This window comes from Vibrio penaeicida (assembly GCF_030689305.1).
GTDB lineage: Bacteria > Pseudomonadota > Gammaproteobacteria > Enterobacterales > Vibrionaceae > Vibrio > Vibrio penaeicida_B.
The window spans coordinates 1-56,037 of sequence record NZ_JAUYVM010000009.1; the positions used below are offsets into that span (position 1 = coordinate 1).

Below are 56,037 nucleotides of genomic sequence, written 5' to 3' on the forward strand. Positions count from 1 at the left end.
GCCGTATGCAGTGAAAGTTGCACGTACGGTTCTTAGAGGGGCGGCACTTGGTAACAAGTGTCGTCTACTCGACAAAACCAATTTAGCTTCCTGTATTCCACGAAACCAAAAAAATCGCCATCAACAACGTTGAGGGCGATTTCAATTTATCTCATTTAACTAACCGAATTTAACCGTTTAGATTTCCAACATCACTTCGCGTGAAAAATCTGCTCGGTTTCCAAATCGGTCATTGCACGGATTTGGCGCCATACATAGTAGAAAATACCAAACATCATCAGCATGCTTGGCACTGCAATGGCAGGGTAGCTGTATAGAGTGAGCTTACCCAACTCTTCATTAAATTCCGCGGTGCCAGCTGGGCTTGTCACAATCCAAGTCGCTAGGAAATAGTTCATGGCGGAAGAAAAGGCAAAGGTGCTGGCGAACAGGTAATTCGACGATACCAAGCAGCGCTCGAATGCTTCTGACTTGCCTTTCTCTTTTAAACGCTCATGAATCAAAGAAAGGTTAAACAAGCTGTCGTTTAGAATCATCTTCTGCATGAATGGGTAACGCGTAAAGGTGGAGCCCAAAACGCCTAAGCCAATCAAGCCCGGAATCAAGGCTTCTTTAAACGCTAACCAGCGCGTATCGAGCTCTAATAAGCCAATACCGCCCGTCAACAAAATACTGACAAAGCCAAGTGCCGATATGAAGTTGAACTTCTTGTTGCGGATAAGATCCATACCACCGTAAACGATGGGGAACATTAACGCGACGACAAGCGCCATGGCTGTTCCTAGGTGCTCATCGCCACTAAACTTCATCAAAATGAAGGAAGGAATGATAACGTTAAAGAGGATCTCGAATAGGGGGTTCGACTTTTTCGGTGCCGTGTTACTCATAATCTCTTACTGACTCTACTGTATCGGGTACTATTAACTTCGAAGGGCAGTGTTCTACGCTTGGCATCAGATGTAAAGGGTTAAATCACGAGTTCTGTAACGACTTATGAAGTTTGTTGGCAAATTAATGCTATAACAGGATGTTTTTCGCACAATTATGTAATGGCTCATATATTGATTAAGGTACTGGTATGTACTTGAATGTTTCGAGTCCCAGACGAAGAGCATTTTTCTTTGCCGCATCTTTATTTTTAAATGGAAATACATCTGAGTTTTTCAGAACTTGAAGTGATTCTTCAATTGATTCAACCATCCATTCTTTATCTACGCATGGAGGAGAGCCTCCAATTGTTCTGTAAGTAAGTTGACCAAACTCGTCAATTTCATGGAATGTTTTGTAGTCTACATATTTGAGTTCGATTTCGACTACAGTGCCATCAGCTCTGTAAAATCGTGGGAATTTGTGCGTTGTTGCTAATAGATACCTCATGATGCTCCTCTTAGATAAACTTTGTTTCCGATGTTAACCACATTGCTGAAGCGGTTACCATGGTCATAATGGGTAAAATGATGCTTATGATGACAAAATAGATGTTGTAGTCACCTAGGTGCTTTTCCAGTGGAGTTGGTAAGAAGATGGATAAAACGTAGGCTATCAGGCAACCAACTAGTGTGGTTGATGAAATGAGACCAAGTTGTTCGAAGCCAACCATTAAGTTCACACTTGAAATTATGGCTATGAACAATCCAACAATGAGCCATGCTGCGAGCGCTGCAGTAATCGATATCCAATGTCTAGCAAATAGTTGACGCTTCAAAATACACGTGTAGAAGAGGTAGAGCTGGCTTATTAGTAATAAGGGTATGGCTAATGCCGAAAATTCCCATCCAAATCCACCAAGGAAACCTTGAGCAATGTAAAGAAATGGCGACAACCAAACCCCTGTAATTAAACTAGCTAACCATTTAGAAGGTGATGCCATTACAAAGCCTCAAGTAGGAAAGAATGTGAATTGTATGCTCTGCCAAGGATTTGATCTAAGGTAAGCGGCGGTTGGCTATGATTTATACGATGCACCTCTTACATCAACAGACCCCAAATCACACTTAGTAACATCAAACCCAACATATCTTAACTTCAATAGTCTGCCCTTGAATCCTATTCTGTTATCATCGGCTCGGTCTTAATTCAGTTAGAAGTATCAAAAGGAACAACAGAATGGATCTGAAAGGTCTTGAAAAATATCTGGCGCTAAACCATATCGACTTTAAACCTCTAGACAAAGAGAGTGTGCTGATCAATCTGGGCTTCTTAGTTGGAAGAGTGCAAGTGAAGTACGTACCCGAGACCCAGCAGTTTGATTTTAATGATAAGCCTCGTTGGGTTATTCAGGTTCTGTTGATGGCGATGATGTTGTATTTTTTGGCGACAAACTTTCATGTGTATTCGCCACTTCAACTGAACATGTGTGTGGGTGTCACCGTCGTGATGTTAGGCATTTTTGGCTACAAAGAAACACGTATTAAACGGTTGAAGCAGGAAATACAAAAAGAAACGCAAGCCACCCAGTAAGGATTGGGTTATTTCTTCTTAATCACGTCTGAAAAAACCACATGCAAATCGTTCGATTTTACTTGCCCGTCTAAGTTCAGCTTCGAGCGAATGTGGTGAAGGTGTTCTTTCATTAACTTCAGTGCTTGTTTTTGGTTTTGGCTTTCTATGGCATCCAACAGGCACATGTGTTCGTCTTGAGAGCAATTAGAATGGTTATTGCTCTCGAATTGAGCAATCAGCAGTGACGACTGCGAAACCAAGCTTCGTTGAAACGCCAGCATGGGGGAGTTGTCTGCCATTTCCGCCAGCTTGATGTGAAACTCGCCAGAAAGGCGTAAACCTCGACCGTAATCCCCATTTTTAAACGCTTCGTTTTCTTGCTCAACCAGCGCTCGGCATTCTTCAATTTGCGCTTTGGTTGCATTGTCTACCGCTAATTCAGTAATGGCGATTTCCAATACTTCTCGCGCTTTTATGATTTGCTTGGCTTCTTCTTTACTTGGCGCGGCTACCATAGCACCACGGTTAGGGCGAATGTCCACGACTTGTTCTATCGATAATCGATGAAGTGCTCGGCGTATGATGGTGCGGCTGACGCCAAAAATGTCGGCTAGCGCTTCTTCGCTTAATTTGGTGGAAGGGGGCAATCGTTGCTCTAGGATGGCATCAAAAATATGACCGTATACCACGTCGTCCTGAGTCAGGCCGGGTACTTTGGTTTTAATTGGATCGGAATTGCTGTTTTTCAAACTCGCCATGATGTCCTATCGGAGTGTAACAACTCTTTGTATTTTTTATTGTATACCCAAATTGGCTTAGGGTGTTATACCCAAGTCATCCCAGAACCCTGTATCTGGAGGTCACTTGGGTATAGGTGAACAGTGTATTCGGATAGGGCAACGAGCAAGACGGTGCTGTGAGTGTCACAGCACTGTTGCATGGCATAGGTTACAGCAAATGGTAGCTCGGTAAGGTTAAGAATGTAGCAAACTGCTTGTCAGTCGAGAGCCCATAAAAGAGCTCTGCGGTTTCTGGAAAGCGGCGTTGCTGGTATGTGTCGCTGCCAATTTCACTTTCGATAGTCGCAAGTTCTTGCCGTAGCCAATATTTGAAAATGGCGGCGGTAAATGCACTGCCATCATCAAGCGTAATACCATGATGAATCCACTGCCAAATACTGGCACGGGAGATTTCTGCTGTCGCGGCATCTTCCATTAAACCGTAAATGGGTACGCAGCCTTCACCACGGATCCACGCTTCCATGTAGTACAGCGCAATGCGAATGTTTTTACGCACCCCTTCTTCGTTTCTAGGACCTTCACAAGGTTCAAGTAGTGTCGCTTCGCTAATATGGCTAACGTCAGGCATAAAATCGAGCTGGTTCGTCGCCCCTTTTAAATGTTCGTTAAACACATTGAGGGCGATGTCCACTAAAGCGGGGTGGGCGACCCAAGTACCATCGTGCCCGTTTTGGGCTTCACGGGATTTATCTGCGATAACTTTGCTCGCTACTTGCTCCATTTCAGCTGGGTCTTTACTTGGGATAAATGCCGACATTCCTCCCATGGCTAGTGCACCGCGTTGGTGGCAAGTGTGTATAAGCTGCTTGCTGTAAGCTTCAAGAAACGGTTTATCCATGCCCACGCTGTGCCTGTCGGGTAAAATACGGTCTTGGTGATTTTTTAAGGTTTTAATGTAGCTGAAGATGTAATCCCATCTTCCGCAGTTCATTGCCACAATATGGTCACGCATGGCGTAGAGGATTTCATCCATTTGGAAAACCGCAGGCAATGTCTCCACAAGAATCGTTGCTTTAATGGTGCCCGTTGGCACCCCTAAATACTGTTCGGTTTCGCTGAATACATCATCCCACCACTGCGCTTCTTCCATGCTTTCAAGTTTAGGAATGTAATAGTAAACGCCTTCACCATTTGCGCGTCGCGATTCAAGGTTATGGAAACAGTACAAGGCAAAGTCCATTAAGCACCCACCAATGGGTTCACCATTGAGCTGAATGTTTCCCTCTGGTAAATGAATGCCTCGTGGTCTGGCGATAAGCAACGCGGGATCGCTATTTAATGTGTAATGTTTATTTTTACGAAGATCTTCAAACGCAATACTGCCATTGTTGGCGTCTCTCAAATTGATTTGCCCCTGAACCATGTTGTCCCAAGTGGGGGACGAAGCATCTTCAAAGCAGCACATGAATACCTTTGCCCCAGAATTCAGCGCGTTGATCACCATTTTTCGGTCAATAGGCCCCGTAATTTCAACACGTCTGTCTTGAAGGGAAGGGGGAATGGGTGCTACTCGCCAGCTTTTATCTTCCCTGATTTGGCGAGTATCGTCGCGATACCCTGGGAGTTGGCCTTCATCAAATAGGGTTTGTTTTTGAGCTCGCTCATCCAGCAGTTGCTTGCGTCGGGTTTCAAACTGAGTGGCAAGGTTTTCTAACAAGTCCAAAGCCTCTTTAGAAAATATCTCCTGATACCCTGATTTTGTTAAATCACCCGTGACGGTGAGCTTCGGTTGCGAATTCCTTTCCATGACAAACTCCCTAATGTTTTATTGATTGTATACAATAATGTATTTTTTATATGGCATTTTTAATTAGGAAGCAAAGCGTTTTTGCACAAAATTACCGCAACTTTGCGGTTACGCGACCGTGAATTGGGCAGTGATTCGCTTATTTGTGGCCAAATTGCTGTGGTACAATCAAGCACTTACTTTTTTTTTGCTTAGCTTTTTCATGTCTAGAATTCGTAAAAAAAATCACGATCTTATTATCTCGGTAGCGGGAGCTTGTTTTGCTCAAAAAGGGTATGAAGCCACTAAAATTATCGATATTGCGAAAGCGGCAGAGGTGCCAAAAGCGAACGTGTTTTACTATTTTAGTAATAAAGAAAAGCTGTACGACGCCGTACTGAATACCATCACCAAGCCTTTGTTGGAAGCGTCTAAGCCGTTAGAAGAGCTGGATGATCCAGTTGAAGCGCTCACGCAATACATTTATACCAAGCTCAGTATTTCACGGAATCACCCGAACGCTTCTAAAGTGTTTGCAAATGAAGTGATGAGTGGTGGAAGAATGTTGCCAAAAGAAGTCTCTGAGAAGTTATTGCAACAATCGCGAGATATAGTTGATAAGTTTTCTTCTTGGAGCGAAAACGGGCTAATGGATGACGTATCGCCTCAACACTTGATGTTCATGTTGTGGGCGTCCACCCAAACTTATGCCGATTTCAGTTGGCAGATCTGTACTGTGATGGACAAGCCTGAATTAGAGGAACAAGACTTCGAGCAGGCGGCTGCGTTTATCGCCCAAATGGTGATCAAAGGGTGTGGAATACGTTCATCGTAATCCTAAAAAACATTACCGAGAACATTTAACTACCGCGATACGTAGAGTAGCCAAAAGGCGACACCAATAGCGGTACGTGGTAGTGGCTGTCTTCGTCGTTTAACCCAAACCGAATGACCACATCATCTAAAAAAGGGGTATCACCAAGATCGATACCTTGATCTTGATAATACTGAGCGACTTGAAACACCAATTCGTATTTTCCGCTTTGAAAGGCTTCTCCATCTAACATGGGTAAGTCGGTTCTTCCATCACCATTGGTTTGGACAGATTTGATTAACTCAGACCCATTTCCAATTCTGCGGTATAGATCTATCTGAACATGTTTTGCTGGCGTCCCGTGTGTGGTGTCCAGAATATGCGTTGTTAATTTACCCATCTCCAATTTCCTTTTTGTACACAATGTAGCGCCTATTAAAGGCGAATTGGTGCCAATCTTCAGCGAAGATTTTGTCATTTCGTGAACTCACGCAGATTGAGAAAGCTCAAAATTGCAGATAAATCCATCTAACCTCTTCAAATATAGCTGCTATTCTCAAAATAAGTGTTGAAGAAATGTACTCTTTACTTTTTTATCAGTGAATTGTATACAATTATATAGCGATGATATAGAAATCGAGAAAAGTGGTAGGAGGCGAATCGCCAGTGAATGATGATACTTACCCAAGGGATTTGATTGGCTATGGTGCGTGCCCTCCCGATCCGAAATGGCCCAACGGGGCGAAACTGGCTTTGTCCTTTGTCCTCAATTATGAAGAAGGGGGCGAACGTTGTGTGCTGCATGGGGATGGTGAATCGGAAGCGTTTCTTTCAGAAATCCCTGCTGCGCAACCCATCGAAGGGCAACGCCACATCAGTATGGAATCCATTTACGAATACGGAAGTCGTGCTGGGGTTTGGCGTGTATTAAGGTTGTTTGAGCAGCACCAGATCCCACTCACGGTATTTGCGGTTGCGATGGCGCTGGAGCGGCACCCCGATATTGCAAGAGCGTTTGTAGATGCAGGGCATGAAGTGTGCAGCCATGGCTATCGTTGGATCGATTATCAAAATATGGCACCTGAGTTAGAACAAGCAGATATGCTCAAAGCCATATCGATCATTAAAAACTTAACAGGCGAAAGACCACAGGGGTGGTATACGGGGCGAACAAGCCCAAATACGCGAAGGTTGGTGGCAGAAGAAGGTGGGTTCTTATACGACTCCGATGCCTACGACGACGATTTGCCTTACTGGCATACCGAAGGGGAAAAGCCACAATTGGTGATTCCGTACACGTTAGATGTCAACGACATGCGGTTTGCTACCCCACAAGGATTCAATAGCGGTGAGCAGTTCTTCCAATATTTGAAGGACACGTTCGATACCTTGTATGAGGAAGGGGAAACCGCCCCCAAAATGATGTCGGTGGGGCTGCATTGCCGCCTTATTGGCAAACCCGGACGCATTGCTTCGCTGAAGCGTTTTCTTGAGTACGTTCAGCAACACTCGGATGTTTGGCTTTGCCGGCGAGTCGATATCGCCAAGCATTGGCATCAACAGCATCCTTTTGTGGAATCGCATAAATAACAGGACGTTCCATGGCGCTTTTTAAAACCTGTAAACCTTCTTTGCTTTCAAAAGACGGTTTTATACATGCTTTTGCCGATATTTATGAACATAGCCCTTGGGTGGCAGAGGAAACCTATATGCAGGGCATTACCTCTGCAGATGATCACGTAGAAAGCTTACATAAGAAAATGGCAGCGGTTCTATTAAGGGCTGATAAAGCCTTTCAGCTAACACTAATTTTGGCTCACCCAGATTTGGCAGGCAAAGCGGCAATCAATGGTGAACTGACGCAAGCCTCTACATCAGAACAAGCTGGGGCAGGTATCGACCAATGTACTGCCGAAGAATTTGAAATGTTTAACGACTTCAATCAACGATACAAAGAGAAATTTGAATTTCCTTTCATCATGGCGGTTAAAGGAGCAAACCGCTTTCAGATTTTAGATGCGTTTGAGCATCGACTAGACAACGCTGTGGAGACTGAGTTTTCAACAGCATTGAATGAAATCAACAAAATAGCGCTATTCAGATTATTAGAGATGTAACGCTCACTAAAGGAGGGATAGGGATATGCCCTTAAATACCAGTAATTTTGTCAACTTAGCGGATGAGAAGTTAGGGGCGAAAGCAATTTACGCCACCGATGATTTTTTCGCAGATAAGAGCCGGCTAATCCAGCGACAAGAGCCTGTTTGGAAAGAAGGGCTGTACGACGACAACGGAAAGTGGATGGATGGCTGGGAGAGCCGTCGAAAAAGAGAAGAAGGGCACGATTACTGCGTGATCCGGCTTGCAATGGCGGGCGAGATTTCAGCGGTAGACATTGATACGCGTTTCTTTACGGGAAATTATCCACCTTCTGCGTCCATTGAGGCATGCTATTGCCCGAGCGGCGATCCAGACGAGCACACCTATTGGGCTGAGATTCTGACTTCTGTTGGGCTACAAGGTGATCAGCAACATCTGTTTCCTATCGAAGCTGGCAGTAACTTTACCCACGTCCGTTTGAATATTTTCCCAGATGGTGGCATCGCACGTCTCAGAGTGTACGGTTTGCCTGCGGTGGACTGGAACCAGATAGACGTACTACAAAGCATTGATTTGGCTTCGGTTGCTTATGGAGCCAGAGCGCTATCTTGCAGCGATGAGCATTACGGTAATAAAAGCAATTTATTGGGTCCTGGTCGTGGCGAAAATATGGGAGACGGTTGGGAAACCGCCAGACGAAGAACGCCAGGCAATGATTGGGTGATTGTGGCGTTAGGTCATGCGGGAAATGTTGAAAAAATTGTCGTGGATACCGCGCACTTCAAAGGTAACTACCCCGATACGTGCTCTATTCAGGCGGCCTTTGTTAAAGGAGGAACTGACGAGCAAATCGAAACGCAAAGCCTTTTTTGGCGCGAGTTGTTACCTTCACAAAAACTCAGTGCAGATGCCATTCACGAGTTTGAGTCGCAGGTTAACCCAATTGGACCCGTCACGCATATTCGCCTCAATATTTTTCCGGATGGAGGGGTGAGCAGGTTGAGGGTGATTGGGACAAAAGTGGGAACATCATGCCAGCTTTCAACGGGGCAAAGCTCGGCTGGCTTGTCTCATGTAGTTGAAAGTGATTGATATGTTGAGCACAACAAAAGCAGCGAATGAACTCAAAATCGAGGTACTTTCAAAAGAAGCCTTTGCCCCTTTTGGTGATGTGATTGAAGCGGATAATCGAGATTTTTTCTTTATCAATAATGGCTCTACTAAGCGATTTCATCAGTTAGCAAAGGCAGACACAGAAACCTTGGGTGGAAATACCATTATCAGTATTTTTGAAGCCACCCCACTGGATTACCCTTTGCAGATCAGAATGCTAGAACGGCACCCTCTTGGATCGCAAGCGTTTATGCCTTTGCTTGGGCACCCGTTTTTAATCGTGGTCGCCCCTTTCGCTGAGAAACCCGATCCAACAGCCATCAGAGCTTTTATCAGTAATGGCAAACAAGGGGTGAACTATCATAAAGGTATATGGCATCACCCAGTCTTAGCACTGAATTCAGATGATCAATTTTTGGTGGTCGACCGAAGTGGGGAAGGGGATAACTGCGATGAGTACTTTTTCCCTGAATCCAACATTCGAACGTTATCGCTTTCTTCCGGAATATTACCGAAGTAACTCGCGACTAAATGACTACTGACCACAAAGGAGTGTGAGATGGACCCACATGTAACAGAGTGGCTGAACTTAGTGATTCGCTGGGTTCACATGATTGTAGGCATCGCATGGATTGGTGCTTCTTTCTATTTTGTTTGGCTTGAAAACAACCTCAACAGAATCAACCCCAAAACGGGGTTAGCTGGCGATTTATGGGCTATCCATGGCGGCGGGATTTATCATCTAGAAAAATACAAATTAGCGCCTCCGCAAATGCCGGAAAAGCTGCATTGGTTTAAATGGGAAGCGTATTTTACGTGGATAACGGGCGTACTTCTCCTCGCGATTGTGTACTACCTAAACGCCGAAATTTATTTGACAGCCCCCGGCTCTGGGCTCAGTTCCATGCAAGCCATTGGCATCGGTGTGGGCGCACTTGTGGCTGGTTGGTTTGTTTACGACGTTTTGTGTGATTCACCCTTGGGGCAAAAACCGTTGTTGCTCGGTATCATCATCTTCGTTTTGCTGGTGGCATCAGCTTACGGATTAACGCAGGTGTTCAGCGGACGCGGTGCCTACATTCATGTTGGGGCGATTATAGGCACCATCATGGTGGGCAACGTATTTCGAATCATCATGCCAGCGCAACGTAACTTAGTAAGCGCTATAGAGAAAGGTGAAACTCCCGATCCCAGCTTACCTGCAAAAGGGCTGCTTCGATCTCGTCACAATAACTACCTCACGCTGCCAGTGCTGTTCATCATGATCAGCAATCATTTTCCTAGTACGTATGGTTCTAGCTGGAATTGGCTGATTTTAGCAGGACTTGCGGCATTCAGTATTTTGGTTCGTCACTACTTCAACACTCGCCATGGAAGCCAAAAGTTTGCGTGGACTCTGCCTGCTGCGGCAGTTGGGATGATCACGTTAGCGTTTGTAACATCGCCAGTAAGCAAGCCAGTTTCTACGCAATCTGTTTCGATAGAGCAGCCCGCTACGGCAGAGCAATCGGCCGTTAATTCCGTGAAAGTAAAAGAGACAATGTTCACCAAGGTACATTCCGTGATTCGCGAGCGCTGTACGGTGTGTCACTCGGCTAACCCGACACACGTGGCGTTTCAAACGGCACCCGCAGGGGTGATATTGGATACGCCCACAGAGATCCAAAATAATGTTGACCGTATTGTGGCGCAAACTGTTACGACACAAGTGATGCCGATAGGCAACTTGACTCAAATGACGGATGAAGAACGTACCTTGATTGGCGATTGGGCTTCAAAGGGCGCTCAAATTCACTAGGGTTTACTGAGCTTTCGCGGTTAAATTTACCCCACATCAGCGATATAGCAAGGTTAGGCAGTAGCCAAGTGTTGGCAAGATGCTATATTACTTGAATATATTCATATTTATTGAAGTGAGGGAGTGGAATGATTTCTAAATGGGCGCAGCGTTTTTTCCAAATGGCGGAGCTGGTGGGGTCTTGGAGTAAAGATCCGTCAACGCAAGTCGGCGCTGTGATAACAAAGCATAACCGAATTGTTTCAGTTGGCTTTAATGGTTACCCACATGGTATTTCAGACAGTGCAGGAACAGATGAGCGCGACATGAAGTATTTGAAAACACTTCACGCCGAAGAAAACGCAATCCTATTTGCAAAACGAGATTTGGACAATTGTGAAATTTGGGTGACACATTTTCCTTGCCCTAACTGCGCCGCCAAGATCATTCAAACGGGCATTAAAGCCGTACATTGCCCGGAACAAACGGAAGATTTTCTTTCGCGTTGGGGCGACAAAATTCAAGTCAGCCAAGGTATGTTTGAAGAAGCCGGGGTCGAAGTGGATTGGTTACCGCTTAATGACCTGAATTTAAAAGACTAGGGTCTGTTGATCTTTCGAGATGATTTTTGCAGCAATTTGTGGGTTATTTATACAAGGCAGAGCTTATTCGGTGTAGTCGCTCTACATCAATAAGCGATAACGCAGTAGAAATAGGCCACAAATGCTGCCCGAAGGGTTCGCTTCTATGCACTTTACTCTTTGTTGCAAGGTATTTGCTTAGAATGACTAGGCTACACACCTTGCGCCGCGATTAAAATGCATAGAAGTCGAACAAAATTTAACCGCGAAAGTTCAACAGACCCTAAAAGATTCTTAACAGGCTAAAATATTCTCAACAGAAAAAAATGCGGCTCATGAAGCCGCATTTTTTGCATCGTGACTTTTACGATGACTCTTTCCGAACATAGTCAAACAGTTGGTCGGCTAAACGAGTCAAGGTACCTTTTGGTGGATTCGTGTGGGAAAAGGTACGAATGCCGTAAATGCCCATCACCAAAAACTCCGCTATTTCGTTGCAGTCTCTTTCATCAGCAATTTCACCCTGCTTTTGAGCCTGTTCGAGTTTCAACTTAATAGCGTATCGCCATTTGCCCATTAAACCTGAGATAACGTTTTCTACTTCTTCATCTTGCTGAGAAAGTTCGCTGAGCGATTTTTGTAGTAAGCAATCTTTGATTTCTTCGCGTTCACATTCATCAACGACCGAAGCCAAATATCCTTTCAACGCGTTTAGTGTCGAGCTTTGCCCTTCAAAGTGTGTTTCAAAAGATGTTTGGCTCTCTACACCGTATTGATCCAGTGCGGCCAGCAGCAATCCACGCTTGTTAGTAAATGCGCAATAAATAGACCCCGGATGCAGCCCCGTGGCACTTTTTAAGTCTTGCATACTGGTTTTGGCGTAGCCCTTAGAAATAAAGACTTCCATTGCCGATCGTAATACTTCCTCACGATCGAATTCTGCACTGCGCATCTTAGTTCTCATTAAAAACGTAATAGGCGCATTCTAATTGACTTTGAACAATCATTCAAAAAAATACTTGAACAATTGTTCAAGAAAGTACTTGAATGAATGTTCAAGAAAGGCTAACTTGAACGCGTATTCAAGAAAGGACAGAACAATGACCGAGAAATTATTCGAATCGTTTCAACTAAATAGCACGATTACCTTACAAAACCATATCTTGATGGCACCGCTAACTCGTTGTATGGCAGACGAAGAATTAGTTCCAACTGACGCCATGGTGGAATACTACGCAAGGCGTGCAAAGTCGGGTTTGATTATTTCAGAAGCAACGATTATTCGACCAGATGGTCAGGGCTACCCGAATACACCTGGAATTTACACGCCAGAGCAAATTCAGGGTTGGCGCAAAGTGACCGATGCGGTTCATGCTAAGGGTGGCAAAATTTTCGTTCAGCTTTGGCACACTGGCAGAGTCGCGCATCCGTATTTTTGGGGTGGTGAGCATGTTCTCGCCCCTTCAGCCAAAGCTGTAGAAGGCACAGTGCCTAGAATGCGCGAGCTTTCGTATGTTGTTCCTAAACCAGCCAGTAAAGATGAGATCAGCCAGCTTGTAGAGGATTTTGCTCAAGCCGCTTCCAATGCGATTGATGCTGGCTTTGATGGCGTGGAGATTCATGGCGCAAATGGCTATCTGATCGATCAATTCTTACACTATTCTAGCAACACGCGAGAAGATGAGTTTGGCGGTAACGCTGAAAACATGGCGCGTTTCCCACTGGCTGTGCTGGATGCAATTTCAGCCCGAATTGGTGAAGACAGAACGGCACTGCGCGTTTCTCCCGCGGCATATTTTAATATCGATAGTGATCCACGAGATCGCGCTGTGTTCGATTACTTCCTTGCAGAGCTAGACAAGCGTGATATTGCCTACCTGCATATTGGGATTTTTGACGACAGCACAGAGTTTGATTATTTGGACGGGACGCCAACGGCATATTTAAGAAAGCACTACGGCAAAACGTTGGTAGGAAATGGTAGCTACAGCGCGGAATCGGGCAGTGCTGCTATTAAAGCTGGGAAATTTGATCTAGTAGCGATTGGTCGCCCATTCATTGCTAACCCAGATTATGTGGAGCGTGTGGAAAGTGGGGAAACGTTGAAGGAGTATTCAGAAGAAATGCTGAGTACTCTTTATTAAACTTATCTATTAAAGTTATCTGTTAGAGCTGTCTAGTAGAGTCATTTTCTACTGATTCCAAGAGCCGTTTGCTTTGCCGCAAACGGTTCTTTTTTATCGCTCCTCTGAAGCATTATGAGAAAAAAAGCGATGAACATATTTTTGATGCTCTCAAGTCGTCCCATTTTTAGGATCTAGAATCCAAACCTCAGAATTTTCCGCAACTTGGGGATATATTGACTATCTTGAAAATGGTAGATAACCGTTAGTAAGTTAGGAAGTTAGTAAGGGCAACCAATGGAAGCATTAAAACTGTCGTGTCAATGTGGCAAAGTGACAGGGAAAATTAATCATATTACCCCAAAGCTAGGTAACCGCTTGATTTGCTATTGTGCGGATTGTCGGCAATTTGCGTTAGAGATGGATAGAGAAGAAGAATTGACCTCGACAGGCGGTGTCAATTTAATTCAAGTACCTTTAAACCATTTTGAATTGGAATCCGGTCAGGAACATGTCGCTTGCTTGCGTTTATCGCGCAAAGGCTTATATCGATGGTATACCACCTGCTGTAACACAATGATGGGTAATACACTCAAACCAGAAACCATTCCGTTTATCGGTATTCTTGAAACATTCGTAGACGACAACGAGAACATAAATCAAAAAGCCGGACCGATATTGGGCGGTGTAAATATTAAAAGTGCATTGGGCGATCCTTCATCTGAGCTTGTGGGAATGAAGGGAGAGAAGAGAATTTTGGTTCGCTGCATTACTAAAATGTTGGGATGGAAATTAGCCAAGAAAGGGCACCCCAACGTGCTTTTTGATGATGACTCGAAAGCCATAGTAAAGCCTACTATACCCAAGTAACCTCAAGATGCTTGTTCAGCGACTTCTCTACCAAATAATAGGTAACTGGCTTTCAGGCAAGGCACCGATATGAAGATCTAGTCGTTCTAAATCAAAAATCGGTAACGCAGTATGAAAGCCAATTAAACTCGCCCTTGGGAGCCCATATTCTGTCCCACTTCATCGTCAAAGAACTTGGAAAGGACTCGTCATTCCACTGCGTTCTTTTCCTTGAATTGAAACAGAATATGAGGCTCTGAATCCCGCATCTTGAGGTCACTTGGGTATAAAGTGTTGAGCTAGTTTAGCGGCTTGCACCATGTGACTTAGTTCCACGTGACTTAGCGCACTGGAACGCTTCTACCCACGGCAAATAAAAGGCTTGCCATTCATCTTCACAGCCAAATTGTTTTCTAAAATCGGCATAAGACCAAACCCATAGTTCGGTTGGCGTCATGGTTTCCATATTGAATGGTGACGGTTGATTACGCAGTGATTCGGTAACGGGCCATAAGAAGTCATCATCAGAAAAAAAAGCGATGTTATGTTCATTTTTGCTTTCATCGTGGTTGAATAAGCGCAATGTTCCATTTTTAACCCAAATTACAGATAACCAGCGCTCACCATAAGTTAGCAAACGCTCAGCGGTTGCGAGACGTCGGTGCTGGGCTAGGGCATAAATCTTAGATTGTGTTGGTTGAGGTAAGCCACAAAAGTGTGGGCAGTGCAGCAAGAATGTGTCACCCATAGTCGCTCCATGCTTGTGTAAGGGCTAACTTAAGTGTGACACATAAGGCTGAAATTTCCTGTGATATTGATGGCTTTGTTACTTTGGGTACCTTGTCTTATTTCTATATCTGATAGCGACAAACAAACATTTCAGCAGACTCTTCCGCAATGATTTGTATTTCTTCCTCAGACAGTTCGCTTTTCATGCCCATCAATTGAGGCCAAAACCCACTTCCTTTAATGAGGCTATGAAGCTGGCTATTAGCGAATTCGACATCCAGAGGCTTAAGACGCTCGTCTTCAACGGCGGATTTTATCCAGCGATGAATGGCTGTTTCCTGAGCTGAAATCTTTTCGATTTCTTTTTGTAGTTCTTCAGAGTTGTAGAATAGATGCCCAAAGGCAACACGAGCCAAATCTAAATATTCTCGTGATCCGATGAATTCTAATTCCATATTGAGCAGCTCGACCAATTGCTCTTTCAAAGGCTTATCTGATTGGTATTGGACTTCGATGTCGACCATGGCTCTTTGCCAAAGATCCGACACCAAATGCATCACCAATGCTTCTTTAGATGCAAAGTGGTTATAGACAGTGCGTTTCGATACTCCAGCAATCTGGGCGAGTTTGTCCATACTGGTGGCTTGAACACCAAATTCTTTGAATGCGCTTGTGGCGGCTTCTAGTATCGCTGCCCGTTTTATCTCACTGCGAGTCTTCTTTTTTTCAGCCATGCCTTTTGTTCTCGATCATGCTTATGTCGTACGAAAGTGGGAATTGAAATTATTTTACACTGATCAGTTTACTTTTTAAATCCTCGTTAGTAAACTGCACCGTGTAGTTTACTTTTATTGTTTGTGTTTGGTAATCCAATATGAAACGTAGAATCTTATTAGTTATAGGGGTAATAGTTATGGCAACTGCTGGCATTACAATCATGTCGTCGAGTAATGAAGATGGAAAATTTGTAAATACGGATACTCGCTATGAAACAGATTCTTCGAACATTTGGCAAATCACCAAAGCGTACGTAAAAGCGAATCGAATTACGCCTATGCCAACTACAGCAATTCCTGTATTACCAGTCACACCAGAACAGCTCAGTGCATCGCATGATGCTATGTACAGGTTGGGTCACTCGACAATTTTGATGAGGTTAAATGGCAAGTTGATTTTAACCGACCCAGTGTTAAGCGAACGCGCATCACCAGTGCAATGGGCGGGTCCTAAGCGCTTCCACGAAAGCCCTATTAGTGGTGAAGACTTACCTGAAATTGAAGTGGTTGTGATAAGCCATGACCATTACGATCACTTAGACAAAGACGCGATCAAACTGTTAGACAGTAAGGTAAAGCGTTTTCTGGCTCCTCTAAAAGTGGGTCAGAGAATGATTGAATGGGGAGTTAACCCAGATAAAGTGATTGAAATGGACTGGTGGGATGAATACACCGTTGAAGGCATTAAATTTGTGGCAACGCCATCACAACACTTTTCAGGAAGAGGGTTGTTTGACCGCGATAAAACACTGTGGGCGAGTTGGGTGATTCAAAGTGAAACACGCAATCTATTCTTTAGTGGAGACAGTGGCTACTTCAACGGCTTTAAACAGATCGGTGAAAAGTACGGACCGTTTGATGTCACCATGGTTGAAACGGGTGCGTATAACGAACTTTGGAGCGATATCCATATGATGCCAGAAGGGAGCATGCAAGCTCACCTAGATTTGAAAGGTCACTATATGATGCCCATCCACAATGGCACCTTTGATCTGTCACTCCATGATTGGTACGAACCGTTTGAACGTGTATTAGACTTGGCAACGCAAAATGATGTGACGCTTCTAACACCAAAATTCGGACAAGAGATTGCGCTAGATAACGTACCGACCACGCCGCATTGGTGGCGAGAAGTAGAAGCAGAAAAACACTGGGATGAAGGTGAAGTGGCGAAAAACACATTAAGTTTCAATTAATTTTGGTCTATTGAGTCTTAATTAGGTTTTACCAAAATAGTATCCTTGTTGCGTATGTGTACCCAAGCGTCTTGAGGCGCTGGGTATAAGCATTGCTAACGCATCCATTGAAAAACAAGGAGGTTATTATGATGGACCAGATGGCGATTTCGAGTTACTTAGGGTGGTTTCTAGCGTTATTGTTCGGTTACCCATTTGTGCTCGTAGGTTTACAATTAGCCGTGTATGAAGAACAAACACGAAAGCGTGTAACATTCTGGTTTAACGTGGTATTTGCCGTCGTAATTTTGAGTGTCTTGGCATACCACATGCAAACTGAGATCGTCTATGGTGAGTCTTTGTTAGAAGCGTGGTACTCACTTAACCCAGAAGACCGGCCTAAATAGTATCAGCTATGAACTATAGAACATCTTTCTAGTCATAATTTTATCGCGAACTGAAGTCTATTCAATCGGTAATTCAGACAGGCACTTTCTACATAGGCAAGTGCCTGTTTTTGTTAACCCACTGGTGTCTCTTTTCTCTATATCGAAACACCAACAGTGTGAACCACCAGCACTGATTTCACAAAATGTAGAGCTGCCACACTGAGCACACTCGTGTGTGGTTTGTTGACCAGACAGCTTATCCGTCACATCCGATCGTTGTTGTTCCGATTTATCTTTCCAACCAATAATTTCATCGATTGTTCTTAAACAGCCGCTGCAAATTCCAGCGTTATTTTTGCAGGCTGCGACACAGGGTGACTTCATTTTGTATGCTCAGGACTTTATTTTGTACGCTCGAGGCTATCGGTTAAATGCTAAGAGCTATACCCAAGTAACCTCTAGATGCTTGGTTCAGCGAGAATTAACTGGCTTTCAGGCAAGGCACCGAGATGAAGATCTAGTCATTCTAAATCAAGAATCGGTAACGCAGTATGAAATCCAGTTAAACTCGCCCTTGGGAGCCCATATTCTGTCTCACTTCCTCGTTAAAGAACTTGGAAAGGACTTGTCATTCCACTGCGTTCTTTTCCTTGAATTGAAACAGAATATGAGGCTCTGAATCCAGTATCTTGAGGTCACTTGGGTATATTGATTATTTACTCACGCCGCGATTATATACCGAGCGTTGGTTTGGTGCGAGGTCGATTCGGTTGTTTAACCTGTGTAAGTAATGCAATGCTTGGTCAGGGGCAGGCTAAATAGAGAGGAAAGGGCTATTTATCGTCGTGTATTCTTTCCAGTGCTTCCACACGTCGAATTTCTGTTTCGGAGAACGTCTGGCTTCTAAGCGAGGCTATCGATTGTTGTTTTTCTGATTTGTTGCTGGGTTTGCTATTAATGGCGTCGCGCTTGGCAAGATAATCCTTCATTCTTTTGTCGAACTGAGCTCTTTGAGAGTCTAACTTTGCTAATCGGTCAGCGGCTTCTTCCCCAACCAATTCAACTCGCGCTAAGTGCTTTTTTTGGTCGGAATAGCCATCGAGTGTATTTAATCGTTGTACCAAGGCAGCATTCTTTTCGCTTCGTTGGATATAATCGGGTTGGCTGGCAAGGTATTGCTCCCATAGACGTTGGAAATCGGCTTCACTTGAAGCTTGTTTTCGCAGTTTCAATTTCTCTAGTGCTATTTCGCGAATGAGGTTTTCGTCGGCAAAGTAATCTTGTTGTTCCTCTTCACTAAACAAGCTGTTTTGAACTTCTAAAACCTGCTGGTGAATCGCAAGTAATGCATCGTAATTCAGTTGCTCAAATTCCAAAGGCTCCAACTGGCTGAGGGCTTCTTTGTAAGCAATAAATTGATCAAATGAATCGCTGTTCACTTGGGTACTTGGGTCTAACGTTGAAAATTCAGTACTGCTTTGTTTTATCTCTTCTAATGGCTGTTCTCCCATTGTCGCCAAGAAGTAATCTATTACTTTACGGGATGATTCTTGATCAACTTCAGTACCTTGAAGTGAGCCAAATTTCTTGTTTACTGCATCGTTACCCTCTCCTATATCTTGAGAAAGAAAAAAGACCGCCGCCAGACTCCCCGAGGCGATTATTATTGCGATGAATAAGGCGATCTTTTTCATAATTAAGTACCTTTTTGCATTAGCGTTTACTTTCTTCTTATCAAGAGTACGAGTTACAGCCCTTGATTTTTCAATCTGTTCGCTTGTTGCCTATATACAGTAACAGGATCGGTTTCAAAGAGGTGATGAATACCCAGCAAACCGTTAACTTCATCTAGGTGGTTCATTCTGTAGTTGTCTCTGATAACGTAGCCCAAGCGGCTGCTGCAACGTCCGACTAGCCCATCGTTAGGTTCACTAAACGCTAACCCCAATACACCTAAAACCGCATCAGACGGATCCAAAACATTGGTTACCGTGGAAGTACCACTCCATGAATAGTAATAAACACCATTGCGTGCGCGTTTTTTACCTTGGCCACAGCGCGAAGTGGGTACGCCTTCAGGGTAATGCCTGTTAAATTTTAAAGAGCCTTTTGTGGTAAGCGATGCCAACGAACCCAATGGATCTTGTGGGAGCGATGTTCCGCCAGACAATGCACTAATTAGACCAGAAAGCCCTCTAGTAATTTTCACTGCCAGCGCTTCCGAAATAGAGCCTGGTGGCACTGTTCCTCTGACAATATCAGCTATAGTCGAGCCCTTATTGACGCCACCGACGCTGGTGACGGAAGCCACCATATCGGGGCGAACAGAGGCTACATAACGTGAGGTAGGGCTGCCGTGGCTATGCCCGATCAAGTTCACTTTTTGTGCGCCAGTTACGGCCAGAATAGCTTCTACCTGCGACAAGAGTTGTTCGCCTCGTGCTTCTGAACTGTTGGTTGCAGAAACCTGTGCGACATAAACCTTTGCGCCACTTTTGGTCAACGCTTGAGGGACGCCGAAGAAGTAATCGACCCCCGCTAGTCTGTCGAATCCAAACAAGCCATGTACAAGGACGATAGGGTAGTGAGTTTGTGTATAACCGGATTGGGTTGCCCCTCCGGCGCTAGCACCAGCCCAACTGAATGCGCTAGCGGAGAGCAATAGAGCGATTGTGAGTATCCTTTTCACTTCGTTTTCCTCTACAAGTTAGACCTCGGATGAGTTAATAAAATGTATACAAATTGTTAATGAAAGTTTGTTTTAAAAATGAGAACTGTGAACGAGACTAAATTTTTGGGGAGTAGAAGTCGGAATATTTCAATGAGAGTGACAATACAAAAATAAATTTATAACAGTGAGTTATCTACTTACTTAAACATAATTGGGTAGATGTTCGCCAATAATTCGTGTTCGAAGATAGGAAAAATTGAGCTAAAAAATAAAAACCTACTGACAAGGTTGTGTTTGAAACATCACCAGTAGGTTGAGAATGTGAACTCAGATTAGCGTTTATAGGTGGCTAGCAGCGTGACGCTCCTAGCAGCAGTTTGATGTTGAAGACGTGCATTCTGCTTTCTTAATACTGAAAGCGGGTTGGGCTAGGCAGCAATCGCTGTCTTGCGTGCAACATTCTGCTCCTTTGTCTTCGCAACAGTCTTCATTTGGGTTACAGCATACTTTTTTACCTAACTCTGTTTCATCAGAGAGATAAAACTGAGTGAACTTGTTCAGGAAGTCATCAGCGACAGACTTTTCTGCCAACCCCGTTTCCATAAGCGCTTTTTGCCACTTTTGTACTCGTGGCAGACCACTCAAAAAGTCAAAGCGCGTATGTTGTTTCACAATGTCGGCACGGTGCAACAGGGGCAACCATGCGATGTCTACGTTACTTAACTCTTTGCCATTGAAGAATGCACCATCAGATAATGCTTTCTCAGCAGATAGGAACTTCTCGGCTTTTTCAAACACCGAAATGAGTTTTGCACCACGTTCTTGCAGTGTTGATTCGTCTTTGCTTCTCATTGTGCCGCATTGAGTCAGGTAGTGTTTCGTTGCTTGGTAGCTCCATGCACGATTAATAGCTTTTTGTTCTGGTGTTAATCTTGGTTGAAGTGGTGCCGCGATATCGTCGATGTACTCCGCTATCGCATCAGACTCAAACAGCGCTTGACCTGAATCTGTAACCAGCAAAGGGACTTGCCCATTAGGAGATAACTCTAGGAACCAGTCAGGCTTGTCTTTTAAGCTGATGTATTCGATCTCATAAGGTAATTTTTTCGCTTCTAAAAGCGCGGTAACACGTTGAACAAACGGGCAAATAGTGAAGCTAATAATTTTCATATTGTTGACTCTTTTCTGATTGGTGGGTCGAGAGGCCCTAAACTTGTATATCTAAGACGAACAGGTTTCAGAAAAGACGAAAAAAAGACGATTTTTTTAGAAAATTAAATTAGCAACTCTTACAACCCTTTGATTTTGAATCACAATCGACTAGACCCCCTTGTTTGTTCAATGTGAGGTGACAGCAATCTTCAAATTGTTTCCTGAGTTCTTGGCGTGCTTTCGACACTCGTGACTTTAATGTGGAATAACTGAGGTTTTTCGAAAGAGCGACCGCTTTTTGAGATTCTTGCTCAATGTCTACCGCCCAAATTAATTGGGCACTTTGCTCGGGTAAATTTTGTATAAATGGTAACAAGCACTTGGAGAACTCTTTTTGCATTTGGTCTGTATATTGTTCATACCAAAGATCTTTTTCTTCTACTGCTGACTGGCGCTTTGAGCGGCGGTAGAAATCCATAATGGCATTATTGGCAATTTGAAATAGCCAAGACTTTAAGCTGTCCCAGTTTTGGACTTTATCCAAATTCTCATGCGTTTTAATCAGCACATCCTGCAAGATATCATCGACATCATCAGGGTTACGTACTCTGGAATGCAAAAAGGCTTTTAACCCTTGCTGATATTCGCTCCAAATCGTTTCTATATTCTTCATTTCAGTATTCGCATTTTGAATGCCTAAAGCTAACAGCCTTTAGTTTTCGTGCACGGGCTCAAAGTCATTTTTTGTTCTGTTCGCAAATGCAACCAAAGAGAGCATAACGGGCACTTCGACCAATACACCCACGATAGTGGCTAATGCTGCACCCGAATGAACGCCAAACAAACTGATGGCAACGGCAACGGCCAACTCAAAAAAGTTTGATGCTCCAATCATTGCACCTGGCGCTGCAACACAGTGTGGCTGACGCGTCTTCTTCATCCAGTAATACGCAAGAGCAAAGATAAGATACGTTTGAATGAGTAAAGGGACAGAGATGAATAGGATGTCTACTGGATTACTTAAAATGGTGTTCGCTTGGAAACCAAACAGCAAAATAACGGTGCCGACTAAACCTAAAATTGATAAAGGTTTAATGGCTTTGCCAAGCTTATCCACTTTGATTGGGTTTTTGAGCACTTTTCGGGTCACTACACCCGCGACCAATGGCACAACGACGAAGAGAGAAACAGAAAGCAGAAGCGTGTCCCAAGGCACCGTTATGTCTGTCATGCCTAGAAGAAGAGCAGTAATCGGTGCGAAAGCGACGACCATAATGATGTCGTTAATCGCGACTTGGACAATGGTGTAATTCGCATCCCCCTTGGTTAGTTGGCTCCAAACAAAAACCATGGCTGTGCAGGGGGCGACGCCAAGCAAGATCATACCTGCGATGTATTGTTCTGCTAAATCCGAAACAATCCAGTTCCCGAAGATATAGCGCATGAAAACAACGGCAAGTAACGCCATAGTAAAAGGTTTGATTAACCAGTTAATGACAATGGTGATCAACAACCCTTTTGGTCTTTTATGAACACTTTTGACTGAAGTGAAATCGATTTGCATCATCATTGGGTAGATCATTAGCCAAATGAGAACAGCAATAACCAAATTAATTTGTGCATACTGCATAGCGGCGAGATACGAGAAAAGCTCTGGGAATACGTACCCACTCACTATGCCCAGAATCATTCCTAGACCAACCCAAACACTTAAAAATCTCTCGAAAATTCCCATGGTGAATCACTCTTCTTTAGATAAAACAGACGCGTATTTGCGTTTTACTACGCAGGCTTAACGTTAGACGAACTAAATGACAATTTGATGGTGTCTGGGGACATCTCAACATGCATCAGTATGGCATCTACTCATTAGTTAAAATTGCATATATGTATATCCATATATTATGCTTATCATATTGCTTGTCAAACTTTAAATGATGACGTGATGATGTCGTATGCTACTTGACGATAAGTTTGTATTTTTCGGTATTTTGAAAGGAGATCTGCCTTGAAGGTGTATTTCTTCTTCCTTGTCATAAAAGATTAATAATTTTTAATAAGTTAGCGTGAGTCTATAAGCAATAAGGATTTTTTGGCAATAGAGGTCTGCTCATGCGGGTCTCATCGGTATGAGTACATTTGCAAAATAACGATATTGTAATTACATTGAAATCATCTTGTAATATTTAAATGGGTGGGAAAATGCAGCATCAAGAAATGATCCAACATTCACATTTTGGCGTGATCAGCCGAACCGTTCTGTTTTCACTCATATCTGTCATCGGTGTTTTGACGCTTATATGAGTTTAGAAGAAAATTGAAATGAGTTTAGAAGAGAAATAAACCCCAGACTTCGATATCGAGCTCTGGGTTTTTTTATTGCCTGCTACTTTGAATACCGCATACGCATTAAGCCCAGTAGTTATTTGCAGCGGCAACCGTTTGAAAGTTTATTGCAATAACTTGAGAGGCGGCGATTAAGTTCTCGGCGTTGTCAGCGTAGACAGGTCGGATCTTTTCTCTCACTTCTTCGGACGGTTGCGTGTACTTAACCCCCATCCTCGACATTTTTATTGCAAGTTGGTAGCCATCTTCAGGCGTACTCGTTTTTAATGTCGCTAACCATTTATCACTCATCACTTCTTCCTTTTTGTATTCATTTTGCTCGTTTACTATATTGTTAGTGCGCGAATAGTTTGTCAACTAATAATAAGTTTGCGAATATTTTGTCTATGATAGTGCGCATGCGTATAATGATGGCTACGAATGAATACTTGGAGAATCGGGTGGCAATAGCAGAATTAGATCGACAGCTATGTTTTGCTCTATATTCTACATCCAATAAGCTGACATCAACGTATAGGGAGTTACTTGAACCTCATGGTTTAACCTATACGCAATTTGTGGTGCTGATGGCATTGTGGAAAGAAGATGAGGTTTCAATTAGTCAGCTAGCGAAGACAACAGAACTCAGCAAGGCAACCATGACGCCGCTGTTGAAACGAATGGAAGAGAAAGACCTTATTCGTCGGGAGCAGCTTGCGAATAATGAACGTCAAAAATCCATTGTACTAACGGATTTAGGGAGGGAGCTTTCTCAAAATAGCTCCGACATTACAGATAAGGTTTTTTGCTCAACTGGTTTAACCCAAGAAGAGGCAAATTCCATGATTCAGCTGTGTAAGAAGGTCAGAATACAATCGAACGAATAGAGTTTGCTAATCGATACAGGCGCATTCAATTGCTGCCCGTGCTAAAAGCCGAGTGGAATCCAATGTTGGGAGCGTGGAGTTTTCGTCGCTCAGTACAATGGGAAGCTCGGTGCAACCCAAAACAACGGCTTCACAACCCTGAGATTTAAATTCTTCAATCACCTTAAGCAAATATTCGGTAACATGGCTTGGAGCGTTACCGAGCACCAGTTCATTCATGATTAAATTGCCAATCTCTTGTCGCTGCAATGCATTGGGCAATACCACGTCTATACCTACTTTTCGCATACTATTTGGGTAAACATCGCTTTCGGTTAGCCATTGCGTGCCTAGGATACCAACCTTACAGTAGCTTTGATGTTTGGCGTACTGAGACACCACATCCGCAATATGTAACCAAGGAAGCGATGAGGGCTGCTCCACCAAATCGAAAGCTTGGTGAATAGTATTGTCTGGGCAAATAACAAAATCAGCACCAGCGGCCTTGAGCTTTTCAACGGAAGTTAACATAAGGTCGGCAATGTGTTTCTTCGACCCTTGATTCAAAGCATCAACATATAAAGATAGAGAAGGGGTGTGCATCACGATATCTGGATGTTGATAGTGCCCCAATTTGGCAATGCTTTCGCTACAAATCGTTGTATAGCAGAGCGCTGCACCTTCCGCTGAGCAACCAACAATTCCAATGCTCTTCATATCCGATCTCCTTCATTGATGTGTCTCCTGCCTATAAACAGACATGGGGATGTGTCGTTTATTTTCAATACAAACGTGCTAACAAGGCATTAATCTAACGTTCTCAAACAAGCCTGAAGGAAAAGAAAATGAGATTAAAATATACGATTCTCTATGTAGAAAATGTGGCAAAAACACTGGCGTTTTATGAACGCGCCTTTGGGCTTTCACGTGCGATGCTCCATGAGGGGGGAGACTACGGCGAGTTGGATACGGGTGCTACGACCTTATCATTTTCGTCGCTTGACCTGATGAATAAGCTTGGAAAAGGGGCAATACTACCCAAGCGCGAACAACCCAGTTTCGAAATAGCATTTGAAACGGATAAAGTCGCGGAGTCGCTACAACAAGCCTTGGATGCGGGCGCAGAACTTGTTCAGCCTGTAGAGCACATGCCTTGGGGGCAAACTACATCTTATGTACATGACATAAATGGCTTTTTAATTGAAATATGCTCACCAGTGGCAGAGAGTTAATACCCATCATCAAAAATCTGAGCTTTGATGTCTTCTCGATTGAAAAGCTGAGTTGGCGTAACACCTAACCAGCTTTTAATCTCACGGCACATATGAGCTTGATCTGAATATTGAAAATCGTAGGCAATGTCGGATAAATTTCCGCTCAATATTATCGCTTTGGCACACTGGCGAACTCTGGCTAATCGAAACCAAAATAGCGGCGTTTGATCGGTGTGCTTTTTGATGGTTCTTTGTAGCGTTCTTACATTTACACCGAGCAATGATGCTATTTGCTCAATACTTCCCATTTCCTTACGAATGCATTCAAGTGCTTCAGCAACGTTTGAGTTAACTGTCGTTGCAGATTCAATTCTATCAATAAGTTGATCTTTTGAATCCCAGCATTGAAGCAGTTTATCCGTTGCAACGTTGGAAGCGCTGCAACCTGGTTGAAGTCGAAACCCTAACATTGCAGTTCCCGCGGTTATATCGATTGGTGCAGTATGCGTATAAAGAGGAGAGACATTGATTTGGGCTGGCGTATTATCCGCAAGTGTAACGATGACATCCTGACACCCATCCGGAATGATGAAAGCTCTTTTATTTTCAACGGCTTTTGATTGCCATGTGTCTATAATGTGAGAAGAATACATACAATTTTGGGGTGTCTACTGAACTATAGTAAGGTTAACACATCATTGAATCTAACAAAGAGATAACGTAAATGAGTGACGAAATTGCAGTGATCCACGACATTCAAGCCAAAGAATTTCGAATTGAAGTCGCACCAGAGCACTGGGCGAAAGTAACCTATCGCCAAGAAGGAGACGTGTTTTTTGTCGACCATTCCTCCGTGCCTGAAGCGTTGAGGGGGCAAGGGAAAGGCGTGGTGATGATGGAAGCGGTATTACCAGAAATGGAAAAGCTGAATGTGAAAATTGTGCCGGAATGCAGTTACGTTAAGCACTATGTCAACAAGCATGAAAACTGGCATCATTTACTGGCTGAGTAAACTCATCTGCTTTGCTTAAAATATACGAGTAATAAAAAAGGATGGGATCCCATCCTTTTTTGTTTTCGATAGCTCTATAAATTGAGTAAGTAGTCCAATCCACCTTTAATTGAAGCGACTTGCGCATCGTTACATTCTTCGTCTGTCACTTTCGGGCTGTCGGGGTACACTTCCGTTGTGGTGCCGTACTCACATCCAGTAAAGCCGCTGCACAGCCCAAGTTTACTGGTTGGGTAATTGATTACACCATGCTGCACTACGGGTGAACCGATAATGTTTCCATTACCGTCTGGTGGAGCAATATGAGTGACTTTTTCGACCGCTTGAATGATGGCTGTTTGGAAACCTTCGTTTGGATTTTCTGTATCTCCAACCAAGTAAAAGCCATCTGGGACAAGATCTTCGATGTAATCTAAACCATCGCGTGCGGCAAGGGCGGGGCGAAACTCGGACTCGTCAGTGTCTGTGGTTTCATGCAAATCAATATGGGCGTAGATGTCGACACCAAGTGATTCCACCATCGACATTAGGTTTGCCGATTCCTCTGCAGGAGAATCTTTGTAAAAGGAACGATTAGGATCCACTGCGTTTGGATTCCAACGGTTTATGGTTTCGTAACCCCATGGGCTGACACAAGGAGCAACAACAATATTAAAGTGTTTTTCATATTCATTGCCGAGTAGCGAGAGGAACTTAAGTGCGCCATGAACACCGCTTGTTTCATAGCCGTGCACACCGCCAGTGACCAAAATGGTCTTGCGGTTGGTATCCCAAGTTTTACTTTTTACCGCGTATAGTGGGAATTGTTCTGGGTTATAGCTTAGTGCACCATATTGGAATACGTCGTATTGGTTGCGTAGCGCATCAATTTTAGTGACGACGTCACTTTTATAGCTGCGCTTGATTGAAACTGAATCTAGCCATGCTTTTTTTTCTTCTACTCCCCAAGCTGTTCCTTGAGTGCCAATAGGGTATTGGTAGCCACTTTTCATTGTTCACCTACACGTTGATTGCGATCCATTTGTAAGGCAACAAGTATACTGAAGCCAACTCAAGATACTAGGTTCTGTAAATTCAGAATCCTATATATTGAGATAGGTGGGTATATACATCAGTTCCACGTGACAAAGACGCCCAACGATATTGGTGCAATACCATTCGGTGTCTTTGTTAATGAACGGCTTGAAAGCATCACTTCTTAGAAAGCTAGAAAGCTAGAAAGCTAGAAAGCTAGAAAGCCTATTGAGTGACTATTTGAAAGGTATTCAGCTCTTTACGACTCATATAATGCATATTATCTGCATCAGCCGATTCTAGTGTGAAAAAATAAAATGCTTCTGGCTTAGGAAGCTCAATGAGCTTGTAAAATTGAATGTAGGGTTGATGGTCACGGTGAGTTTTAGGTAGCTCATTTCCCTGATAGTCACCAGAAGCCCAGCTATGAACACCAATATAAGCGTTTTTGTCTGCGGTTCGAGTTTTACCCGCTAAAAACAGATCCGTTCCGCCAGAGGCGACACCACCTCGAATAACGTTTCCTTCATCGTCTTTTTGATTTAACGCCCCAGAAACGTGCGTATGTAACTTTAACGAGTGAATCAGTGTTGCGAGCTTCAAGTTGGTTACATCGTCTACCGAACCACCGACGTCTAAAAAGATCAGTTTATTGAGGTTTGGGTGGTCATCCAACATTTCTTGTGCGGCTTGCAATGTGCCATCACATATTACCCCCGTTACTTCGGCTGTTGAGCCAGATTCCAAAACACGAAATATCGCGGCATCCAAATTACTCATACCAACCTCTTCTAATAACTCTTGCGAACACGTAGACGCATATTCTATAGGAGTGGATTCAGCCGATACAAAACTCGACAACCCCAGAAAAGAAGCGAGGATAAAAGGGCGTAAGCGCAGTGGTTCTAGGGCGCGCAGAGAGTTCAAAATGCGTAAAGGTATCAAATGGCATAGCGGTTTCATGATGATTATCTTCGTCTGATAAAAGGACAATGGTTTTTAACAGATCACAAGGTGAGAAACTATCAGAGCGGTGTAAGCCTTTGTCAGGATTAAAAATAAATTGGTTTGCATCCAAATTATTCAAGTTGAATTACTTATCTTTAGCTCGCTTGAATATTGATTAAGCAGGCAGCAATGTTACTGCCTGTTATGAGGAGATACGATCTAAACATCGTAAAATGGTGCAGGGTCGACTTCTATGTCTCTGGGGGAGATAGCACTTTCGATTTTGATATTGCCGCTCTTAAGATCCACAAATGCAACATCGGTAAAGCGCTTAAACTTGCGAGAATAGAAGCATTTCACCACCGGTTTAAGAGGCTGTTGGCTATTCGAAGTCCAAGTTATGCCTACTCGACCATCGCTTAATTCTACTAACGACCCAACTGGGTAGACACCAATACAGTTGATGAATTTGTACACCAACTCCTGATCAAGGTGGAAGGGGGTGAGGCTCAGCAGTATTTTAAACGCTTCGGCTGAACTCATGCCAGCCTTATAACAGCGATGTGCAGTAAGGGCATCATAGATGTCAACAATACAACTCATTCTACCGTGAATAGGAATCTCGTCGCCTTTCAAACCATTTGGGTAACCATTGCCATCAAGCTTTTCATGGTGCATTAAGCAAACGTCTCTGCTGACTTGGTTTAATCCCTCGACATTATCGATGATCTCACCTGCATAGACTTGATGAAGCTTCATATGCTCAAATTCTTCAGGCGTTAATCTGGCTGGCTTGTGGAGAACTTTATCATCCACTTTGATTTTACCCACATCGTGAATGATTCCGCCAATCGCCATATCACGAAGCATCGTTTTATCCATGCCCAAGGATTTGCCAAACGTTACCAGTAAACATGCAACATTAACCGAATGTTCGAGTAAGTAAGAGTCTTTGTTTCGAAGGGCTGAAACACATTTAATAGCATCGGAATCAATTAGCACGGTTTCAATGACATCATCCGCCCACTCTTCAAGTGCATCAACCTCGAAACTGTTTCCTTCAAATGTCTCCGTCAACAATTTTTGCGCTAAACCTTTGGCTTCGGCAATCAGCTTTTTTGCTTTGTTTTGTCTGATCTCGCGGCTGGGCATTTTTTTTGAGCGTGCAGGTGCGACCTCGCTTGAGGCTTTCTTATCGTCTGAACTGCTTGCATTGGCAACAGGTTTGAAAACGCAATTGCTGGCGGACAATTTTTCATCCACCCATGCGAAACGAACACCACTGTCCACCAATTGAGCTATGGCTTTTTGAGTTGAAACGCGACCAGCATTGGAGAGGTTTACCCGTTCACTTTGCTCAATTCCCGTTACAAACATTCCTATATTTAAGTGTTCAATTGCGATCTTTATAGAGTTTTCAGGTTTGTATTGCATCAATTGATAACCAATAAGCGCCGTTAAAATTAGGAAAATACATGCTATGTGAACAGTATTTTTGTGGTCCTACTACGGCTTAGTTGAAATTGTTCTGAATCCCGAGATTCCATGCTCGGTACATACTCAAGTTTAGGTGATCTCTCACAATTTTGGAGAGAGCCATTACAAAAAAACAAATCTTTATTGAGATCTATATCTTGTTTCTCATATATGTGATGAGCCGATTAATAAAAACGAAATAATGTAACGGAAACTAACTGTTGTTATAAGCATTAATATAAGCAATAGAAAAGTCACATATTTTACACGGTTTTATATAACTATGCTGTTTAAATAATGTTTATCTAATGTATTTTGAGTGCATATTTATGTACCAGTGATGAACTTTTCCATCACTTTTTTGAACCCAAAGATCGTTGTTATAAAGCACTATTTTGCCAGTCACTGAAATGTGTATGGTGCTTTCATCAAATGTATTCAATTTAACGAAAGGATCGGCAGTGATTAAGAAGGGGGGTGTGTCATTGAGTTTTTCATCTTCAACAACGAACTCACCACCAACAATATAGTAGTGGTAAATAGGATCGATAGAAGGGTCACTTGATATAACTTTATACCCAACAAAAGAAAAAGGTTGTTGAAGCGGTTGATTCACAACTTGTTTGTCTAACCGGTTTGTCGGTGGAAGAAAAATCCACGTAGAGATTAGAACAATGACTAAGGCCACCAAAGAAAGCCCAATTTTTAGTGAACGCATTGTTTACTTACTCAATGCTTTGAGATGTATTAAAACATCGTTCAATGAAGGCATGACGTGATGTCCCATGGCTTTTATTTCTGAACACGGCTGCACTAAGTCAGGAATTTGGAAGGTACTCATGTTTGCTCCAACAGCAGAACGCACACCGTTATTGGAATCTTCAAATGCGAGGCAGTGCTTAGGATCAACAGCAATCCGATTTGCTGCTAATAAGTAAATCTCTGGATCGGGCTTACCATTTTTTACTTCACAGCCTGTTGTGACGTTTTCAAAATATGTATCTAGACCAGCCAAACGCAGTTTGACTCTTGCGACTTCTTTACCTGTCGATGTTGCAACGGCCAACTTAATATCTTTGCTTTGAAACCATTCCAAAAGGTCGATCACCCCTTCTTTTACTGGAATAGCTTGATGCAGGACAACATCGTCGTAGCGCTTTTTCCATTCACCATGCAACTTGGAGTATTCGATATATTGGTCATAAGCAGCACGTAAAGTTTGTTCAATACCCGCTGAATTTCGCCCGATGATCGAAGGATAAACATCGTCCAGAAACGGAATATCCAATGTATCGCATGCCTGTTTAAAAATGGACATACACACACGCTCCGTATCGAGAAGGAGCCCGTCCATATCGAAGATTGCTGCTTGATAATTCATATATGATTGAGTTAGTTGGGATTGAAATCACATTGTGACACAGATCATTACAAAACCGCAGAAAAAAGTGACCTATCACTATATACCCAAGTGACCTCAAGATGCAGGATTCAGAGCCTCATATGCTGTTCCAGTTCAAGGAAGAGAACGCAGCGGAATGGCAGGTCCTTTTCAAGTTCTTTGACGATGAAATGGGATTGCATATGGGCTCCCAAGGGCGAGTTTAACTGGCTTTCATACTGCGTTGCCGATTCTTGATTTAGAACCACTAAATCTTCAAATCGGTGTCTTGTCTGAAAGCCAGTTAATTCTCGCTGAACCTAGCATCTTGAAGTTACTTGGGTATAGAGAGCTGTTGACCCTCTCTACACCTTTAAAACTTGGTATAGAGCAATAAATATCAGCGTTAACATACCCCCGAATTCAGATGTTATGTGCAGGTCTCCTAATTTGTACCTCAAACTTGTATTTGTCGGCGCGGTAGAGCGTTTTGCAAAATTCAATGGGGGTATTGTTAGCAGCCATCATTCTGCGCTCTATGAGTAAACCAGCACTATAAGGAGCAACATTGAGTAAAGCGGCTTCTTTAGGCTCGACAACCGTTGCTTCAATAAACTGATCGGCTTGATTTAAGGACAACTGGTAGTCACGCTCCAAAATGGTATAGAGAGATTCAGACGTAAGGCGTTCTGGGTCGAATTTAGGTAGAAGTTGGCACGGAAGGTAGACGGTCTCCATCGCCATTGGTAGCTCATTTGCGTAACGAATTCGTACCACTTTATAGACCAGCTCAGAAGGGGAAACATTAAGCATTTGGCTTATTTTTGCACCAGCAGAAATCGTTTCGGTAGAAATGATTCGGCTTGATGGTTTTAGACCTTTTGCCAACATCTCTTCAGAGAACGAACGCAGTGATAGCTGTTTTGTTTCAGGTCGGTCTGCTACGAAATTTCCAGCTCCAAGCTTTCTTACGATCCGCCCCTCTGCTTCCAATTCGAGTAAGCAGCGCCTTAACGTCTCCCTTGCCACATCGAATCGCTTGCTGAGTTCACGCTCGGAAGGCAGCCGCATACCCGGCGAACTATCCGCAATAAACTTCATGAGCTCGTTTTTAATATTCGCTCTCTTTGTCATCAATTTCTCCTTAAATCGGTATAGACCAATAGCATCATCCTAATGAACGTTAGCGCATGACTCAACCTGAAAACAGCCATATTTTATAGAAAACATCAATTAAAATGATTTTTGTATCAATAATGAAACACCGAAGAGATGTAAAGGGATTGTAAAAATAGACCATATGATCTAATTCTATAGGTGAAGTATTGAGCAATGTGTTTTAAGTGAAGCTCAATATGCAACCTACAATTAGGGTTATGGACGAAACGGAGAATGGACATGATTCGTAAATCAGTAATGAAAATCGCCACACTTTCTCTGGCTGTTATGTGTGCCAGTCAGGCTTCAGCGACAGTCACGGTGCTTGGATGGCCAGGTGGCCCAGAGGAAACGGCGTTAAGAAAAGCCATTGAAATGTATAACGCGCAAAGCAGCGTGAGTGAAAATGACAAAGTTGAAGCGTTATTCTTCAACCGCGAAGGGTTCTGGGATAAGTTGCAATCCGATCTTGCTGCCGGAACTACAGAGTTTGATATCAATCTTACTGCGACCTATTCACTCGGGCGCTACTCGCCTTATATGGAACCGATTACGCTAACCACAAACGAAGCGTATGACGATAAAGTGCTTACCACCATGCAATACGAAGGCAAGCAATATGGTGTTCCTACCGACTTGTCGCTTCATTTCATGTACTACCGCTCCGACTTAATTGACACATTGCTTTCGAATGAAAGTTGGAAGAAAAAATACCGTGCGCTTGCTAAAGAAGAGTTTGGTAAAGAAATGGACCCAGTTGCGCCGCAAGATTGGACTTGGGACGACTATAAAGTGACAGCTCAGTTTTTTGCCAAAAGACAGAATTCAAAGAGCCCTGTTCGCTACGGTACGGTTTTACAAATGAAAAACCTATTGTTCAACATGATGGTTTGGCATTCGGCGGCCAAAGCGTATGGCGGCAATTGGTTAGATGCAGACGGAAAAGTAGTGGTGAATTCTGCGGGTTACCGCAGTGCGCTCAAGCGATACCGAGATCTTTACGATGCAGGTACGTCTCCAAAAGATTCACTTTCTTACGAATATGCAGAAGCCAACGCTGCGTTTGGTGCAGGCCAAGCGGCGACAATGCTTCAGTGGAATGCAGCGGCAGGTGACCTAACTGACGCCAGTAAAAATCCAGCCATTGCTGGCAAAGTAGGCATAGCGCCACCACCGAAAGGTCCAAATGGGCGATTCACTCATGTTCATGGTCTCGGTTTTGGTTTGAACAAAGCATCCACTAACAAACCTGGTGCACTTAAGTTCTTGAATTGGCTTGCCACGGCAGAAGCAGCCAAAGCCTATGCATTGGCAGGCGGTAACCCTGCGCTGAAAGAAAACGTTGTTGACGACATCGTTGCGCAAAGACCGGATCTGAAAACATTGGGTGAATACGCGGGCAGTTACGGCTTCGTAATGAATGGCGGCACATCTGGTAATGCGCTGACGGTCTATGAAGTGCAAGCAAGGGAGTTTACTGGGTATTGGGCTGATCAACAGAGCTTGGACCAAGCCTTAGAGAATACCGAAAAAGCCATGAAAGAGTTGCTTAAGTAGCGTACGCAAGTAGCGAATAATCGGAGGCAGGTCATGTTGTACTGCCTCCCAGAATAAGAGTGGATAGTATGCTTCAAGCCCCTAATCACGATAAACAAAGCCGACTGTTTACGTTGCCTTTGGTGTTGTTCCTGATTTTATTTCTGGGATTTCCTTTGGTTGCCGACCTCGTATACAGCGTGTCGAGAGTCACATTTGAAAACCTTCGTTCCCCCGAATTACAAGGTTTTAAGAATTTTGTTGATGTTGTTAACGACCCGCTGTTTTGGAAGGCAACCCATTTTTCATTCAAATTTGGTTTTGTCACTGCACTCATTGAATGCAGTTTGGGATTGTTCCTTGCGGTGTATTTAGCGCCATTGCTGAAAAAGCACCCTTGGTTGATGGCAATACTCATGATGCCAATGATGGCAGCGCCCGCGTTGGTCGGATTGATGTATCGCCTAGTGTTGCATGAGTTTGTTGGTCCTGTTCCGTTTTACTTGTGGGAATGGTTTGGTGATAGCCCTGCATTCTTAGATGCAAACAATGCCATTTACACATTAATGACCATCGAGATCCTGCAATGGACGCCTTTTGCCGTTCTTCTGTTTCATGTGGCCTATCAAGCCATACCTGAAGACGTTCGCAAGGCAGCCACATTGGATGGTGCCCATGGTCTGAAGTTGTTTTGGAACATCGAACTGCCCTTTATGAAGCTCGCGCTATTTACCGCGTTGTTTGTTCGGTTTATTGATGGATTTCGAGTGTTCGACAACGTTTATGTGTTAACGGGAAGTGGCGCAGGGGGCTCGACCACTAGCCTTTCTATATACGTTTATCTCGCGTTCTTTAAGCAGGGCAATATTGGTAAAGCGGTGGCGGCTTCCATGCTACTACTGTTTGTGACTTTTGCAGTGCTCTTTGCACTGAATTACTTCTCTTCGAAGAAAAAAGGAGCGCAGTAATGATAGGTCGTTGGATTATATTTATTGTCGCAGCGCTGTTGATGAATTTCCCCGTGCTTGTCACTTTGCTGACGTCGTTTAAATCAAACGCGGAAATCGCAAGCAATGCCAGCTTGTGGGTGGAAAGCTGGACAATGGAAAACTACGTTCAAGTCTTTGCCATCTCCGATCGTTTCGATGTTATCGCTTACTTAATGAATAGCGTTGTGGTTGCAACAATAGGGGCGGTATTGCCGTTGCTGTTTTGTTTTCCAGCCGCTTACGTCATGGTGCGAAAGGGTTACGGCACACGCATTCTTATGCCGGCTGTCATTAACCTGAGAGCGGTCCCCCTTATTATTTTCGCGATTCCTCTTTATATGATGTATCAACCTTTGCACTTACTCGATAGCAAATTGGGATTGGGTTTGATACTGGCGATTGTGAACTTGCCTTTGGCGCTCATGATGTCGATAAATGCCATTCACGACATTCCAGCCGAACTCGATAAAGCCTCTTTAGTCGATGGCGCAAGCCCATTTACCTTCCTAAAGAGTGTCGCTATTCCTATGTCAAAGCCAGTGTTGGCGACTACGCTGATCTTCGGCTTCATTACAGCTTGGAATGAGTTTTTGTTTGGATTAATGCTGACAACCAAGGATGCCGTGCCGTTAACGGTGGGAGCCTCGTTCTTCTTTGCTGCTGGAGGTGGTGGCGTTCAATGGGGAGTCGCCGCAGCCGTAATGGTGATTGGAACGTTACCTCCGACTTTATTGGGGCTTTTGATTTATAGGCAAATTGGTCAGTCCGTTATGGGCGGTGCAGTGAAAGGATAACAGTATGAAAAAGGATCATAGTGAAGCAGTACCTGTAATTAATGCGCTGCGCGGTGGGTTGGTCGTCTCTTGTCAGCCAGTTGAAGATAGCCCTATGGACCGCGATGACATTGTACTTGCTTACGCAAAAACGGCGATCTTAAGTGGTGCGAATGGGTTACGGATTGAAGGGGTGAATCGTCTTACATTCGTACGCCCTCATGTTGAGGTGCCAATCATCGGGATCGTTAAGCGCGATTTTGAACAGTATCCAGTACGAATTACAGCCATTGAGGACGATGTGCTCGGCTTAATTAACGCAGGTGCAGACATTATTGCGATAGATGCGACGATGCGGAAGCGACCGGTCCCGTTTACCGAACTTGTCACGCTTGTTCAATCGCAAGGGAAGTGCGTAATGGCGGATTGTTCAACGTTTGAAGAAGGCGTAATAGCCTCGGAATTAGGATGCGACTTAATCGGTTCCACGTTGTCTGGATACACCACAGATAGTGTTCCAAATGACCCCGACATTTCCCTTGTGGAGCGGTGGGTTGAGCAAGGATTCAGAGTGATGGCTGAAGGGCGTTATAACTCTCCTGATGTTGTCGAAAATGCTTTAAAAGCAGGCGCGTGGAGTTGCACTGTTGGCACAGCGATTACCCGACCAGAGTTAGTGACGGAATGGTTTGTTGCGCATGCTCGATCAGGGTATGAACAAAGGCAAAACAACCAGCAAGCCAACTCGCTTAAGGGTTAAGCAGCGAAATTCTTTAAGCAACCAAAAATTTAACCAGCCCAATAATTTGGTAGCCAATAGAACGAGCAGCCAATAAAAAGTAGTAAAAGGAAAACACGATGTCATCACTTCGATTGCAGCAAATAAGAAAAACGTACCCCAATGCGGAGCAAGAAACGCTTAAAGGGATCAATATCGCCATAGAATCGGGAGAGTTTCTTATTCTGGTTGGCCCTTCTGGCTGTGGAAAGTCTACCCTGATGAATACGATTGCAGGGCTAGAATCCATTAGCTCAGGCGAAATTTTTATTGATGAACAGGAAGTGAGCGCCGTGGAGCCAAAAGATCGAGACATTGCCATGGTCTTCCAGTCGTACGCGCTTTACCCCAATATGACGGTGTTCGATAACATTGCTTTCGGGCTCAAAATTCGGAAATGGGAAAAAAGTCGAATAGAAACTGAAGTTCGACGTGTTGCCGATATGCTGCAAATCGACCATTTATTGGATCGCAAACCTGCGCATTTATCCGGTGGCCAGCGTCAGCGGGTGGCGATGGGGCGAGCACTTGCACGTAAACCCAAGCTCTACCTGTTCGACGAACCCTTATCAAATCTAGACGCCAAACTTCGTGTGGATATGCGTACGCAAATTAAGCGCTTACACCAGCAGCTGCAAACCACCATTGTGTATGTGACACATGACCAAATTGAAGCGATGACGCTGGCTGATCGCATTGCGGTGATGAAAGATGGCGAAGTGCAGCAGCTTGGCACACCTAAGGAAATCTATAAGCAGCCTAACAATCTGTTTGTAGCCGGATTTATGGGATCGCCTTCGATGAACTTTATTGAGGTGACAGTAGAACTTGATTCGTCTGATAATCCGTTGTGCAAGCTTAACGGAGTGCAAGGCAGCAACAATCATATCCCGCTACCTGTTGGGCTTCGAAAGTATGATGGTGAAACGCTCATCATGGGCGTGCGTCCAGAGGACATTCAAGTTGTCGAATCTAGCGTTGTTAATGCGTTGTCGCTAAGCGCTGAAGTGTTGGAACCAACCGGACCTGATGTGTTGGTTACGTCAAAGATCAATGAGATGGAAATCATTGCGCGTTGCCCTGCGGAAGCCGATCTGAAAATGGGCGAAGCATTTACAGCTGTATTGGACATTAGCAAAGCGGTATTTTTCGATAAAGCGACTGAATTGAGAATCGAAACCTAGTGGATATAGGGAATACACACGTGTCTCTTGAGCAAAAATCTCAAGAGACACGGTCATATTTAAACGGAACCTACAAATGCTTTTTTACGAGGTTCTATTATACGCATAGTGCTTACAAGTAAAGTAAATAGCCCGCATAGAAGCCTTAGTACGTATCAAAAAGCCCTGACTGATAGTCTCGGATGGTTTGCTCGATTTCTTCCATCGAATTCATGACAAAAGGACCGTAGTGAACAATGGGTTCATCAATAGGCTGCCCAGCAAAAATTAACGATCCTGTTTGCCCTTGCGAACGTATTTCCACGGTTTCTCCGGCAGACAGCAATGCCATGTCACCTTGCTTAACAAGACGATCGCCAACGGTAACGTCTCCTTTGTAGGCATAGACCATCATGTTAAATTCAGCAGGTGTTGCCAATGTGACTGAAGCGTGCTGCGGAGCTCGCCAATCCGCTACAGTAGCAGGTACACCGGTCTTACTGAGCGGACCTTGTAAAGCTTCGCCATCTACGACTAAATCGCCAGCAAGTAATCGAATCAGACTACCATTCTCCGCATCAAACTCTGTCACCATTTCGGATTGGAAGTCGAAATACTGAGCGGGCTTCATTTTGTCTTTCGAAGGCTGGTTAATCCAAATTTGAAAGCCATGTAAATTACCGTCTTCCATAATGGGCATTTCACTGTGTATCACGCCTCTACCGGCGGCCATCCATTGTGCTCCGCCGCTTTTTAACTCACCGACGTTTCCCATATGGTCCCTGTGCTGGAAATGACCTTCCATCATATACGTGAGCGTTTCAATGCCTCTATGCGGATGCGGTGGGAAGCCGCCAACGTAGTCTTTTTTGTCGTCGGACTTTAATTCATCAATCATCAAAAACGGCGAAAATGCCTGATTGTTGAACCCAGCTACACGGCGAATTTTTACTCCATCTCCATCGGATGTTGCCTTTGAAGAAATGATCTGACGAATTTCTCTGGTGGACATATTTCACCTCATATGAACTGCGATTAATGCTGTCAGTATAAGGTGCCAATATCATCAAGATGATAGGAAGACTTTGAGAGAGTTGTTCGAAAAATTTGAATGACAAGTAAGGTCTTGTCATTCAAAAAGCGCAGTACTTGCTTTCTATGGTCTGCTTTTTTACTTCCTATTGCCTGCTTCTTGTGCCTTATTTTCTGTTTATTCGCCATACCGAGAAAACCACTAAACCCATGCCTATCGCATGATAAATCGTAAAGACCTCATCGAGCAGCGTGATGGCAAACAGGGCAGTAATGGAAGGGCCGATGTTGCTGGTTACGCTCAAGATTGAAGGGGTCAAGCGGGCCATGGCTGCCGCCATAAAATAGGAAGGCACAACGGTGCAGAACACTCCTATGGCAATACCAAGAACAATCAGTTCTGAGCTGAGTTCGGACAGTGCTACATCTTGATAAAAGTGCTGACCCATAATCGCGACACCAGCGCTTGCCATACCGACACTATTGAAAAGCTGGCTACCCATATTGCTGATGAGCTTTTTGCTTAGAATCAAGTAGATTGCAAAAATCAGTGCTGAACCCGCCGCCATCAAACTGCCCAACCACACTTTGTCGCCCATGTGCTGCATATCGTGGGTTATAATAAATGCAACACCGACGTAACCCAACAAAATCGCGGTGAGTGTTTGCGGCTTGGGTTTCTCCTTCATAAATATCCAGCTGATCGCGACAACAAATGACGGGAATAGGAAAATCACCAATCGCTCCAGTTGTGCTGAAATGTATTCCAGAGCAAGGATGTCGAGTAGGGCTGCGAAGTAGTAGCCCAGCACACCGATCAGCGCGGCTTGCCAACCAAATTTTTTAAGAGATTGTCGAGACGATGGGCTGCGACACAGCCAGAAAAGAATAACCAGATACAAAGGGAGCGAACTCAGTGCTCTAAGGCTCATGATAGACGTGGCATCGCCACCAAAATCATAAGCGAGCTTGATTAAGACTGGCTTAATCGAAAACATAGCGGTGCCCGCCAAAGCAAACATAATGCCTTGTCGATATTGTATGGATGGTTCTGATGTTGCTGTGGTGCTCATTTCTCTTTCCCTAGTGTAAAAGCGTTCCCTAGTGTAAGAACGTTGGGCTGTGAGAAATGGCGCTTGATTCCGGCTGCTTCACTCACAGCCAGACATAGAAAACTCTACCGACTGATTGGCATTAGTGAAAGGAGCCAGAGTGATAGAGTGCAAGGGTTCATGGGTATAGACCTTATTGGTTAGTCATTTTTTAACCTACCGAAGCCCATTCATGATGGCAAGCGTTTTATGCAAGGTAATTAACTTGTTGCACAGTAAAGATCAAACAAAGGCCACTGACGTCGCCTTTTTTTCTCGTTACTATAAATCCGCAATTAAGTTATTGAGCTGATTGCGTAATACCCATATGGGTAGTACCCAAGCATTTTGAGATCAATTGGGTAGATAAATAAAACACAGGTAATTACCGATGAATATAACTAAAGAAGAGCGGGAAGCCGTTTACAAAACCATTTTTTGCCGCCGGGACGTTCGCAGTGATTTTAAACCAGATGCCATTCCTGAGGAGGTGCTTATGCGTGTGCTTACTGCCGCGCATCATGCCCCTAGTGTCGGCTTTTCACAGCCATGGGACTTTGTATTGGTTACCAATCCGGAAATTAAATCGGCGATAAAACGCGATTTTGAAGAAGCGAACGCATTCTCTGCAGAGCAATTTTCTAAAGATAAGCAGTCGCAGTATAAATCCTTCAAGTTAGAAGGAATCATGGAAGCGCCAATGGGGATATGCGTAACGTGTGATAGAGAACGAAACGGGCCAACTGTGATTGGTAGAACGGTTAAACCAGAAATGGATCTGTATAGCACGGTATGTGCCGTTCAGAATCTTTGGTTGGCTGCGCGAGCGGAAAATCTAGGAGTTGGGTGGGTGAGTATCCTCAATGATGACGCGTTAAGGGAAACACTCCGCATTCCTGAAAGAAAAGCCATAGTCGCGTATTTGTGTATCGGCTATGTTGATAAGTTTAAAAGTAAACCAGAACTAGAAACCGCAGGTTGGCTGCCTAGAAGTAGTTTGGATTCTGTGATCCATCGCGATCATTTCAAACGTTAGTTTTAGCTAAGGAAGTTTTTGAGCTTTTAATGTAATGAAACACGGGTCCTCCCGTGTTTCATTTAGGTTCCCATGCTTCGTTATACAGCAGAGGCGATGTCATCGTTTGGTTTATCCAAATCCAAATCCAAATTCAGCGGAACTTGAATGGCAAAGTGAGCACCTTGTTTTTGTTCAGTTATGCATTGAATGTTGCCTTTTAGAAGCTGGATAACCATGTTGTAGATAATATTTGCCCCTAAACCACTGCCACCGCCACCTCGCTTGGTGGTAATGAAAGGTTCAAATACTTTATCTTTGACCGAATCAGCAATGCCTTTTCCAGAGTCTCGATAGTCCATATTGAGCAGCTCATCTTTTACCGTGATATTAATAAAAATATTTCGTGGACCGTCCCAATGATCAAACCCGTGGCGAATGCTGTTAGTGATTAAATTGGTGAATATCTGAATGTATGAACTTGGATAACTTTCAATATCAATGTTGTCTGGACATTCAAGGTGCACAGTTACTTTAGCCACTCGAATTTCATGAGATAAAGACAGCAGCAGTTTTTCCAAAATGTCTTTCATATTGAATTGATATGCTGTTTGGCTGGTTTGGTCGACGGCCACTTCTTTAAAACTACAGACCAGTTGTTCTGCTCTTTGCAGATTGGTGGTTAAGATTTCAGTTGATTGCTGTAGCGACAACAGAGCTTTAGAAAACTGTGCCTTTGAGAGATTGCCCGATTCAAATCCTTTAAGTAGGGATTGAACATTTTCTTCAAGAAAGCTGGTTGCGGTAACACTGATCCCTAGAGGGGTATTAATTTCGTGGGCAATGCCGCCCACTAAACCACCGAGTGAGGCCATTTTTTCAGCTTCGACAAGGTGTTGCTGCGTTTCTTGCAGTTTCTTCAAGGTAAATTGAAGTTCTTCGTTTGCCGATTCGAGAGACTGTGTACGTTCTCTTACTTTCTTTTCCAAGCTTTGGTTGAGTGATTCCAATTCGAGTTGAGTTTCGTTGAGTTGAGTCACGTCGGAACCAAAGCACAGTACTCGGTTGGATTGATCATCTAAGCTGACAAATCGCCAATGAATGGTCATGGAATTACCATCATGGTCTTGGTTGGTGACGTCAAAAACATCTGAAGGTAGCTTTACGATGATCTGGTTTTCTTCTTCTGGAGTCCAGTGACCGTCGGCAAAAACACGAAACCAATTTTTATCTACTACATCATCCTGTTTACGTCCACAGCGTTTGAATGCTTCTGGGTTTAACATTTGAATGTTGAATTCTAGCCGATCGACAACGCAGAGTAGGTTAGGTGAGTTGTCAATGATGGCGGCATTGTATTGCATTTGTTGGATTAGGTTTTGCTTGTCTCGGATCTGTTGGGTGACATCCGTAAAAACGTAACATTTACTGCCACCTTCCAAATCCAGTTCTTTGAAGCCGATGTAGGTATTTTGTCTCACCAGTAGAGAGTGTGGTTCAAACACCTCTTTTGATGTGCTCCCCGAGACAAACTGGCTAAATTCTGGGCAACGCCGCCAACCTAAATCACATAGACAATCCACCAAACCAAATGGATGATTCTCTAATAGAGCGTTTATTTCGCTCAGTCGATCCCCTACAATTCGATGAAAAGGAGGGTTGCTGGACACGAGTTCATGTTCAGTATTTATTATGGCGATCCCATGCCCGATGGAATTGAACGTGGTATTGAGGTACTCCTGAACACGCTGCTTTTCCAGCTCCGACTTTTTTAGAGAGGTAATTTCTATACCGCTCATTACGACACCTACCTGGGTGCCCTCTGCATCCAGTCGGGGTTGGTATTGAATATTGATGAATCTTTTATTGTCCGTTTCGGTAGGTAACTCAACTTCGAAACTGATGGATTCTCCATTCAATGCCCGCTCAAGCAAAGGAGCGGCATTGGCGTAAACTGGGGGAGGTAACGCTTCTTTTACGGTTTTATTGAGGACTTTTTCGCTGGTGGAACGAATAAAGTCCAAATACTGTTGGCTGACAACAATGTACCTTAAGTCACTATCCAATACTGCAACCATAATAGGGATGCTGTGAAATACGCTGGCAAGAAGTGGAAAGCTCATTGAGCTATCGACAGCATCCGTTGCTTTTGGCGGCATAATATTCCTCAATCCCTATAAGACTCATCGATCTAAAGCGTATACGTTCCTAATGATAAAAGTTAGTCGACGAATTGCAGTTATACAACTTGATCAAGAGAATGAGCTCGAATTGAATTACAATATCCCTTCGATAATGATGAAATCAATAATAGTCTCTAGCCCTATGCCTTGTTTAAGGTTGGTAAATACGTAAGGTTTGTTCGGTCGCATTCGCGATGTATCTCTATCCATAACCTCCAATGATGCGCCCACATAGGGAGCTAAGTCTATTTTATTGATCACCAATAGATCCGAACGAGTGATCCCTGGGCCGCCTTTTCGAGGAATTTTTTCCCCTTCTGCAACATCAATCACGTATATGGTCAGGTCGGCTAGTTCTGGACTAAATGTTGCGCTGAGGTTATCGCCCCCGCTTTCTACAAACACCACATCAAGGTTCTTATGTCGCTTGGCTAACTCATCTACGGCTGCCAAATTCATAGAGGCGTCTTCACGTATCGCCGTGTGTGGGCAACCTCCCGTTTCAACTCCGATAATTCTGTCTGGTGATAGAGCTTCTGCTTCGGTCAGTATCCTTGCATCTTCTTGGGTGTAAATGTCATTAGTGACTACCGCGATGTTCAACCTGTCGCGAATGTTTTTACATAGAATTTCCAATAAGGCCGTTTTTCCCGAACCTACAGGTCCGCCAATGCCTATTCTTAATGGTTGCTTATAGCTTTCCATATCGTTAATTTTCCTTGCTGTTTTTCGCTTAAGAGCGAAATAAACGGGTGTATTGCGTTTCATGTTTAGAGCTCGCAACGGCCAAAGCAGGAGTACAAGCAGAGATGTCATGGTCTTCAATTGTGTTTGAACGCTCGATGGCATTAGGGAACGCACTCGAAAGTTCAATCAAAGCTTCTTGTCCAGCAGTTTGACCGAGTGGGATAAGCTTTACGCCAGCCATGACTGTGTTTTCAGCCCATCCCCATAAGTAACCTTGAAGTAGTGCTTCTTCTTCAATTCGCCAGTGATGCGCCGCTAAACAAAAACCGTGCAGCTGATTAGGGTTATCTAAAGCGGAGTCTTTAGTGACTCCGAGGTTTCTTAGTAATCTGAATAATGCTTCTCCGCGCTGGCGCTCTTCAGCCCTGAATTCATAAGTCTCACGACACGCGAATAGATGAGCATTCCAGTACGCAACCGCATCGTGGTCTTGCTGGGCTACTGCACGGAATAGACGCCGAAGAACAGGGAGCTCTAGGGTCGTCATTGAATGGCTTAGAACAACGCTTAGCCAATTCACCATATCGTGCTTGCTCTTTATCCAATTCGCTTCTGCAGCCCATTCGAGCCCTTGAGAATACGTAAAACCACCAATAGGTAACGAAGGGCTGAAGAGTTGAAAAAGTCGATAAAGTGCAACGTTTCCCGAGTATTCATCAGTTGACGAGTATTCATCATTTGACGAATTTTCTTTAATTGACATAGGCTTATGCTGGCTTAGCTTAAAGCGACGAACAAAAGGCTGCCCGCTGCAATACTCCACGATGCCCAGCGAGACGAGACCACCCCCCCAATTCGGTGAGATAGCGCAATCAACACGGCAGCACTAACGAGCATTCCAGCGCCAAAACCAACAATGTGACCAGAGGCTTCAACGCCGTGCGCATACCCATGCATTGCAAGCAAACCAAAACAAAGCGCGGTCAAGCTGCTTGACCAAGGCTTAAATGTGTTTTCAGGCGAGCAAAGGAGTACGGCTGAAACGACGAGTGAGAGTGCGATCACTATTTCCATGCTGGCAAATCCGCCAAACAAATACCCAGCGCCTAACCCTATGGTTAAATTCGCCAGCGCAATGGTAGACAGCGTGATTTTAGCCGTGGTGGCCAAGTGACGTGCAATTAACAACCCCATTGCAGCGAGCATCAATAAATGGTCGATGCCGAGAATAGGGTGCAATAAGCCGCTTAAAAATGATGATGAGAATGCCATATGCTCAGCATGAACGGCGTGTGCAGAAGCTGGAGCTGCCATAAGCAAACTGGTTATAGCGGCAAGCGAATGAAGTGTCTTCATAATGTAAATCCTTTTAATGAACGCTGGTTTAAAAATGAAACTGATGGCTTCAGTGCTGGTGCGAGCCATGAGATCCGTGTTGATGTCCACCTGATGATCCCCCGTAAGCGCCATCTTCCGGCTCAAATGGCGCCATTTCTGATTTCACTTTTCCACCGAGCCCTTGGATCATGTCGTCGAGGACATGGTCATGTTGATACCGGAGCCAGCTATGTGTCACCTGTAATGGCACATGGCGATTTCCCAAGTGATATGCCATGCGAGCGAGTAACAAAGGGTCGTCACAATAGATAGTTGAGACAGGCTCTGGTGCAGCCCTGATTTCCACTACTTTTCCGCATTCGCTTTTTAGCTGCATGCCTCCTCTAAGCGTGTACCCTCGTGGAATAAAAAGACCGGCTTCGGAGCCATCATCCAGAAATACTCGTTGGCGGCTTTTGATTCGCTTTTCAATAGGCAAACTGAGGAAACCATCTGGGGATTCCTTGTAAATGTCGTTAATATGGGTTAGCTCAATCACAAGGTAGATCCTTGATTAAAATAAAAAATAACGCTGAGCCATCGGCAGCACGCTGGCAGGCTCGCAAATCAACAAATGACCGTTTGCTCTGACTTGATAGGTTTGGGAGTCGACTTCAATGTTGGGTTGCCAATCGTTAAGTTTCATGTCGGCTTTTTTGATCGCGCGACAGTTCTTGGCGATACCAATCTGGCTATTGAGGGAAAGCCTTTCTTTGATACCTTCATCAGCGGCTTGTTGAGAGACAAACAACATGGATGTCGAACTCGACGCTTTGCCATAACTGGCAAACATCGATCGATAATGAACGGGTTGAGGGGTGGGGATAGAGGCATTTGGGTCGCCCATTGGGGCCATGGCTATCATTCCCCCTTTGATGATCAAGCTTGGCTTCACACCAAAAAATTGAGGTTTCCAAAGTACTAAATCGGCCAGCTTACCTACTTCAATCGATCCAACTTCATGCGCCATTCCATGGGTGACTGCCGGGTTGATTGTGTATTTGGCAATGTAGCGTTTAAGGCGAAAATTGTCGTTGTGATCGCTGTCATCAGCTAAAGCGCCTCGTTGGACTTTCATTTTGTGCGCAGTCTGCCATGTACGGGTGATCACTTCTCCAACTCGTCCCATTGCTTGGGAGTCTGAGGCAATCATCGAAAATGCACCTAGATCGTGAAGAATATCTTCCGCTGCGATGGTTTCGCGGCGAATGCGCGATTCAGCAAATGCCACATCTTCAGCAATAGAGGGCGAAAGGTGATGGCACACCATTAACATATCCAAATGCTCATCCACCGTGTTGATGGTGTAAGGGCGAGTTGGATTAGTCGAAGAGGGCAGTACATTTGATTCGCCACATGCACGGATGATGTCTGGTGCATGCCCACCACCGGCCCCTTCTGTGTGGTAAGTGTGAATTACTCGATCGCCAATCGCACTAAGCGTTTCCTCTACAAAACCGGATTCGTTCAAGGTATCGGTATGAATAGCCACTTGCACATCCATTTCTTCGGCAACATTCATGCAGTTATCAATGGATGCGGGTGTTGTCCCCCAATCTTCGTGGAGTTTCAAACCAACCGCGCCCGCGGCAACTTGCTCTCGTAACCCTTCTGGTTGGCTGGCATTACCTTTACCCAATAAACCAAAGTTCATAGGAAAAGTATCCAAAGACTCGAGCATGCGATGCATATTCCAAGGACCAGGAGTACATGTTGTGGCGTTGGTTCCAGTGGCAGGTCCCGTTCCTCCGCCGATCATGGTGGTGACTCCGGATGCGAGAGCTTCTTCAATTTGCTGTGGGCAGATGAAATGTATATGTGAGTCGATACCGCCTGCTGTTAAAATCGACCCTTCACCCGCGATAATTTCCGTTCCGGGACCGATGATGATATCTACATTAGGCTGCACATCTGGATTGCCTGCTTTACCTATCGCAACTATGCGGCCTTCTTTCACGCCCACATCGGCTTTTACTATGCCCCAATAATCAAGGACGACAGCGTTGGTGATAACTAAGTCGGGCGTTTCTGCCGATGGACGCTGGCTTTGCCCCATGCCGTCGCGAATGACTTTTCCGCCACCAAATTTCACTTCATCGCCATAGGTCGTGAAGTCTTTTTCTACGGCTAGCCATAAATCGGTGTCGGCGAGTCTTAGCCTGTCCCCAATAGTGGGGCCAAACATTTCTGCGTAGGCTTGCCTTGAAATCGTTGCCATTAGAACTTCCTTGTTTCTTGTTTTTCTTTTACCCAAATAGTTCGAGGTCACTTGGTTATTTAGAGAGCGCCTGAGTATTTAGAGAACACATGAGTATTTAGAGAACATTTGAGTGTTTGAGAACACATGGTTAAATACTCGACCGCTTACAAATTTAAACGCGTCCCATCACTTTGCCTTGGAACCCATAAATGGTTTTTAACCCCGAATACTCGACAAGCTCAACGGAGCGCGACTGGCCAGGCTCAAAGCGAGTAGCGGTGCCCGCAGGAATATTGAGCCTAAAACCGAGAGTGACTTCGCGGTCGAAGTGAAGGGCATCATTTGCTTCATAGAAATGGTAGTGAGAGCCAATTTGTATGGGGCGGTCACCGTGGTTTTGCACGTTGACAGACACCGTTTTTCTATCGCGGTTGATCACCAAGTCTTCGTCTGGGGTTTGTTGTTCACCCGGTATGATTTCATCATTGGAAATGTTGGGCAGGGCTCGCTGGGAAATTGGGTCGTGTACCGTGACCAACTTAGTGCCATCTGGAAAGGTGGCCTCAACTTGCACATCGGGAATCATTGAAGGAATCCCCTCCATCACGTCTTCGACCGACAACAGTGTGCGCCCAAAGTCCATTAATTCGGATACGGTTTTCCCTTCACGCGCACCTTCCAAGATGGCGCTACTGATAAACGCGATGGATTCTGGGTAGTTCAGTTTTAGCCCTTTTTCTTTGCGCTGAGATGCCAGCATTCCAGCACAGAAAATCAGCAGTTTATCCTTTTCTCTGGGGGTGAGTTCCATTCTTATCCCTTTTCATAGTTAACCCTTAGGTTTCTTTCTTACGTCGCCCAAATCCTTGGCACGACAGAGGGTTTTAGCCCCCAATGTGCTCTTACCAAAGCTCTTACTTGTATAAATGCACCCATAATGTCTTCAGACCATTTACCCAACGCGCGTACGACCATTAAATCCTCTAAACACGTAACAGCGATAATCAAGGTGTTGGGCTGATTTTCCTGCTCTTCTTCAATGGACTGGAGCAAGGCTTGTACCAACTTGAGCATTTCATCGTCTGCCCCTGAAATATACAAACTCCCCATGGTGGGGTTTCCTTGTAACCCATTGTTATAAAAAAGCTTGTCTTTGCCTTGATAATCAAGTCCTTCGATTAGATAGGGCTTGTTATTGATTAATATCTCAGTTCTTCCTGATAGTTTTCCTTTTAGGAATCCCTCATTCAGTGCAGGGCGACCAAAACAGTGCATTTCCCATCCCATAAATTGGGCATTTTCTTCAAGTTCTATTCGGGCATTGAGTCGGGCAATGGCGCCGGAAAAATAAATGTTCTCTAAAGGAAACCATTCTAAGATTGCTCCGTTTTCTACTTTCAGATGAAGGTTTTGAGTCGCTGTGCGATCATCTGATAGGTAAAACTTTGTTGCACCTGGTGTGGTAATTAGCGCATGTGAACCCGATTCGACATGAGTGGTGATGGTGAGCGAGTCCCCACCCACCACACCACCGGGTGGGTGAAGTAAGTAGCAATGACAAACCTTACCTTCAGGGTAGAGAGGGCGCTGAACAGCAAGCGGTCCTCGCTGTTCGCGATGGCTCAAAATGGTTCTGTTTTGGGTGGGGGAGAAAACCAAATTCAGGCTGGCTTGCCAACCCGAAGAGGAGGACGAAGCTGATGAGATGCCTGCCTCAGTCTTATTAGAAGTGTTTTGGTCGAATGCAAACGTCATACAGTCAGGTACTCCGAAATCAGGTTATCACTGAGATCGTCCATATTGCCCGACGCGACCATTCTACCTCGGTCCAACAACATAAACCTATCACCCACTTTTCTGGCGAACGGCAGTTTTTGTTCAACAAGCAGCACGGTTAGCCCAAGCTTTTCGTTAAGCATGCGTATGATGTCGCCAATCTCTTGCACGATGTTGGGTTGGATACCTTCTGTGGGTTCATCCAATATCAGAAGCTCTGGGTTCACCACTAAGGCTCGCCCGATGGCAAGTTGCTGTTGCTGACCTCCGGAGAGATCACCGCCTCGGCGATGCTTCATCTCTTCGAGTACGGGGAAAATTTCATAGATGAAGTTTGGTATTTTTCGGTCACTTTTATCCCGAATGGGCAGACCGACGGACAGGTTTTCTTCTACGCTGAGCATTGGAAAGATCTGTCTGCCTTGAGGCACATACCCAATGCCTAGCCTTGGTCGATCTTCGGCGCTTCGGTGGGCAATGTTTTCACCATTCAGTTCTATTTCGCCGCTTCTGATAGGGGTAAGCCCCATAATGCATTCCAAAAGCGTGCTTTTACCTACGCCATTTCTGCCCATCAAGACTGTGCACTCGCCTTTGGGAATGGTCAGGCTTAAGTCCCATAGGGTGTGGCTTTCACCATAGTATTGTTCGACGTTCTTAATCTCTAACATTATGACTCCCCCAGATACACTTGCTTTACGGTAGGATCCGACTGCACTTTGTCCATACTGCCTTCTGCCAATACGTGCCCCTGATGCAACACCGTTACGTGCGATGCGATTGAGCGAACAAAATCCATATCGTGTTCGACCACCACCACCGAATGTTTGCCAGCGAGACCATTCAATAGCTCAGCGGTTCTGTCCATTTCTTGATGAGTCATTCCCGCGACGGGTTCGTCCACCAGTAAAAGCTTGGGGCTTTGCATGAGTAACATGCCTATTTCTAGCCATTGTTTTTGCCCGTGGGATAGGTTGCCAGCAGAGAGAGTAGACTGATCTTGTAGGTGGATAAGCTCTAATACAGATTCAAGACGATCAGCTTGCTCGGCATTAAGTTTTGCTGTGAACGTGCCCCACAAACCTCTAACTCCAGTCATCGCGAGTTCCAAGTTTTGCCAAACAGACAGACACTCAATTACGGTGGGCTTCTGGAATTTACGGCCTATGCCTGCGTTTGCGATGTCGGCTTCATTCATTTTGAGTAGGTTTAGAGTGGAGCCTAACCATACCTGCCCGCTGTCTGGTTTGGTTTTGCCCGTGATGATGTCCATCATGGTGGTTTTCCCCGCTCCATTCGGACCGATGATGCAGCGTAACTCTCCCTCTTTGATATAAAGGTTGAGGTCGTCAATGGCTTTAAACCCATCAAAGCTTTTATTGACACCTTCAAGGTAAAGCAGAATGTTATGAGTTGTGTCGACGAGTGGGTGGATGTTCGGCTGCATAAAACTAAACACTTTGTCGCGGCTCATCAGTTCAGTGGTTAGCATTAGGAGGTCTCCTTACTGGCTGTAAGTCGTTTTTTTAATGAGGGCAATTGCGCCAACGCACCGACCACGCCTTTAGGAAGATACAAGGTGGAAAGAACGAATAAGCCTCCAAGGGCAAACAGCCATATTTCTGGGAATTCGACGGTAAACCAGCTTTTGGCGTAGTTGACCAAAATCGCGCCAGCCACTGCGCCGTAAAGTGTTGCCCTTCCACCGAGTGCCACCCAAATCACGATTTCGATTGAGTTGATAGGCGCAAATTCACCTGGGTTAATGATGCCGACTTGTGGAACGTAAAGTGCGCCAGCTAACCCCGCGATCATCGCGGAGAGAACAAAAATACCGAGCTTGATGTTATCGACGTCGTAACCCATAAATCGGGTTCGGGATTCGGTGTCTCTAATGGCTAAAGCAACGCGCCCTAATCGGCTTTGAATGATCACTTTACATAAGATGTAACAAGCAATAAGCGCGATGCCTGTACACATAAACAAAGCCAGCTTTGTGGCGTCTTGTTGCAAACTGAAACCGAGAATGTCTTTAAAGTCGGTAAGGCCGTTGTTTCCGCCAAACCCCATCTCATTTCTAAAGAATGCCAGCATTAAAGCGTAGGTAAGTGCTTGAGTCATGATCGAAAGATACACCCCCGATACACGAGATCGAAAAGCAAGATAACCAAAGATAAATGCCAAAGAGCCAGGAACTAGAAGCACCATAAGGGCTGCGAACCAAAACTGATCAAACCCTAGCCAAAACCAAGGCAGTTCTTGCCAGTTTAAGAAGACCATAAAATCGGCTAATACCGGATCGCCATAGACACCACGATCACCAATCTGCCTCATGAGGTACATGCCCATGGCGTAGCCACCTAGAGCAAAAAAGGCGCCATGACCTAAGCTGAGTATGCCAAGGTACCCCCAAACTAAATCGACAGACAGTGCAAGCAATGCGTAGCTGAGGTACTTACCCATCAATGAAACAGTAAAGGTTTCGATATGCAGTGGGTGTCCTTGCGGCAATATTAGATTGCAAAAAGGCACCAGTATTAGAAGCAAAATAATAGTGCCAAGTGTGGCTTTGCTGCCTTTGTCACTGCTTAGTGCATTAAAAATGATTGAGTTAGTTGGTGCAGTATTTGAATTTTCCATAGTGATTACCCCTCAGCCGCACGACCACGTTGTGGAAATAATCCACGCGGGCGTTTTTGAATAAAGAGGATGATGAAAACCAACACCAGTATTTTCGCGAGTACGGCTCCCGCCCAGGGTTCCAGTATTTTATTGAAGATACCCAAACTTAGACCTGCGACCAGAGTTCCCCATAAATTGCCAACTCCGCCAAACACCACCACCATGAATGAGTCGATGATGTAGGCTTGCCCCATATTAGGACCAACATTCGTAAGTTGAGACAAAGCAACGCCGGCTATTCCAGCGACTCCCGATCCCAATCCAAACGTCATGATATCGACCCTTTCTGAGCGAATACCCATTGCTTTAGCCATCGGACGGTTTTGAGAAACGGCGCGCACTTGCAAACCTAATGGCGTTTTCTTCAAAATCATCATGAGACCTGCAAACGCGGCAATACAAAAGAGGATGATGTACAGCCGGTTGTAGGTGAGGGCGAGCATGGGGTTGATCTCCAATGAACCGGACAGAAATTCCGGCGTTGTGACAGATCGATTGAGTGGCGAAAAAATGGAGCGTACGGCTTGCTGCAAAACGAGGCTGATACCAAAAGTTGCCAGCAGTGTTTCTAAAGGCCGACCATATAAATGACGAATAACACTTCGCTCAATCGTGATGCCGACGAGCGCTGACACCATAAAGGCAGCGGGAATAGAGAGGAGTAGCGCTATTCCTGGGTAAGAAGGCATGATTTGTTGAATGACGTAAGTCGTGTAAGCGCCAATCATGATCAATTCGCCATGCGCCATGTTGATCACGCCCATAACCCCAAACGTAATCGCCAATCCAATGCCAGCAAGTACCAATACCGATCCTAAACTCAAGCCAAAGAAAAGCGTCTCGATGCCTGAATACAAACGCTGGCTTTCTTGATATTGCTTTATTGCCTTGTTAGTAGCTTCTAAAACAGCAGCATCAGTACTTTGATTCTGCAATTGATTGAGGACTTGAAAAACAGCATCTTGCTTGCTTTCGGCGATTCTTTTAATGGCTTCAATTTGATGCTCACCTATTCCATTTTTCGCCAAATCAAGGTTCAAGTTGAGGGTTAGTAGCTGCTTGATCTCAGCGTTTTTCTCAACCTTTTCTTGCTTGGATATAAGGGCGATTAATGTGGGATCTTTTGTTCCTATTAACCTTTTACTGGCGGCAAGGCGAATATCGTCATGGGGTGAGAGAAGATCTATCTTCGCTAATTGCAGCCGTAAATAACTTCGAAGCTTGTTGTTGAGTTTTGCTTTTTTAAAATCCCGTTTGTTTTGGATAACCGTTTTTTCCCCATTGGGAATCTGAAAGGCTGGTTGCCCTTTTTTAAACGAGGCGATGGAATAAAGAGTATGAGATGAGGGCTGGGCGTAAAGTGAGCCTTCAAGCCATTGGCTTAAAACGGGTTTGGCTAATTCCGCTTCGTTTTCAACAAGCCAGTCCGCGGCACTTTTACGTTCTTCATATTTTCGGCTGAGTAATTTAGGTGTCAGTTCGTTGAACGTGCTCACCTCTGTACTCGCCATACTTTGCGCTGAAGATAGACACATCAGCCCAAGTAGAAAGTATCGGAAAAATTGCATTATTGTGTCCGTGCTAAGCAAATGGACCCCTCACAAAGTGTGAGGGGCAAAAATAAATTAATTCGTTCCTGAGCATTTCTTAGTTTCAACGTTGAAACTGCCGCATGAGAATGGTTGTAACCAGCTGGAGTAAAGATCCTTAGAACCCGGTAAAAAGTCGGACCATGCGTCGCCGGCGACTAACCCAGTCGTTTCCCAAACCACTTCAAATTGACCGTCGTCTTGAATTTCTCCAATCAGGACGGGTTTGGTGATGTGGTGGTTTGGCAGCATGGTGGAATAGCCGCCACTTAAATTAGGAACGGATACGCCGATTAACGCATCTTGAACCGCTTCGGGTTGTGTTGTACCCGCATTGGTAACCGCTTGTGCCCACATGTTGAATCCGATGTAATGCGCTTCCATCGGATCGTTCGTGACTCGGTCTTCGTTTTTGATAAAGGCTTGCCATTTTTCTACAAAATCATCATTGGACTCTGTTTCTACGCTCATGAAATAGTTCCAAGCGGCAAGGTGTCCGACTAAAGGAGAGGTGTCCATGCCAGAAAGCTCTTCCTCACCCACTGAGAATGCAACAACTGGGATGTCTTCGGAGGATACGCCTTGAGCTCCCAACTCTTTGTAGAAAGGTACATTCGCATCACCATTAATGGTGGAGACTACGGCTGTTTTTTTGCCTTCTGCGCCAAACTTCTTGATATCAGAAACGATGGATTGCCAGTCGGAATGACCAAAGGGGGTGTAATTGATCATAATGTCTTTTGCGTCGACCCCTTTACCTTTTAAGTAGGCTTCTAAGATCTTGTTGGTGGTTCTTGGGTAAACGTAATCAGTACCAGCGAGTACCCACCGTTCCACATCGAGTTCATCTATCAAATAGTCAACGGCGGGGATGGCTTGTTGGTTAGGTGCCGCTCCTGTGTAGAACACGTTCTTTGATGACTCTTCACCTTCATATTGAACGGGATAGAACAAGATACTGTTGAGCTCTTCAAAAACAGGCAACATAGATTTACGCGATACGGACGTCCAACCTCCAAAGACGACATCGACCTGCTCTTTTTCAATTAACTCGCGGGCTTTTTCTGCGAAAAGTGGCCAATTTGAAGCGGGATCGACAACAACAGCTTCCAGTTTTTTACCAAGTAACCCACCTTTTTTGTTTTGCTCTTCGACCAACATCAATACTGTATCTTTCAATGTTGTTTCACTGATCGCCATCGTGCCTGATAGAGAGTGCAGCACACCGACTTTAATGGTTTCTGAAGCCAAGGTGTGGGATGAAAGTGATATGAGAGTGCCTAAAGCAGCAAGCTTCAATTTGAACGTCATGTTCTTCATGGTGTATCTCCTTATTGTGAATAATTGTTCATCAACAAGAAGTGTGCCAAATAGATATTTAGGTGAAATGTGTAGGTAATTTATTGATACTTAAGGTTTATGGTGTTTTTTCTTTTTATGTTTGGACTTGCATATCAATGGGTTAATTTTGAATGCTTTTGGTGCAGTTGCACCGATAGGTTTCACTAAAGTTGTGAAATCTACACGATGAATGTTTCGAAAAGTAAAGGTTAAAAGCAGCTGGTAATTGAGCGGCTGTTTTTAGCGTGGAGTTTGTCGTAATAACGTTTGACGATGTCGTCATACAAGCCAGATTGCTTCAATCTGATCAGAGATTGATTAATAGCGGTGACAAGCTGTTCCGCTCTCGGTGATCGCTTCGATATCAAAAAGTAAAAACTAACATCATCTTCATTGAGTGGTTGACAAGCAATGTTGTTGGGCAGCGTTATCTCACCAATTGCGATACTGCCAGCGATAATAGGGGCAGGGATTTCCATAATCTCGCAGCGACCATGTTTTAACATCAGAATCATGCTGCTTAGCCCTGATTTGTGTATTGAAATAATCTCGTCATCAAGATGACGGTGTTTTTCGATGTAATTTTTAATAACGCGCCCATCTGCTTCGCATACATCAAAATGTTTCATTTCACGCAGCGTTGTTAATCTACCCCCTGACATTGGGTTGAAGAGTCCTTTTGGAAATTCGTCTTCAGAATAAAATATGGCGCGAGAAAGGGTGTATATGGGTCCAACGAAATAGAACTCTTTTGCTTTCTCTTCACTGTATGTAACGTCTACGGTGATTTCAAAGCGGGTCTCGTGTCCAAATTTCTGTGAGTTATGAAGGCATCGCTTAGTGGGCATGAGCCTATACTGGAATTCAAACTGGTGCTGGGTTGCTGTGGCTTCCAATATATCTATATTGACGCCAACAACGTTGCTCGTTGTTTGTTTGTTTTCTTCTTTTACACCTGGCTTGTGTGGCACTTCATAGTAAAACGGTGCCCAAGTCTCACTGCAAACTTGAACGGGCAATTTGATATTTATACTCGATCCTGTGTCGAGATTACCGTCAGCCTTCGTACGGCTATCTGCATTTACGACGTTGAAAAAATGCAAAAAAACAACGCAGATTAAAGAGTACTGCCACAAATGCCAGCGCATTTACCTATCCAATAAAAATGTAATAGACCAAGTATAGTCAACCTACTGAGCTGAACAGAAAATAAT

Annotated in this window: 62 protein-coding genes and 2 pseudogenes; 23 read left to right on the forward strand and 41 right to left on the reverse strand. The window is 44.4% G+C overall.

All coding sequences use genetic code 11. The features are described from left to right. Positions 1-191: 191 nt before the first annotated feature. From Q8W40_RS15205 to Q8W40_RS15215, 3 genes are all read right to left on the reverse strand, one after another. The gene (locus tag Q8W40_RS15205) at positions 192-887 is read right to left on the reverse strand and encodes a VC0807 family protein (protein ID WP_101109991.1); all 696 of its coding nucleotides are present in this window, start codon (positions 885-887) and stop codon (positions 192-194) included. Between the two features lie 178 nt (positions 888-1,065). Continuing rightward, positions 1,066-1,377: a hypothetical protein gene (locus tag Q8W40_RS15210; protein ID WP_305398377.1), complete on the reverse strand. Its 312-nt coding sequence runs from the start codon at positions 1,375-1,377 to the stop codon at positions 1,066-1,068. A gap of 10 nt (positions 1,378-1,387) precedes the next feature. Then, on the reverse strand, positions 1,388-1,870 hold the full coding sequence (locus Q8W40_RS15215) for a hypothetical protein (protein ID WP_305398379.1): 483 nt from the start codon (positions 1,868-1,870) through the stop codon (positions 1,388-1,390). A 236-nt stretch (positions 1,871-2,106) separates the two neighbouring features. Here Q8W40_RS15215 and Q8W40_RS15220 point away from each other — a divergent pair, with 236 nt between their 5' ends. After that, positions 2,107-2,460, forward strand: a complete 354-nt coding sequence (locus Q8W40_RS15220; protein WP_101109990.1) for a hypothetical protein — start codon at positions 2,107-2,109, stop codon at positions 2,458-2,460. Positions 2,461-2,468: 8 nt separating this feature from the next. On the opposite strand, the gene Q8W40_RS15225 is transcribed toward Q8W40_RS15220, so the two are convergent. Further along, complete coding sequence (locus tag Q8W40_RS15225) at positions 2,469-3,200, reverse strand: GntR family transcriptional regulator (RefSeq protein ID WP_305398382.1); 732 nt, start codon at positions 3,198-3,200, stop codon at positions 2,469-2,471. A 190-nt stretch (positions 3,201-3,390) separates the two neighbouring features. Continuing rightward, positions 3,391-5,004 (reverse strand): malate synthase A, encoded by a 1,614-nt coding sequence (aceB, locus tag Q8W40_RS15230; protein ID WP_370693394.1) that lies wholly within the window; start codon positions 5,002-5,004, stop codon positions 3,391-3,393. Positions 5,005-5,191: 187 nt separating this feature from the next. On the opposite strand from aceB, the gene Q8W40_RS15235 reads away from it, so the two are divergent. Next, positions 5,192-5,803 (forward strand): TetR/AcrR family transcriptional regulator, encoded by a 612-nt coding sequence (locus tag Q8W40_RS15235; RefSeq protein ID WP_305398386.1) that lies wholly within the window; start codon positions 5,192-5,194, stop codon positions 5,801-5,803. 25 nt (positions 5,804-5,828) lie between these two features. On the opposite strand, the gene uraH is transcribed toward Q8W40_RS15235, so the two are convergent. Continuing rightward, positions 5,829-6,182, reverse strand: coding sequence for a hydroxyisourate hydrolase (gene uraH, locus Q8W40_RS15240; protein WP_305398388.1), 354 nt, complete (start codon positions 6,180-6,182; stop codon positions 5,829-5,831). Between the two features lie 266 nt (positions 6,183-6,448). On the opposite strand from uraH, the gene puuE reads away from it, so the two are divergent. From puuE to Q8W40_RS15270, 7 genes and pseudogenes are all read left to right on the forward strand, one after another. Then, the gene (gene puuE / locus Q8W40_RS15245; protein ID WP_305398390.1) at positions 6,449-7,372 is read left to right on the forward strand and encodes an allantoinase PuuE; all 924 of its coding nucleotides are present in this window, start codon (positions 6,449-6,451) and stop codon (positions 7,370-7,372) included. Between the two features lie 11 nt (positions 7,373-7,383). After that, positions 7,384-7,899, forward strand: coding sequence for a 2-oxo-4-hydroxy-4-carboxy-5-ureidoimidazoline decarboxylase (uraD, locus tag Q8W40_RS15250; protein WP_305398393.1), 516 nt, complete (start codon positions 7,384-7,386; stop codon positions 7,897-7,899). Between the two features lie 25 nt (positions 7,900-7,924). After that, positions 7,925-8,974, forward strand: coding sequence for an allantoicase (alc, locus tag Q8W40_RS15255; RefSeq protein ID WP_305398395.1), 1,050 nt, complete (start codon positions 7,925-7,927; stop codon positions 8,972-8,974). 1 nt (position 8,975) lies between these two features. Next, complete coding sequence (locus Q8W40_RS15260; protein WP_305398397.1) at positions 8,976-9,515, forward strand: ureidoglycolate lyase; 540 nt, start codon at positions 8,976-8,978, stop codon at positions 9,513-9,515. A gap of 39 nt (positions 9,516-9,554) precedes the next feature. Beyond that, positions 9,555-10,467, forward strand: a pseudogene (locus Q8W40_RS15265) (urate hydroxylase PuuD); the annotation flags it as partial. Between the two features lie 89 nt (positions 10,468-10,556). Further along, positions 10,557-10,793, forward strand: a pseudogene (locus Q8W40_RS28115) (urate hydroxylase PuuD); the annotation flags it as partial. Positions 10,794-10,921: 128 nt separating this feature from the next. Then, a complete protein-coding gene (locus Q8W40_RS15270) occupies positions 10,922-11,374 on the forward strand; it encodes a dCMP deaminase family protein (protein WP_101109980.1) in 453 nt (150 codons plus the stop codon). A 343-nt stretch (positions 11,375-11,717) separates the two neighbouring features. On the opposite strand, the gene Q8W40_RS15275 is transcribed toward Q8W40_RS15270, so the two are convergent. Then, complete coding sequence (locus Q8W40_RS15275; protein WP_305398400.1) at positions 11,718-12,305, reverse strand: TetR/AcrR family transcriptional regulator; 588 nt, start codon at positions 12,303-12,305, stop codon at positions 11,718-11,720. 148 nt (positions 12,306-12,453) lie between these two features. Between Q8W40_RS15275 and Q8W40_RS15280 the strand changes: the two genes are divergently transcribed. Both Q8W40_RS15280 and Q8W40_RS15285 read left to right on the forward strand, forming a co-directional pair. Then, positions 12,454-13,497: an alkene reductase gene (locus Q8W40_RS15280; protein ID WP_305398401.1), complete on the forward strand. Its 1,044-nt coding sequence runs from the start codon at positions 12,454-12,456 to the stop codon at positions 13,495-13,497. 276 nt (positions 13,498-13,773) lie between these two features. Beyond that, complete coding sequence (locus Q8W40_RS15285; RefSeq protein WP_305398402.1) at positions 13,774-14,346, forward strand: DUF6151 family protein; 573 nt, start codon at positions 13,774-13,776, stop codon at positions 14,344-14,346. A 283-nt stretch (positions 14,347-14,629) separates the two neighbouring features. Here the strand turns inward: Q8W40_RS15285 and Q8W40_RS15290 are convergent, their stop codons facing one another. Continuing rightward, on the reverse strand, positions 14,630-15,073 hold the full coding sequence (locus Q8W40_RS15290) for a Crp/Fnr family transcriptional regulator (protein ID WP_305398403.1): 444 nt from the start codon (positions 15,071-15,073) through the stop codon (positions 14,630-14,632). A 103-nt stretch (positions 15,074-15,176) separates the two neighbouring features. Further along, the gene (locus Q8W40_RS15295; protein WP_305398405.1) at positions 15,177-15,788 is read right to left on the reverse strand and encodes a TetR/AcrR family transcriptional regulator; all 612 of its coding nucleotides are present in this window, start codon (positions 15,786-15,788) and stop codon (positions 15,177-15,179) included. A gap of 140 nt (positions 15,789-15,928) precedes the next feature. Between Q8W40_RS15295 and Q8W40_RS15300 the strand changes: the two genes are divergently transcribed. Next, on the forward strand, positions 15,929-17,026 hold the full coding sequence (locus Q8W40_RS15300; protein WP_305398407.1) for an MBL fold metallo-hydrolase: 1,098 nt from the start codon (positions 15,929-15,931) through the stop codon (positions 17,024-17,026). Between the two features lie 128 nt (positions 17,027-17,154). Continuing rightward, complete coding sequence (locus Q8W40_RS15305; RefSeq protein ID WP_237322268.1) at positions 17,155-17,412, forward strand: hypothetical protein; 258 nt, start codon at positions 17,155-17,157, stop codon at positions 17,410-17,412. Positions 17,413-17,469: 57 nt separating this feature from the next. Here Q8W40_RS15305 and Q8W40_RS15310 read toward each other — a convergent pair whose 3' ends face one another. The 7 genes from Q8W40_RS15310 to Q8W40_RS15340 all read right to left on the reverse strand — a co-directional run bounded on the left by Q8W40_RS15310 (position 17,470) and on the right by Q8W40_RS15340 (position 23,854). Next, positions 17,470-17,778: a DUF1289 domain-containing protein gene (locus tag Q8W40_RS15310; protein WP_305398410.1), complete on the reverse strand. Its 309-nt coding sequence runs from the start codon at positions 17,776-17,778 to the stop codon at positions 17,470-17,472. A 449-nt stretch (positions 17,779-18,227) separates the two neighbouring features. Further along, positions 18,228-19,088, reverse strand: coding sequence for a lipase secretion chaperone (locus tag Q8W40_RS15315; RefSeq protein ID WP_305398412.1), 861 nt, complete (start codon positions 19,086-19,088; stop codon positions 18,228-18,230). 53 nt (positions 19,089-19,141) lie between these two features. Beyond that, positions 19,142-20,083: a lipase family alpha/beta hydrolase gene (locus Q8W40_RS15320; protein WP_305398413.1), complete on the reverse strand. Its 942-nt coding sequence runs from the start codon at positions 20,081-20,083 to the stop codon at positions 19,142-19,144. Between the two features lie 348 nt (positions 20,084-20,431). Continuing rightward, positions 20,432-21,235: a glutathione S-transferase family protein gene (locus Q8W40_RS15325; protein WP_305398414.1), complete on the reverse strand. Its 804-nt coding sequence runs from the start codon at positions 21,233-21,235 to the stop codon at positions 20,432-20,434. A 109-nt stretch (positions 21,236-21,344) separates the two neighbouring features. Further along, the gene (sigZ, locus tag Q8W40_RS15330) at positions 21,345-21,890 is read right to left on the reverse strand and encodes an RNA polymerase sigma factor SigZ (protein ID WP_305398416.1); all 546 of its coding nucleotides are present in this window, start codon (positions 21,888-21,890) and stop codon (positions 21,345-21,347) included. Positions 21,891-21,929: 39 nt separating this feature from the next. Beyond that, the gene (gene arsB, locus Q8W40_RS15335) at positions 21,930-22,952 is read right to left on the reverse strand and encodes an ACR3 family arsenite efflux transporter (protein ID WP_305398418.1); all 1,023 of its coding nucleotides are present in this window, start codon (positions 22,950-22,952) and stop codon (positions 21,930-21,932) included. A gap of 674 nt (positions 22,953-23,626) precedes the next feature. Then, positions 23,627-23,854, reverse strand: coding sequence for a hexameric tyrosine-coordinated heme protein (locus Q8W40_RS15340; RefSeq protein WP_104399491.1), 228 nt, complete (start codon positions 23,852-23,854; stop codon positions 23,627-23,629). Between the two features lie 149 nt (positions 23,855-24,003). Here Q8W40_RS15340 and Q8W40_RS15345 point away from each other — a divergent pair, with 149 nt between their 5' ends. Continuing rightward, entirely contained in the window at positions 24,004-24,429 is a 426-nt protein-coding gene (locus tag Q8W40_RS15345) for a MarR family winged helix-turn-helix transcriptional regulator (protein ID WP_305398421.1), read from the forward strand. Between the two features lie 6 nt (positions 24,430-24,435). Here Q8W40_RS15345 and Q8W40_RS15350 read toward each other — a convergent pair whose 3' ends face one another. Next, positions 24,436-25,125, reverse strand: coding sequence for an aspartate/glutamate racemase family protein (locus Q8W40_RS15350; RefSeq protein WP_305398423.1), 690 nt, complete (start codon positions 25,123-25,125; stop codon positions 24,436-24,438). A 128-nt stretch (positions 25,126-25,253) separates the two neighbouring features. Here Q8W40_RS15350 and Q8W40_RS15355 point away from each other — a divergent pair, with 128 nt between their 5' ends. Then, entirely contained in the window at positions 25,254-25,640 is a 387-nt protein-coding gene (locus Q8W40_RS15355; RefSeq protein WP_305398425.1) for a VOC family protein, read from the forward strand. Here Q8W40_RS15355 and Q8W40_RS15360 read toward each other — a convergent pair. Then, entirely contained in the window at positions 25,637-26,275 is a 639-nt protein-coding gene (locus tag Q8W40_RS15360; protein WP_305398427.1) for a helix-turn-helix transcriptional regulator, read from the reverse strand. The two genes, Q8W40_RS15355 and Q8W40_RS15360, sit on opposite strands and share 4 nt — an antisense overlap. Positions 26,276-26,346: 71 nt before the next feature. Here Q8W40_RS15360 and Q8W40_RS15365 point away from each other — a divergent pair, with 71 nt between their 5' ends. Continuing rightward, complete coding sequence (locus tag Q8W40_RS15365; RefSeq protein ID WP_305398428.1) at positions 26,347-26,634, forward strand: GNAT family N-acetyltransferase; 288 nt, start codon at positions 26,347-26,349, stop codon at positions 26,632-26,634. A gap of 74 nt (positions 26,635-26,708) precedes the next feature. On the opposite strand, the gene Q8W40_RS15370 is transcribed toward Q8W40_RS15365, so the two are convergent. The 6 genes from Q8W40_RS15370 to Q8W40_RS15395 all read right to left on the reverse strand — a co-directional run bounded on the left by Q8W40_RS15370 (position 26,709) and on the right by Q8W40_RS15395 (position 31,453). After that, positions 26,709-27,626 (reverse strand): M14 family metallopeptidase, encoded by a 918-nt coding sequence (locus Q8W40_RS15370; RefSeq protein WP_305398430.1) that lies wholly within the window; start codon positions 27,624-27,626, stop codon positions 26,709-26,711. A gap of 247 nt (positions 27,627-27,873) precedes the next feature. Then, positions 27,874-28,428, reverse strand: coding sequence for a hypothetical protein (locus Q8W40_RS15375; protein ID WP_305398432.1), 555 nt, complete (start codon positions 28,426-28,428; stop codon positions 27,874-27,876). Positions 28,429-28,486: 58 nt separating this feature from the next. Beyond that, positions 28,487-28,735, reverse strand: a complete 249-nt coding sequence (locus Q8W40_RS15380; protein WP_305398434.1) for a hypothetical protein — start codon at positions 28,733-28,735, stop codon at positions 28,487-28,489. Between the two features lie 80 nt (positions 28,736-28,815). After that, positions 28,816-30,030, reverse strand: coding sequence for an HD-GYP domain-containing protein (locus Q8W40_RS15385; RefSeq protein WP_126607118.1), 1,215 nt, complete (start codon positions 30,028-30,030; stop codon positions 28,816-28,818). 343 nt (positions 30,031-30,373) lie between these two features. Continuing rightward, positions 30,374-30,790 carry a hypothetical protein gene (locus Q8W40_RS15390; protein ID WP_305398436.1) on the reverse strand — a complete coding sequence of 139 codons (417 nt, stop codon included), beginning with the start codon at positions 30,788-30,790 and terminating at the stop codon, positions 30,374-30,376. A gap of 3 nt (positions 30,791-30,793) precedes the next feature. Next, on the reverse strand, positions 30,794-31,453 hold the full coding sequence (locus Q8W40_RS15395; RefSeq protein ID WP_305398437.1) for an HAD family hydrolase: 660 nt from the start codon (positions 31,451-31,453) through the stop codon (positions 30,794-30,796). Between the two features lie 101 nt (positions 31,454-31,554). On the opposite strand from Q8W40_RS15395, the gene Q8W40_RS15400 reads away from it, so the two are divergent. Further along, entirely contained in the window at positions 31,555-31,680 is a 126-nt protein-coding gene (locus Q8W40_RS15400) for a hypothetical protein (protein ID WP_305398438.1), read from the forward strand. Between the two features lie 196 nt (positions 31,681-31,876). Here the strand turns inward: Q8W40_RS15400 and Q8W40_RS15405 are convergent, their stop codons facing one another. Further along, positions 31,877-32,587, reverse strand: coding sequence for a GntR family transcriptional regulator (locus Q8W40_RS15405; protein WP_305398439.1), 711 nt, complete (start codon positions 32,585-32,587; stop codon positions 31,877-31,879). 264 nt (positions 32,588-32,851) lie between these two features. Between Q8W40_RS15405 and Q8W40_RS15410 the strand changes: the two genes are divergently transcribed. The 5 genes from Q8W40_RS15410 (at position 32,852) to Q8W40_RS15430 (ending at position 37,871) form a co-directional block, all read left to right on the forward strand. Beyond that, complete coding sequence (locus Q8W40_RS15410; protein ID WP_305398441.1) at positions 32,852-34,168, forward strand: extracellular solute-binding protein; 1,317 nt, start codon at positions 32,852-32,854, stop codon at positions 34,166-34,168. 68 nt (positions 34,169-34,236) lie between these two features. Then, the gene (locus Q8W40_RS15415; RefSeq protein ID WP_101109956.1) at positions 34,237-35,115 is read left to right on the forward strand and encodes a carbohydrate ABC transporter permease; all 879 of its coding nucleotides are present in this window, start codon (positions 34,237-34,239) and stop codon (positions 35,113-35,115) included. Beyond that, on the forward strand, positions 35,115-35,930 hold the full coding sequence (locus Q8W40_RS15420) for a carbohydrate ABC transporter permease (RefSeq protein WP_104399503.1): 816 nt from the start codon (positions 35,115-35,117) through the stop codon (positions 35,928-35,930). The genes Q8W40_RS15415 and Q8W40_RS15420 overlap by 1 nt, the downstream gene beginning before the upstream one ends. Before the next feature lie 4 nt (positions 35,931-35,934). Beyond that, positions 35,935-36,669, forward strand: a complete 735-nt coding sequence (locus Q8W40_RS15425; protein ID WP_305398444.1) for an N-acetylmannosamine-6-phosphate 2-epimerase — start codon at positions 35,935-35,937, stop codon at positions 36,667-36,669. A gap of 98 nt (positions 36,670-36,767) precedes the next feature. Next, positions 36,768-37,871, forward strand: coding sequence for an ABC transporter ATP-binding protein (locus Q8W40_RS15430; RefSeq protein ID WP_305398446.1), 1,104 nt, complete (start codon positions 36,768-36,770; stop codon positions 37,869-37,871). 145 nt (positions 37,872-38,016) lie between these two features. Here Q8W40_RS15430 and Q8W40_RS15435 read toward each other — a convergent pair whose 3' ends face one another. Next, complete coding sequence (locus Q8W40_RS15435) at positions 38,017-38,862, reverse strand: pirin family protein (RefSeq protein ID WP_305398448.1); 846 nt, start codon at positions 38,860-38,862, stop codon at positions 38,017-38,019. Between the two features lie 187 nt (positions 38,863-39,049). After that, complete coding sequence (locus Q8W40_RS15440; protein ID WP_305398450.1) at positions 39,050-39,955, reverse strand: DMT family transporter; 906 nt, start codon at positions 39,953-39,955, stop codon at positions 39,050-39,052. Between the two features lie 409 nt (positions 39,956-40,364). Here Q8W40_RS15440 and bluB point away from each other — a divergent pair, with 409 nt between their 5' ends. After that, positions 40,365-41,009, forward strand: a complete 645-nt coding sequence (bluB, locus tag Q8W40_RS15445) for a 5,6-dimethylbenzimidazole synthase (protein WP_305398452.1) — start codon at positions 40,365-40,367, stop codon at positions 41,007-41,009. An 80-nt stretch (positions 41,010-41,089) separates the two neighbouring features. On the opposite strand, the gene Q8W40_RS15450 is transcribed toward bluB, so the two are convergent. The 14 genes from Q8W40_RS15450 to Q8W40_RS15515 all read right to left on the reverse strand — a co-directional run bounded on the left by Q8W40_RS15450 (position 41,090) and on the right by Q8W40_RS15515 (position 55,971). Beyond that, entirely contained in the window at positions 41,090-43,147 is a 2,058-nt protein-coding gene (locus tag Q8W40_RS15450; RefSeq protein ID WP_305398454.1) for a PAS domain-containing protein, read from the reverse strand. A gap of 117 nt (positions 43,148-43,264) precedes the next feature. Next, positions 43,265-43,876, reverse strand: coding sequence for an urease accessory protein UreG (gene ureG, locus Q8W40_RS15455; protein WP_305398456.1), 612 nt, complete (start codon positions 43,874-43,876; stop codon positions 43,265-43,267). Positions 43,877-43,904: 28 nt separating this feature from the next. Continuing rightward, positions 43,905-44,621 (reverse strand): urease accessory protein UreF, encoded by a 717-nt coding sequence (locus Q8W40_RS15460; RefSeq protein WP_305398457.1) that lies wholly within the window; start codon positions 44,619-44,621, stop codon positions 43,905-43,907. 14 nt (positions 44,622-44,635) lie between these two features. Then, entirely contained in the window at positions 44,636-45,214 is a 579-nt protein-coding gene (locus Q8W40_RS15465; protein WP_305398458.1) for a HupE/UreJ family protein, read from the reverse strand. A gap of 49 nt (positions 45,215-45,263) precedes the next feature. Next, on the reverse strand, positions 45,264-45,734 hold the full coding sequence (gene ureE / locus Q8W40_RS15470) for an urease accessory protein UreE (RefSeq protein WP_305398460.1): 471 nt from the start codon (positions 45,732-45,734) through the stop codon (positions 45,264-45,266). Between the two features lie 15 nt (positions 45,735-45,749). After that, on the reverse strand, positions 45,750-47,453 hold the full coding sequence (gene ureC, locus Q8W40_RS15475) for an urease subunit alpha (RefSeq protein ID WP_305398462.1): 1,704 nt from the start codon (positions 47,451-47,453) through the stop codon (positions 45,750-45,752). A gap of 154 nt (positions 47,454-47,607) precedes the next feature. After that, a complete protein-coding gene (gene ureA / locus Q8W40_RS15480; protein ID WP_305398464.1) occupies positions 47,608-48,246 on the reverse strand; it encodes an urease subunit gamma in 639 nt (212 codons plus the stop codon). Positions 48,247-48,284: 38 nt separating this feature from the next. After that, a complete protein-coding gene (locus tag Q8W40_RS15485; RefSeq protein WP_305398465.1) occupies positions 48,285-49,190 on the reverse strand; it encodes an urease accessory protein UreD in 906 nt (301 codons plus the stop codon). Then, positions 49,187-49,882 (reverse strand): urea ABC transporter ATP-binding subunit UrtE, encoded by a 696-nt coding sequence (gene urtE, locus Q8W40_RS15490; protein WP_305398467.1) that lies wholly within the window; start codon positions 49,880-49,882, stop codon positions 49,187-49,189. Before urtE ends, Q8W40_RS15485 begins: the two co-directional genes overlap by 4 nt. Beyond that, positions 49,882-50,703, reverse strand: coding sequence for an urea ABC transporter ATP-binding protein UrtD (gene urtD / locus Q8W40_RS15495; protein ID WP_305398469.1), 822 nt, complete (start codon positions 50,701-50,703; stop codon positions 49,882-49,884). The genes urtE and urtD overlap by 1 nt, the downstream gene beginning before the upstream one ends. Next, a complete protein-coding gene (urtC, locus tag Q8W40_RS15500; RefSeq protein WP_370693392.1) occupies positions 50,703-51,851 on the reverse strand; it encodes an urea ABC transporter permease subunit UrtC in 1,149 nt (382 codons plus the stop codon). The genes urtD and urtC overlap by 1 nt, the downstream gene beginning before the upstream one ends. Before the next feature lie 5 nt (positions 51,852-51,856). Continuing rightward, positions 51,857-53,461, reverse strand: coding sequence for an urea ABC transporter permease subunit UrtB (gene urtB, locus Q8W40_RS15505; RefSeq protein ID WP_305398471.1), 1,605 nt, complete (start codon positions 53,459-53,461; stop codon positions 51,857-51,859). Positions 53,462-53,518: 57 nt separating this feature from the next. Next, on the reverse strand, positions 53,519-54,802 hold the full coding sequence (urtA, locus tag Q8W40_RS15510) for an urea ABC transporter substrate-binding protein (protein WP_305398473.1): 1,284 nt from the start codon (positions 54,800-54,802) through the stop codon (positions 53,519-53,521). 230 nt (positions 54,803-55,032) lie between these two features. After that, complete coding sequence (locus Q8W40_RS15515) at positions 55,033-55,971, reverse strand: substrate-binding periplasmic protein (protein WP_305398475.1); 939 nt, start codon at positions 55,969-55,971, stop codon at positions 55,033-55,035. Positions 55,972-56,037: the final 66 nt, after the last annotated feature.

Bases quoted from the DNA above. Each gene is read 5' to 3' on its own strand.
- Q8W40_RS15315 (WP_305398412.1), bottom strand. From the start codon at position 19,088: ATGAAAAAGATCGCCTTATTCATCGCAATAATAATCGCCTCGGGGAGT.
- Q8W40_RS15385 (WP_126607118.1), bottom strand. From the start codon at position 30,030: ATGCAATACAAACCTGAAAACTCTATAAAGATCGCAATTGAACACTTA.
- Q8W40_RS15280 (WP_305398401.1), top strand. From the start codon at position 12,454: ATGACCGAGAAATTATTCGAATCGTTTCAACTAAATAGCACGATTACC.
- Q8W40_RS15420 (WP_104399503.1), top strand. From the start codon at position 35,115: ATGATAGGTCGTTGGATTATATTTATTGTCGCAGCGCTGTTGATGAAT.
- ureC (WP_305398462.1), bottom strand. From the start codon at position 47,453: ATGGCAACGATTTCAAGGCAAGCCTACGCAGAAATGTTTGGCCCCACT.
- Q8W40_RS15235 (WP_305398386.1), top strand. From the start codon at position 5,192: ATGTCTAGAATTCGTAAAAAAAATCACGATCTTATTATCTCGGTAGCG.
- urtD (WP_305398469.1), bottom strand. From the start codon at position 50,703: ATGCTAACCACTGAACTGATGAGCCGCGACAAAGTGTTTAGTTTTATG.
- Q8W40_RS15350 (WP_305398423.1), bottom strand. From the start codon at position 25,125: ATGAAGAGCATTGGAATTGTTGGTTGCTCAGCGGAAGGTGCAGCGCTC.
- uraD (WP_305398393.1), top strand. From the start codon at position 7,384: ATGGCGCTTTTTAAAACCTGTAAACCTTCTTTGCTTTCAAAAGACGGT.
- Q8W40_RS15415 (WP_101109956.1), top strand. From the start codon at position 34,237: ATGCTTCAAGCCCCTAATCACGATAAACAAAGCCGACTGTTTACGTTG.
- Q8W40_RS15210 (WP_305398377.1), bottom strand. From the start codon at position 1,377: ATGAGGTATCTATTAGCAACAACGCACAAATTCCCACGATTTTACAGA.
- Q8W40_RS15325 (WP_305398414.1), bottom strand. From the start codon at position 21,235: ATGAAAATTATTAGCTTCACTATTTGCCCGTTTGTTCAACGTGTTACC.
- urtC (WP_370693392.1), bottom strand. From the start codon at position 51,851: ATGGAAAATTCAAATACTGCACCAACTAACTCAATCATTTTTAATGCA.
- Q8W40_RS15450 (WP_305398454.1), bottom strand. From the start codon at position 43,147: ATGCCGCCAAAAGCAACGGATGCTGTCGATAGCTCAATGAGCTTTCCA.
- Q8W40_RS15515 (WP_305398475.1), bottom strand. From the start codon at position 55,971: ATGCGCTGGCATTTGTGGCAGTACTCTTTAATCTGCGTTGTTTTTTTG.
- Q8W40_RS15215 (WP_305398379.1), bottom strand. From the start codon at position 1,870: ATGGCATCACCTTCTAAATGGTTAGCTAGTTTAATTACAGGGGTTTGG.
- Q8W40_RS15405 (WP_305398439.1), bottom strand. From the start codon at position 32,587: ATGACAAAGAGAGCGAATATTAAAAACGAGCTCATGAAGTTTATTGCG.
- Q8W40_RS15375 (WP_305398432.1), bottom strand. From the start codon at position 28,428: ATGAGTAATTTGGATGCCGCGATATTTCGTGTTTTGGAATCTGGCTCA.
- Q8W40_RS15270 (WP_101109980.1), top strand. From the start codon at position 10,922: ATGATTTCTAAATGGGCGCAGCGTTTTTTCCAAATGGCGGAGCTGGTG.
- Q8W40_RS15305 (WP_237322268.1), top strand. From the start codon at position 17,155: ATGATGGACCAGATGGCGATTTCGAGTTACTTAGGGTGGTTTCTAGCG.
- uraH (WP_305398388.1), bottom strand. From the start codon at position 6,182: ATGGGTAAATTAACAACGCATATTCTGGACACCACACACGGGACGCCA.
- Q8W40_RS15430 (WP_305398446.1), top strand. From the start codon at position 36,768: ATGTCATCACTTCGATTGCAGCAAATAAGAAAAACGTACCCCAATGCG.
- Q8W40_RS15440 (WP_305398450.1), bottom strand. From the start codon at position 39,955: ATGAGCACCACAGCAACATCAGAACCATCCATACAATATCGACAAGGC.
- Q8W40_RS15390 (WP_305398436.1), bottom strand. From the start codon at position 30,790: ATGCGTTCACTAAAAATTGGGCTTTCTTTGGTGGCCTTAGTCATTGTT.
- sigZ (WP_305398416.1), bottom strand. From the start codon at position 21,890: ATGAAGAATATAGAAACGATTTGGAGCGAATATCAGCAAGGGTTAAAA.
- Q8W40_RS15220 (WP_101109990.1), top strand. From the start codon at position 2,107: ATGGATCTGAAAGGTCTTGAAAAATATCTGGCGCTAAACCATATCGAC.
- Q8W40_RS15435 (WP_305398448.1), bottom strand. From the start codon at position 38,862: ATGTCCACCAGAGAAATTCGTCAGATCATTTCTTCAAAGGCAACATCC.
- urtB (WP_305398471.1), bottom strand. From the start codon at position 53,461: ATGCAATTTTTCCGATACTTTCTACTTGGGCTGATGTGTCTATCTTCA.
- Q8W40_RS15360 (WP_305398427.1), bottom strand. From the start codon at position 26,275: ATGTATTCTTCTCACATTATAGACACATGGCAATCAAAAGCCGTTGAA.
- Q8W40_RS15460 (WP_305398457.1), bottom strand. From the start codon at position 44,621: ATGTCAATTAAAGAAAATTCGTCAAATGATGAATACTCGTCAACTGAT.
- Q8W40_RS15310 (WP_305398410.1), bottom strand. From the start codon at position 17,778: ATGAAGTCACCCTGTGTCGCAGCCTGCAAAAATAACGCTGGAATTTGC.
- Q8W40_RS15290 (WP_305398403.1), bottom strand. From the start codon at position 15,073: ATGGGTGACACATTCTTGCTGCACTGCCCACACTTTTGTGGCTTACCT.
- Q8W40_RS15485 (WP_305398465.1), bottom strand. From the start codon at position 49,190: ATGACGTTTGCATTCGACCAAAACACTTCTAATAAGACTGAGGCAGGC.
- Q8W40_RS15425 (WP_305398444.1), top strand. From the start codon at position 35,935: ATGAAAAAGGATCATAGTGAAGCAGTACCTGTAATTAATGCGCTGCGC.
- arsB (WP_305398418.1), bottom strand. From the start codon at position 22,952: ATGGGAATTTTCGAGAGATTTTTAAGTGTTTGGGTTGGTCTAGGAATG.
- Q8W40_RS15365 (WP_305398428.1), top strand. From the start codon at position 26,347: ATGAGTGACGAAATTGCAGTGATCCACGACATTCAAGCCAAAGAATTT.
- Q8W40_RS15355 (WP_305398425.1), top strand. From the start codon at position 25,254: ATGAGATTAAAATATACGATTCTCTATGTAGAAAATGTGGCAAAAACA.
- bluB (WP_305398452.1), top strand. From the start codon at position 40,365: ATGAATATAACTAAAGAAGAGCGGGAAGCCGTTTACAAAACCATTTTT.
- Q8W40_RS15285 (WP_305398402.1), top strand. From the start codon at position 13,774: ATGGAAGCATTAAAACTGTCGTGTCAATGTGGCAAAGTGACAGGGAAA.
- urtA (WP_305398473.1), bottom strand. From the start codon at position 54,802: ATGAAGAACATGACGTTCAAATTGAAGCTTGCTGCTTTAGGCACTCTC.
- Q8W40_RS15410 (WP_305398441.1), top strand. From the start codon at position 32,852: ATGATTCGTAAATCAGTAATGAAAATCGCCACACTTTCTCTGGCTGTT.
- Q8W40_RS15225 (WP_305398382.1), bottom strand. From the start codon at position 3,200: ATGGCGAGTTTGAAAAACAGCAATTCCGATCCAATTAAAACCAAAGTA.
- ureA (WP_305398464.1), bottom strand. From the start codon at position 48,246: ATGGAACTCACCCCCAGAGAAAAGGATAAACTGCTGATTTTCTGTGCT.
- Q8W40_RS15395 (WP_305398437.1), bottom strand. From the start codon at position 31,453: ATGAATTATCAAGCAGCAATCTTCGATATGGACGGGCTCCTTCTCGAT.
- Q8W40_RS15295 (WP_305398405.1), bottom strand. From the start codon at position 15,788: ATGGCTGAAAAAAAGAAGACTCGCAGTGAGATAAAACGGGCAGCGATA.
- Q8W40_RS15300 (WP_305398407.1), top strand. From the start codon at position 15,929: ATGAAACGTAGAATCTTATTAGTTATAGGGGTAATAGTTATGGCAACT.
- urtE (WP_305398467.1), bottom strand. From the start codon at position 49,882: ATGTTAGAGATTAAGAACGTCGAACAATACTATGGTGAAAGCCACACC.
- ureG (WP_305398456.1), bottom strand. From the start codon at position 43,876: ATGGAAAGCTATAAGCAACCATTAAGAATAGGCATTGGCGGACCTGTA.
- Q8W40_RS15275 (WP_305398400.1), bottom strand. From the start codon at position 12,305: ATGCGCAGTGCAGAATTCGATCGTGAGGAAGTATTACGATCGGCAATG.
- Q8W40_RS15465 (WP_305398458.1), bottom strand. From the start codon at position 45,214: ATGAAGACACTTCATTCGCTTGCCGCTATAACCAGTTTGCTTATGGCA.
- Q8W40_RS15260 (WP_305398397.1), top strand. From the start codon at position 8,976: ATGTTGAGCACAACAAAAGCAGCGAATGAACTCAAAATCGAGGTACTT.
- Q8W40_RS15205 (WP_101109991.1), bottom strand. From the start codon at position 887: ATGAGTAACACGGCACCGAAAAAGTCGAACCCCCTATTCGAGATCCTC.
- alc (WP_305398395.1), top strand. From the start codon at position 7,925: ATGCCCTTAAATACCAGTAATTTTGTCAACTTAGCGGATGAGAAGTTA.
- Q8W40_RS15370 (WP_305398430.1), bottom strand. From the start codon at position 27,626: ATGAAAAGTGGCTACCAATACCCTATTGGCACTCAAGGAACAGCTTGG.
- Q8W40_RS15400 (WP_305398438.1), top strand. From the start codon at position 31,555: ATGCAGGATTCAGAGCCTCATATGCTGTTCCAGTTCAAGGAAGAGAAC.
- Q8W40_RS15340 (WP_104399491.1), bottom strand. From the start codon at position 23,854: ATGAGTGATAAATGGTTAGCGACATTAAAAACGAGTACGCCTGAAGAT.